The 57671-nt window shown below is 33.4% G+C and carries 50 protein-coding genes and 2 riboswitches (2 of these 52 cut by a window edge); of the genes, 35 read left to right on the top strand and 15 right to left on the bottom strand.

Features of this window, described 5'->3' with window-relative positions; genetic code table 11:
- From J8M14_RS00470 to J8M14_RS00460, 3 genes are all read right to left on the bottom strand, one after another.
- Positions 1-2690 carry the 5' portion of an SNF2-related protein gene (locus J8M14_RS00470; RefSeq protein ID WP_211072381.1) on the bottom strand. Its footprint begins 211 nt before the window's first position, so the window shows 2690 of its 2901 coding nt (coding positions 1-2690); it begins with the start codon at positions 2688-2690; its stop codon lies off the left edge, out of view.
- 114 nt (positions 2691-2804) lie between these two features.
- On the bottom strand, positions 2805-3974 hold the full coding sequence (locus tag J8M14_RS00465) for a DegT/DnrJ/EryC1/StrS family aminotransferase (RefSeq protein WP_211072380.1): 1170 nt from the start codon (positions 3972-3974) through the stop codon (positions 2805-2807).
- A gap of 113 nt (positions 3975-4087) precedes the next feature.
- Positions 4088-5887 carry a T9SS type A sorting domain-containing protein gene (locus tag J8M14_RS00460; protein WP_211072379.1) on the bottom strand — a complete coding sequence of 600 codons (1800 nt, stop codon included), beginning with the start codon at positions 5885-5887 and terminating at the stop codon, positions 4088-4090.
- A gap of 188 nt (positions 5888-6075) precedes the next feature.
- On the opposite strand from J8M14_RS00460, the gene J8M14_RS00455 reads away from it, so the two are divergent.
- Positions 6076-7320: a glycosyltransferase N-terminal domain-containing protein gene (locus J8M14_RS00455; RefSeq protein ID WP_211072378.1), complete on the top strand. Its 1245-nt coding sequence runs from the start codon at positions 6076-6078 to the stop codon at positions 7318-7320.
- Here the strand turns inward: J8M14_RS00455 and J8M14_RS00450 are convergent.
- The 5 genes from J8M14_RS00450 to J8M14_RS00430 all read right to left on the bottom strand — a co-directional run bounded on the left by J8M14_RS00450 (position 7310) and on the right by J8M14_RS00430 (position 11602).
- Positions 7310-7966 (bottom strand): DUF2461 domain-containing protein, encoded by a 657-nt coding sequence (locus J8M14_RS00450; protein WP_211072377.1) that lies wholly within the window; start codon positions 7964-7966, stop codon positions 7310-7312. The genes J8M14_RS00455 and J8M14_RS00450 overlap by 11 nt on opposite strands.
- A 15-nt stretch (positions 7967-7981) precedes the next feature.
- Positions 7982-8596: a deoxynucleoside kinase gene (locus tag J8M14_RS00445; RefSeq protein ID WP_211072376.1), complete on the bottom strand. Its 615-nt coding sequence runs from the start codon at positions 8594-8596 to the stop codon at positions 7982-7984.
- 7 nt (positions 8597-8603) lie between these two features.
- Positions 8604-9308 carry a hypothetical protein gene (locus J8M14_RS00440; protein WP_211072375.1) on the bottom strand — a complete coding sequence of 235 codons (705 nt, stop codon included), beginning with the start codon at positions 9306-9308 and terminating at the stop codon, positions 8604-8606.
- Between the two features lie 112 nt (positions 9309-9420).
- Entirely contained in the window at positions 9421-10101 is a 681-nt protein-coding gene (locus J8M14_RS00435; protein ID WP_211072374.1) for a response regulator transcription factor, read from the bottom strand.
- The gene (locus J8M14_RS00430; protein ID WP_211072373.1) at positions 10094-11602 is read right to left on the bottom strand and encodes a HAMP domain-containing sensor histidine kinase; all 1509 of its coding nucleotides are present in this window, start codon (positions 11600-11602) and stop codon (positions 10094-10096) included. The genes J8M14_RS00435 and J8M14_RS00430 overlap by 8 nt, the downstream gene beginning before the upstream one ends.
- A gap of 128 nt (positions 11603-11730) precedes the next feature.
- Here J8M14_RS00430 and J8M14_RS00425 point away from each other — a divergent pair, with 128 nt between their 5' ends.
- The 6 genes from J8M14_RS00425 (at position 11731) to J8M14_RS00400 (ending at position 18637) form a co-directional block, all read left to right on the top strand.
- Positions 11731-12453 (top strand): TlpA disulfide reductase family protein, encoded by a 723-nt coding sequence (locus J8M14_RS00425; protein ID WP_211072372.1) that lies wholly within the window; start codon positions 11731-11733, stop codon positions 12451-12453.
- 6 nt (positions 12454-12459) lie between these two features.
- Positions 12460-13284, top strand: coding sequence for a GLPGLI family protein (locus J8M14_RS00420; protein WP_211072371.1), 825 nt, complete (start codon positions 12460-12462; stop codon positions 13282-13284).
- 119 nt (positions 13285-13403) lie between these two features.
- Positions 13404-14276, top strand: a complete 873-nt coding sequence (locus J8M14_RS00415; protein WP_211072370.1) for a GLPGLI family protein — start codon at positions 13404-13406, stop codon at positions 14274-14276.
- 32 nt (positions 14277-14308) lie between these two features.
- Positions 14309-17053, top strand: coding sequence for an outer membrane beta-barrel protein (locus J8M14_RS00410; protein WP_211072369.1), 2745 nt, complete (start codon positions 14309-14311; stop codon positions 17051-17053).
- 93 nt (positions 17054-17146) lie between these two features.
- A complete protein-coding gene (locus J8M14_RS00405; RefSeq protein ID WP_211072368.1) occupies positions 17147-17662 on the top strand; it encodes a DUF302 domain-containing protein in 516 nt (171 codons plus the stop codon).
- Positions 17663-18214: 552 nt separating this feature from the next.
- On the top strand, positions 18215-18637 hold the full coding sequence (locus J8M14_RS00400) for a DoxX family protein (protein ID WP_211072367.1): 423 nt from the start codon (positions 18215-18217) through the stop codon (positions 18635-18637).
- Between the two features lie 41 nt (positions 18638-18678).
- On the opposite strand, the gene J8M14_RS00395 is transcribed toward J8M14_RS00400, so the two are convergent.
- Positions 18679-19023 carry a hypothetical protein gene (locus J8M14_RS00395; protein ID WP_211072366.1) on the bottom strand — a complete coding sequence of 115 codons (345 nt, stop codon included), beginning with the start codon at positions 19021-19023 and terminating at the stop codon, positions 18679-18681.
- 231 nt (positions 19024-19254) lie between these two features.
- Here J8M14_RS00395 and J8M14_RS00390 point away from each other — a divergent pair, with 231 nt between their 5' ends.
- Positions 19255-20445 carry a heparan-alpha-glucosaminide N-acetyltransferase domain-containing protein gene (locus J8M14_RS00390; protein ID WP_211072365.1) on the top strand — a complete coding sequence of 397 codons (1191 nt, stop codon included), beginning with the start codon at positions 19255-19257 and terminating at the stop codon, positions 20443-20445.
- A 13-nt stretch (positions 20446-20458) separates the two neighbouring features.
- On the opposite strand, the gene J8M14_RS00385 is transcribed toward J8M14_RS00390, so the two are convergent.
- From J8M14_RS00385 to metK, 3 genes are all read right to left on the bottom strand, one after another.
- Positions 20459-20803 carry a hypothetical protein gene (locus J8M14_RS00385; protein ID WP_211072364.1) on the bottom strand — a complete coding sequence of 115 codons (345 nt, stop codon included), beginning with the start codon at positions 20801-20803 and terminating at the stop codon, positions 20459-20461.
- A 234-nt stretch (positions 20804-21037) separates the two neighbouring features.
- Positions 21038-21397 carry a hypothetical protein gene (locus tag J8M14_RS00380; protein WP_211072363.1) on the bottom strand — a complete coding sequence of 120 codons (360 nt, stop codon included), beginning with the start codon at positions 21395-21397 and terminating at the stop codon, positions 21038-21040.
- 188 nt (positions 21398-21585) lie between these two features.
- Positions 21586-22842 carry a methionine adenosyltransferase gene (metK, locus tag J8M14_RS00375; RefSeq protein ID WP_211072362.1) on the bottom strand — a complete coding sequence of 419 codons (1257 nt, stop codon included), beginning with the start codon at positions 22840-22842 and terminating at the stop codon, positions 21586-21588.
- 299 nt (positions 22843-23141) lie between these two features.
- Positions 23142-23258: riboswitch (SAM riboswitch) on the top strand.
- A 120-nt stretch (positions 23259-23378) separates the two neighbouring features.
- Between metK and J8M14_RS00370 the strand changes: the two genes are divergently transcribed.
- The 5 genes from J8M14_RS00370 (at position 23379) to J8M14_RS00350 (ending at position 29905) form a co-directional block, all read left to right on the top strand.
- A complete protein-coding gene (locus J8M14_RS00370) occupies positions 23379-24668 on the top strand; it encodes an O-acetylhomoserine aminocarboxypropyltransferase/cysteine synthase family protein (RefSeq protein ID WP_211072361.1) in 1290 nt (429 codons plus the stop codon).
- An 82-nt stretch (positions 24669-24750) separates the two neighbouring features.
- Positions 24751-25713 carry an alpha/beta fold hydrolase gene (locus J8M14_RS00365; protein ID WP_211072360.1) on the top strand — a complete coding sequence of 321 codons (963 nt, stop codon included), beginning with the start codon at positions 24751-24753 and terminating at the stop codon, positions 25711-25713.
- Between the two features lie 11 nt (positions 25714-25724).
- Positions 25725-28139 carry a bifunctional aspartate kinase/homoserine dehydrogenase I gene (thrA, locus tag J8M14_RS00360; RefSeq protein WP_211072359.1) on the top strand — a complete coding sequence of 805 codons (2415 nt, stop codon included), beginning with the start codon at positions 25725-25727 and terminating at the stop codon, positions 28137-28139.
- A 165-nt stretch (positions 28140-28304) separates the two neighbouring features.
- Positions 28305-28730: an OsmC family protein gene (locus J8M14_RS00355; RefSeq protein ID WP_211072358.1), complete on the top strand. Its 426-nt coding sequence runs from the start codon at positions 28305-28307 to the stop codon at positions 28728-28730.
- The gene (locus J8M14_RS00350; protein ID WP_211072357.1) at positions 28727-29905 is read left to right on the top strand and encodes an aminotransferase class I/II-fold pyridoxal phosphate-dependent enzyme; all 1179 of its coding nucleotides are present in this window, start codon (positions 28727-28729) and stop codon (positions 29903-29905) included. The genes J8M14_RS00355 and J8M14_RS00350 overlap by 4 nt, the downstream gene beginning before the upstream one ends.
- A gap of 51 nt (positions 29906-29956) precedes the next feature.
- Here J8M14_RS00350 and J8M14_RS00345 read toward each other — a convergent pair whose 3' ends face one another.
- Positions 29957-30496, bottom strand: a complete 540-nt coding sequence (locus tag J8M14_RS00345; RefSeq protein ID WP_211072356.1) for a hypothetical protein — start codon at positions 30494-30496, stop codon at positions 29957-29959.
- A 275-nt stretch (positions 30497-30771) separates the two neighbouring features.
- On the opposite strand from J8M14_RS00345, the gene J8M14_RS00340 reads away from it, so the two are divergent.
- From J8M14_RS00340 to J8M14_RS00260, 17 genes are all read left to right on the top strand, one after another.
- Positions 30772-31038: a DUF2061 domain-containing protein gene (locus J8M14_RS00340; protein ID WP_211072355.1), complete on the top strand. Its 267-nt coding sequence runs from the start codon at positions 30772-30774 to the stop codon at positions 31036-31038.
- Positions 31039-31086: 48 nt separating this feature from the next.
- Entirely contained in the window at positions 31087-31713 is a 627-nt protein-coding gene (locus tag J8M14_RS00335) for a phosphoadenosine phosphosulfate reductase family protein (RefSeq protein WP_211072354.1), read from the top strand.
- Positions 31714-31733: 20 nt separating this feature from the next.
- On the top strand, positions 31734-32693 hold the full coding sequence (gene cysD, locus J8M14_RS00330) for a sulfate adenylyltransferase subunit CysD (protein WP_211072353.1): 960 nt from the start codon (positions 31734-31736) through the stop codon (positions 32691-32693).
- 76 nt (positions 32694-32769) lie between these two features.
- The gene (locus J8M14_RS00325; RefSeq protein WP_211072352.1) at positions 32770-34017 is read left to right on the top strand and encodes a GTP-binding protein; all 1248 of its coding nucleotides are present in this window, start codon (positions 32770-32772) and stop codon (positions 34015-34017) included.
- A 109-nt stretch (positions 34018-34126) separates the two neighbouring features.
- Positions 34127-36217, top strand: coding sequence for a HEPN domain-containing protein (locus J8M14_RS00320; protein WP_211072351.1), 2091 nt, complete (start codon positions 34127-34129; stop codon positions 36215-36217).
- A gap of 52 nt (positions 36218-36269) precedes the next feature.
- Positions 36270-37037 (top strand): uroporphyrinogen-III C-methyltransferase, encoded by a 768-nt coding sequence (gene cobA, locus J8M14_RS00315; protein WP_211072350.1) that lies wholly within the window; start codon positions 36270-36272, stop codon positions 37035-37037.
- Positions 37038-37057: 20 nt separating this feature from the next.
- Complete coding sequence (locus J8M14_RS00310; protein WP_211072349.1) at positions 37058-37651, top strand: bifunctional precorrin-2 dehydrogenase/sirohydrochlorin ferrochelatase; 594 nt, start codon at positions 37058-37060, stop codon at positions 37649-37651.
- Positions 37648-38703 (top strand): NAD(P)/FAD-dependent oxidoreductase, encoded by a 1056-nt coding sequence (locus tag J8M14_RS00305; protein ID WP_211072348.1) that lies wholly within the window; start codon positions 37648-37650, stop codon positions 38701-38703. Before J8M14_RS00310 ends, J8M14_RS00305 begins: the two co-directional genes overlap by 4 nt.
- Positions 38704-38791: 88 nt before the next feature.
- Entirely contained in the window at positions 38792-39112 is a 321-nt protein-coding gene (locus J8M14_RS00300) for a 2Fe-2S iron-sulfur cluster-binding protein (RefSeq protein ID WP_211072347.1), read from the top strand.
- A 470-nt stretch (positions 39113-39582) separates the two neighbouring features.
- Positions 39583-41091, top strand: coding sequence for a M12 family metallopeptidase (locus tag J8M14_RS00295; RefSeq protein ID WP_211072346.1), 1509 nt, complete (start codon positions 39583-39585; stop codon positions 41089-41091).
- 152 nt (positions 41092-41243) lie between these two features.
- A riboswitch (SAM riboswitch) is annotated at positions 41244-41350 on the top strand.
- A gap of 139 nt (positions 41351-41489) precedes the next feature.
- Complete coding sequence (locus J8M14_RS00290; RefSeq protein ID WP_211072345.1) at positions 41490-42491, top strand: homocysteine S-methyltransferase family protein; 1002 nt, start codon at positions 41490-41492, stop codon at positions 42489-42491.
- Positions 42491-45184: a methionine synthase gene (metH, locus tag J8M14_RS00285; RefSeq protein ID WP_211072344.1), complete on the top strand. Its 2694-nt coding sequence runs from the start codon at positions 42491-42493 to the stop codon at positions 45182-45184. Before J8M14_RS00290 ends, metH begins: the two co-directional genes overlap by 1 nt.
- A gap of 152 nt (positions 45185-45336) precedes the next feature.
- Entirely contained in the window at positions 45337-46290 is a 954-nt protein-coding gene (gene metF, locus J8M14_RS00280; RefSeq protein ID WP_211072343.1) for a methylenetetrahydrofolate reductase [NAD(P)H], read from the top strand.
- Positions 46291-46335: 45 nt separating this feature from the next.
- Positions 46336-47430, top strand: a complete 1095-nt coding sequence (locus J8M14_RS00275; RefSeq protein ID WP_211072342.1) for an acyloxyacyl hydrolase — start codon at positions 46336-46338, stop codon at positions 47428-47430.
- Positions 47427-48176 carry a head GIN domain-containing protein gene (locus J8M14_RS00270; protein ID WP_211072341.1) on the top strand — a complete coding sequence of 250 codons (750 nt, stop codon included), beginning with the start codon at positions 47427-47429 and terminating at the stop codon, positions 48174-48176. Before J8M14_RS00275 ends, J8M14_RS00270 begins: the two co-directional genes overlap by 4 nt.
- A 210-nt stretch (positions 48177-48386) precedes the next feature.
- Complete coding sequence (locus J8M14_RS00265; protein ID WP_211072340.1) at positions 48387-50309, top strand: PAS domain-containing protein; 1923 nt, start codon at positions 48387-48389, stop codon at positions 50307-50309.
- Positions 50296-50700: a response regulator gene (locus tag J8M14_RS00260; protein WP_211072339.1), complete on the top strand. Its 405-nt coding sequence runs from the start codon at positions 50296-50298 to the stop codon at positions 50698-50700. Before J8M14_RS00265 ends, J8M14_RS00260 begins: the two co-directional genes overlap by 14 nt.
- 27 nt (positions 50701-50727) lie before the next feature.
- Here the strand turns inward: J8M14_RS00260 and gldA are convergent, their stop codons facing one another.
- Together gldA and J8M14_RS00250 are read right to left on the bottom strand one after the other, a co-directional pair.
- Positions 50728-51627, bottom strand: coding sequence for a gliding motility-associated ABC transporter ATP-binding subunit GldA (gene gldA, locus J8M14_RS00255; RefSeq protein ID WP_211072338.1), 900 nt, complete (start codon positions 51625-51627; stop codon positions 50728-50730).
- 75 nt (positions 51628-51702) lie between these two features.
- Positions 51703-52164, bottom strand: coding sequence for an Lrp/AsnC family transcriptional regulator (locus J8M14_RS00250; protein ID WP_247672515.1), 462 nt, complete (start codon positions 52162-52164; stop codon positions 51703-51705).
- Positions 52165-52326: 162 nt separating this feature from the next.
- Between J8M14_RS00250 and J8M14_RS00245 the strand changes: the two genes are divergently transcribed.
- From J8M14_RS00245 to J8M14_RS00225, 5 genes are all read left to right on the top strand, one after another.
- Positions 52327-53307: an NAD-dependent epimerase/dehydratase family protein gene (locus J8M14_RS00245; protein WP_211072337.1), complete on the top strand. Its 981-nt coding sequence runs from the start codon at positions 52327-52329 to the stop codon at positions 53305-53307.
- Between the two features lie 54 nt (positions 53308-53361).
- On the top strand, positions 53362-54549 hold the full coding sequence (gene kbl / locus J8M14_RS00240; protein ID WP_211072336.1) for a glycine C-acetyltransferase: 1188 nt from the start codon (positions 53362-53364) through the stop codon (positions 54547-54549).
- Between the two features lie 346 nt (positions 54550-54895).
- Positions 54896-55726 (top strand): prephenate dehydratase, encoded by an 831-nt coding sequence (locus J8M14_RS00235; protein WP_211072335.1) that lies wholly within the window; start codon positions 54896-54898, stop codon positions 55724-55726.
- Positions 55723-56919, top strand: coding sequence for an aminotransferase class I/II-fold pyridoxal phosphate-dependent enzyme (locus J8M14_RS00230; RefSeq protein ID WP_211072334.1), 1197 nt, complete (start codon positions 55723-55725; stop codon positions 56917-56919). Before J8M14_RS00235 ends, J8M14_RS00230 begins: the two co-directional genes overlap by 4 nt.
- Positions 56920-56932: 13 nt before the next feature.
- Positions 56933-57671, top strand: the 5' portion of a protein-coding gene (locus J8M14_RS00225; protein WP_211072333.1) for a prephenate dehydrogenase. It continues 110 nt past the right edge of the window; only the first 739 of its 849 coding nucleotides appear in the window; its start codon is at positions 56933-56935; the stop codon falls past the right edge of the window.

Here is a 57671-nt window from a genome sequence, read left to right as displayed (position 1 = left end):
CACCAAGGATCTAATAATATTACATAGGAAGCTTTGGTGAGATTGAGCCCAACACCACCCGCTTTTAGAGAAATAAAGAATAAGTTAATGTGATCGTCTTCCTGAAAATGGTTGACAATTTCTTCGCGCTCTGAGGTAGCAGTTTTTCCGGTTAAGGTAACATATGATATACTGTTTTGACGACACCAATTTTCATATAAGCTAAGGTGTGAAACAAAAGAGCTAAAAATCAATACTTTTTTATTTGCTTTGACCAGCGTTTCGAGATAATTGGTAACATCTTCGAATTTTCCGGAAGGATCATGAATTTTGGCATCTAATAAAACAGGATGATTAGCTAATTGTCGTAGTTTGGTAAGGGTATTGATGATATTTATTTTATTAGTTATTTGACCATCAATGCCTAATAATAAATTTCTAGCGGCAGATTTTTCAGATTCATATAGCTTCTCCTGTTTTGGAAGCATTTCAGTATAAATTATCTGTTCTGATAACTCAGGAAGATCTTTGGCAACCTGTTCTTTAACCCGTCTTAGTATAAAAGGCTCGATTAATGTTTTGAGTTCTTCAACTTTTTCAATGTCCTGGTGCTTTTCGATAGGAATTTTAAAATGATCCTTAAAAAAAGCAAAGCTTCCTAACATTCCCGGATTGATAAATTGCATCTGTGACCATAGGTCAGATAATGAATTCTCAATAGGAGTACCACTTAACGAAATTTTGTTTTGAGTGTTAATCTGATTGATTGCCTGAAAAATCTTAGAATCTTTGTTTTTTATCTGTTGACTTTCGTCAATAATCAGGTAATTAAAACTGAATTTTTTCAATGCCTCAATATCTCTGGCTATTGTGGTGTAGGTAGTAAGAATTATATCATAAGTTTCTATATATGGAGTGATTTTTTTACGATCAGCTCCAGTATATTTTACAATATTAAAATGAGGTGCAAATTTTAAAATCTCTTGTGCCCAGTTGAATACCAAAGATGATGGAAGTACAATCAAGGCTTTTAAAAAGGTTTTGACTTCTAGAGGGTTACTAAACAGGTCAAACTGTATTTTTTCTACATTTTCTTCTGTGGGTTGCAATTGTTCTTTGGCAAAAACTAATGTAGCGATGGTTTGTAATGTTTTTCCTAACCCCATATCATCAGCAAGGCAAGCACCTAGGCCATTGTGATAATGTTTTACTAACCACTGGACACCTTCTAGTTGGTAAGGTCTTAATGTAGCTTTTAAATCTGATGAGGCGTGATAGGATGTTTCCTGAATTTCTTCGATCGAAATTTCTTCTGGAGGAATAATATCTTTGAGTACCGTGTAATTACTTTTATTTAGTATGATATTCTCTTCTTCTACTTTACCAAAGTCAGCAAGTTTTTTATAGCGTGTCATCCATTCCTGAGGAATAATAAAAAGAGAATTATCATCTAAAGGGAAAAAGCGATCATTTTGTCTAATATGCTTAATAAATTTGCTAAAGGCAATCTCTTGACTTCCGATTGTGACCACTCCTTTTATATCAAACCAATCCTTCTGTTGGTCGTTTTGGATTTCGATATGATGCGGCTCGACGGAAATTTGCTTATCTAAAATCTCCGGCAACTTAATTTTAAACCCTTCAGCTTTTAGTTTAGAATTGTGAGTTTTTACCCAATCAATAATTGCAAAGGTATCATCGGTTTCAGGAATTTCTAGTAATAGATTGTGATTAAGAGTAAGTCCTTTGGTAACTAATCGATTTACAATTTCCTGTTCTAGTTCTGAATTTCTTTTTGTTTGAATAATCTGTATTTGGTCTTCATTTTCAAAAAATACATCTGAAGTAGTAGTTTTATGGCTATTAAAATCAAAAGAGCAGTGCTCGTATATAAATACTATTTTGGCAACGTACTTATTTTGTATGAAATCTTGTACGATCTCAATCGAATAGGAGATTAGATTTTGATTATTAATGATCTCAAATCCATTAGCTTCAACTTCTATATTCTTGATAACAGGGACAATTACTTTTTCCAGATAAGTTTTGATATGTTTCTGCTGAATGGTTATTTTTTCTTTGTTCAGAAAAGGTTTTAGCTTATTGGCATTTAAACCCTGGATTTGAAATAGATTTTGATTTAGAATAATCCACGAAGGTTCATTCAATAAAATTTTAATATCGTTTTTAGAAGGAATATATTCTTTTTCTTGATGCTGAAGCGTAAATGCATACTCAATGCCTTCTTCCGTTTTGGTAAACTGTAATATAGGCTCCAGAGGAATTTTATTTATCTGAAGCCTGAAATTTTCTACAGGTTCTTTCCTTTTGGCTTGATAACTTATTGGATACTGATGTTGATGTACAAGATTATAGAAGGTAGTTAGTTTACGAGTTACAAAACTTAGAATGATCTCTTTGATCTTAGGATCTTTTAATAATTCTTGTAAAGAGAGGTTTTTTCTTTTCTTTTTAGGTTGAAATCGTTGCTCTAATGCTGTAGGTCTTAATACTGAACAAATCTCTAAAAGCTGTTCGTGAGGAGTTTCTTGATAAGGTAACTTGAAACTTTCTAAAGTCTCAGCAGTAGCCTGCTTTTCGATGTATTCTAATTGGTTGTTTCTGTAGGATACAATAAAAGCTTCTGGTAAGCGAGGAATTTCGGAAAATGTATGTTCAACAATATTGTAACAGATACAGGAATGATCCATTGTTAGAGCAGGTTAGGTTAATTGGGGTAATAAAAAGTAAATTTTTTTATAACATTAAGCGAAGTCAAAAAAGCATTTCTACTTCGCTTAATATTATAGTAGTTTTTATAAAAACTATTGATTTACAAAATCAATCACGGTTTTAGTGATAAAATCAATTTGCTCATCATCTAATTCTGTATGCATGGGTAATGAAATCACTTCTTTTACCAATTGATTGGTTACAGGAAAATCAGCTTCATTATACCGATCATCCTGATATGCTTTTTGGTTATGTAATGGAATAGGGTAATATACACCACACGGAATTCCGTTATCATTTAGGTGTTTTGCTAAAGCATCACGATCAGAATTTAATACTCTTAGGGTATATTGATGGAATACGTGGCAGTTACAAGTATCACAAATTACATCTTCGCGAGTGGCACAATCATTACCTTTTACTTTTGGAGTTACAATATTTTTAACACCTTCAAAAGCTTTATTGTATTTTCTAGCTGCTGCTCTTCTTGCATTATTATAATTATCAAGATTAGGGAGCTTAGCTCTAAGTATGGCAGCCTGAATAGAATCCAGCCTAGAATTTACACCTACCACATCGTGATGATATCTTACATACATTCCGTGATTTACAATTCCACGTATGGTATGTGCTAAATCATCATCATTGGTAAAAATGGCCCCACCATCACCGTAACACCCTAAATTTTTTGAAGGGAAGAATGAAGTAGAAGCAACGTGACCTATCGTTCCTGTTTTGGCAACTTTTTTATCATTGAATTTATAACTTCCTCCAATACCTTGTGCATTATCTTCTATTACATATAGATTATGCTCTTTGGCAATAGCCATAATCTCATCCATATTAGCTGCTTGGCCAAATAAATGAACCGGAACAATAGCTTTCGTATTTGGAGTGATCGCTTTTCTAATAGCATCCGGATCAATATTAAAAGAATCCTGTTCCACATCTACCAATACTGGTGTAAGCTGTAATAAAGCGATTACTTCTACAGTAGCAGCAAAAGTGAAGTCCGCAGTAATCACTTCATCACCTGGCTTAAGACCTAATCCCATCATGGCTATCTGTAAAGCATCGGTTCCGTTAGCACATGGAATCACATGTTTTACATCCAGATACTCTTCTAATTCTTTCTGAAAACTATGTACTTCAGGACCATTAATAAAAGCTGTAGAGTTAATAACCTCAAGAACAGATGCATCTACTCTTTCTTTAATATGTGCATATTGACCCTTAAGGTCAACCATTTGAATCTTCTTCATAAGATGTGTTTTGTAACCCGACGAAAGTACAAAATAATGATGCGATTGCCAATGTGTAGCTCAGGCAAAATGTGTTTTTGGATTCAATTTACCTGATCTACCTGTTGTTGTGTTTATTCTTTGATGAATTTTATGGTTTTAAAATCATTGATTTTTAATAGATACATACCTCTACTTAGTGATTGTACTTGTGCTGAAATATTATATTGTGTACTTTGATTCGTAGTTTTTATCGAAAAATTGTTAATTGCCTTTCCGGTAATATCATATATGTTTATCGAAAGCTGATTTGGTAGTGCGTATCCAAATAGATCTATTGACGCTTCATTTTTAACTGAATTTGGAATAATCTTAATTGATTTTTGAGATGTTTTGATCAGATTTTCATCCTTGCTTTCATTTAAACTCCTTTTAATGTCACCTACGACGAAGCCGGAAATGATACTTCTTTTGAAATTGTCTTTACTTTCAGAATTCAAAAACAAGCTATAAACACCTTCTTCCAGATTTTTAGTTTCAAAATAAAAACTATCTCCTTTTTTATCAAAAGTAATAACCTCAGGATCATTTTGTAATGGAGTACCATCAATTTTGGAAGTTTTGATAATAACACCACGAACTTGAGTATTGGTAAGTAGCTGAAAGTCTTTTTTATTAGAATTTATATCAACTTTTAATGTTGGGTGGTCGTTATTGGTTAATTGTTCTAATGACATTGTGATTCCATTATTCTGTTTTACAAAAGCTGCAAATCGAGAGTCGCTTTTTAGGTTGATGATATTTTCTGAGAATGTAATAACAGTTTTATGAGCTTCTCTGTTATAGATTTCTGAAGTATTTAGTTTTTTATAGTTTTTATCTGAAATTTGGAAGCCGGCTGAAGGGTTTTCGTGAATAATTTCAGCAATAGCGAAATCAGAATTTTTATCTAGATGTATTTGATCATATTCATTTTCGGAATGAATTATATAATAATTACTTTCAATTTTGGAATTATCAAATTTATCAACAACAGCACTTTTTTGAGAACGGTTTTCGAGATAAGGTTTTATATACGACCAGCTAAACTGCCCCAAGCCAACATCCAAGTGATCAAAAATAGCTCTAGAATCGTTTTTACTAAAAACATATTCTGCCCCTGGTCTTAGTGTGCTGCTGTAAGGGGACACTCCATCGTTTGTTCCTTGGACCGGTAGTAAAATACCACCAGTTATTAGGAAAGCGGGAGCAGCTATGGTTGACCCATTATAAAAACCTGAAGCACCTAATACAACAAATTTTTCGGGTTCATTATCGGGATGATTATCCAGGTAGGGGCGTACTACATTTCGGCAATAGTATGTGGTCGAGGTTCGTGCACCTTCATTCAGACCAGTAAGTCGCCAGGCCCAATTTAACCAAGGCATCTGAGAAATATCTGCAAGATATGTTCCCCAAAATGGGGTTCCTAATGCAAACGCTCTGGTTACTTTGTCTTTTTTTCCGTATTGAAACATAGCGGCTTCCGAAGCTTTTCCTCCATTACTATGTCCTACTAGATAAACTTGTGGTACATTGAATTTTTCTGTAATAATATCGATAGATTCGGCTAGTAATTCGCCGTTTACCCATATTCCTTCACCTCTGGTGGTGGCCACAAAAACAGCTTGATACCCTTCATTATATGTTTCCTGATAAAATGAGTTGTCGATTAAGAATTGTCCTTGGTTAAGGTCAATATATCCATGGTTAAAAACGATTACTTTTCCATTATAATTAGCAGGAGTAGCTCCATAATGGATTGTTGATTTTATTAAAGGTCCAATAAAAAAAGGACTTAATTGGTCAGGAGTAGGAAGTTGAACTTCTTTAAAACTTTGAGCACAAAGAATCATGCATGAAAATAATGCAATTAGGGTAGTTTTTAGTTTCATAAGTATTGAGTTTGTGTGAATAAGAGTATTAATTTATTAAATTTTTAATACAAAAACTTTATTTTATTTAAAGTATTTAATCTTTAATTATTGAATTGATAAATTTTGAAAAGATCTTCTTTTGAAATTTTTAGATCTTTTTTTACAACAAAGAGCTGTATTTTAGCAATTCATAAAAATCATTGCTTTTGGGCTTTTTATACAACATTTTTATTTCATTATTTAATAGTTTACTTCCTGTAATTGGATTATTCAGTCCAAAACTTAAATTATTTGTCAACGGAAGAAAAGAAGTCTTTAAAACTTTAGAAAAACATTTTCCCGCTCAGGGCTGTGTCTTGTGGTTTCATTGTGCATCTTTAGGTGAATATGAACAAGGTGTTCCGGTGATGGAAGAACTTAAAAAGAAATATCCTGATCATAAATTGTTGGTGACTTTTTTTTCTCCCTCAGGCTATGAGGCTAAAAAGAACAGTACGCTTGCTGATATAATTGTATATCTGCCTATAGATACCAAAAGAAATGCCAGACGTTTCGTGGAGCTAGTTCAACCCGAGTTGGCAGTGTTTGTAAAGTATGAGTTTTGGCCTAATTATCTGAAAGAGCTTCAATCCAAAGGTATTCCAACAGTATTTATATCATCGGCATTTAGAGAAAGTCAATCATTCTTTAAATGGTACGGTGGATTTATGCGAAAAGCATTACAAACTATTGATCATTTCTTTGTGCAGGATAAAGCTTCTGAAGAGCTGATCAAAAAGCTAGGTTTGGAAAATGTAACCTTAAGTGGAGACACTCGTTTTGATCGAGTTAGTCATCAGATCGAAATGGATAACCATGTAGATTTTATTACTGATTTTGTAAATAATAGACTGTGTATTGTGGTTGGCAGTTCTTGGCCTGAAGATGAGAGTGTTTTTATTGATTTTGTAAATCAAGCTTCAGAAGATGTTTGTTTTATTATCGCTCCGCATGAAATTAAAGAAAGTAGTGTGAATGCTTTAAAACAAAGGCTAATAAAGAAAACCGTTTTATATACCGAAAAGGACGGTAAAGGTTTAAAGGATCACCAAGTGTTTATAATGAATACTATAGGTTATTTATCACGTGTATATAGTTATGGTGATATTGCCTATGTGGGTGGAGCTATGGGTAATTCGGGCCTTCATAATATTCTGGAACCAGCTACCTTTGGAATACCTATTATTATTGGTGAAAACTTTGAAAACTTCAGAGAAGCAAAACAGTTGCAGAAGTTGGCAGGTTTATTTTCGGTTAGTAATACAGAGGATTTTTCGAAAATTATGAATAAGCTTATTGGGGATAAAAAGTTTAGAGAACGCACGGGAATGATTTCAGGACATTTTATCAATAGTAATACTGGAGCAACAAATATGATTGTGAAGTATTTATTTCAGAAAATTAAACTGTAACTGCATGACGCAAATATCTTCTGAAAGGAAGCATTTCTTTATAAACTTCAATTACTTTTTTTTCGAAATCTTTGCTTAAAACTTCTTCTTTGGTTAACGGGTGAATAACAGCGAGAGTTTTATATTGTAATAATTCTATGTGCTCGTGACTCATAGAATATCCTTTAGGAGCTTTTTTTAGAGAATCTCCGTCATCATATAATTTGCCGAACGTTTTCTGAAAACTCTTTTTATTGATGATTTTCTTAAGTTCCTCTCCATTATAATCAATAGCTTCACGAATACTATTAAGAATTTTGTTGTCAGGTTTCCAATATCCGCCAGCCAATTCGCAATCATTAACTCCAACCTGAATATAGAAATCTCCTTGTTTTGACTTTTGATCTAATCCTGCAGCAAAATGATCTTTATAAACAGGTTTGTTTGGATGAAAAAGAAGGTTGTTATTAATTCGATTGATGCCTTTTTTACCAGGAGTTGGATAATAATCAGGATCAATAGTTGCTAATTTGGTATCTAATCGATCTAGCCATTGGATAAATGAATTACGTAATGATTGATATTCTTTACGATTAGCATCCATCCAGTCTTTATTGTTATTCTGCTGTAAACCTTCAAGGAACTGAAATAAAGCTTTGAAATCCATAAATAATAGGGAAACTTAAAATAAACCGTGTAGTTCAGCTTCGATACGATTGATAATGCTACCAAGATCTTCCGGGTTATCTACGAAATTAAGGTGATCTACATCAACAACTAATAGATTCCCTTTGTTGTAACCATGAGCCCAAGCTTCATATCGTTCATTAAGTCGGCTTAAATAGTCGATACTAATAGTATTTTCATATTCTCGCCCTCTTTTATGAATCTGAGATACCAGATTTGGAATACTGCTTCGAAGGTATATCAACAAATCCGGACCTTCAACTACGCTTTCCATTAAATCAAATAAGGATTTATAGTTTTCAAAATCACGATTGGTCATTAATCCCATTGCATGAAGGTTAGGCGCAAAAATGTATGCATCTTCATAGATAGTACGATCCTGAATAATATCCTTACCGCTTTCACGAATTTCTAATATCTGTCTAAATCGACTATTAAGGAAATAAATTTGTAGGTTAAAAGACCAACGTTCCATTTTGTTATAAAAATCCTCCAGATATGGATTTTCCAAAACATCTTCAAACTGAGGCTCCCATTTATAATGTTTGGCCAATAATTTAGTCAATGTTGTTTTTCCTGCACCAATATTTCCAGCAATAGCTACATGCATAGTTGATTTATTTTTTTGGGGATGTTAGATCAAAACTGTAAATCTTACTTTGGTCGTAAATATAAAGGATTTCGTTAGTAACATAAAACTGTTTGATATGAATTTCTGGAAGATTTATTTTTTCTGATTTTTTGCCTTGTATATTATAATAGTAAAGCTGATTATCTTTTTTTATTACCAAATCATTATTTGTCATTTGAAAATCTAAATACTCTTCATTTGGAAACCGATCGATTAAACTCCCGTAAATATTAAACTGTAACAATTCTTTTTCGGTTAACGCCCAACAATAGTTAAAATTGCTTCGCAGTATGTTGGCGAGATCATTTATAGGTTGTGTGATAAGCAAAGTCTTACGCAAGTCAGTGTCAAAAAGCTCAAATCTTTGTGTATTACTATCAAATATCCATACACTATTGTCATTGGCAGCAGAGACTTTAGTTACGTTTTTGAAATCAGTCAACGTATTAAAATTTATTCTATCGATCTCATTAAAATATTTATCGATTAAAATTATAGTATTAGAGTCTTCATAAAAAAGTACAATCTTTAAAGGATTTAAGATTGAAACACTGCTTAATTTTCCTAGAATAAAATCACCGTATTGCAATTCCTGATCGTTCCATTTTTTATGGAAGATGTTGTTTTCTGAGTAATAAATAGCTCCAAAAGAATCTACTCCCCAGAAATGATCTGCTTCTAATGAAAACATTTCGTTAGCTTTAGCAAGCTGCTGACCGAATGAGTTAAAATTGAAAATGAGAAGAATAAAAAATAGAATGAATCTTTTCATACTCCACCAAAGTACAAAAATAAAGCCGTTTTTAACAAACTAATTTATAACCATATCCACGTACATTGATGATTTGTATGGTTTCGTCTTTTTTTAGTTTTTTTCTAAGTTTTGTAATAAATACATCCATGCTCCTACCATTAAAGAAATCATCGTCACCCCAAAGTTTTTTTAGAATCATAGAACGATCTAACACTTGATTTTTGTTTTTTGCCAGATGAAATAACAAATGTGCTTCTCGATGCGTAAGTTGTTGCACTTCTCCTTGATAATTAAGTAGTTGTTTTGGGAAGTCAAAAGAATATTTACCAATTGACAGGATTTCAGCATTTTTTTGAAGTTTAGTACGTTGCAAAAGATTGTTAATTCTAACAATCAATTCTTCCATACTAAAAGGTTTTTTTAAATAATCATTACCTCCAATGGTAAATCCTTCCACTACATCTTGGGTTTGTGATTTTGCAGTTAGAAATATAATTGGTATTGAGTCATCTTCTAGCCTTATTTCTTTAGCGAGCGTAAAACCATCTTTTTTAGGCATCATCACATCTAGTACCAACAATTTTGGCATAATCTCTTTGTATAAGTCATACGCTTCCTGTCCGTTTGTAGCTAGATGAATTTTAAACCCTCTGGTCTCTAGACTTTCTTTAATGATTTGCCCTAATGACGGTTCGTCTTCTGCTAATATTATTTCGGTGATTTCAGCCATTGGATAATTTGATTTTAAAATTGGTCTGACCTTGGTCCAACACTAATTCTATAGTTCCTCCGTGCTTTTCAATAATGGTTTTTGTATAATATAATCCGATCCCAAAACCTTTTATATCGTGAGTATTTCCTTTAGGAACTCTATAAAATTTTTCAAATATTTTATCTTTTTGTGCTCGGGTTAATGATGTACCATTGTCTTTTATTTCTATAACAATATCAGAACTAGTGTTGCTAATACTTACTTCAATCGTATCTCCACCATATTTAACAGCATTATCAACTATATTATTAATTGCATTTTCAAAATGAAAGCTATCTACTTTTTTCCAAATACTCTTGTGTGTGGTATGAAATTTAATTTCCTTTTCTGAAGCATTTGTCTGATACCTGTTGGCAATAGTTTCTGTCAGGTGGATAAGGTTTAATTCTTCAAGATTTAACTCCAATTCTTCACTATTCAGTGTAGCTGTTTCTAGTATTTTTTCTACCATAGTGTTCAACTTTCCTAATTGGTTAGAAGACATTTGAACATATTTTTTAGTTTTTTCGGGATCATTATCTTGATTAAAAATTTGGATGCCTTCTAAAGCTGCACTGATGGTAGCAATTGGAGTTTTAAATTCATGAGTGATGTTACTAATCAGATCATTTTTTAACTCAGCTAATTGTTTTTGATGCTTAATTGTCCTTAGCAAGAATAGTAAACAACCAATTACTGCGCTAACCAATAAAAATGATAATATAATTCCAAAAAGACTTTTCTTTAAAATTGTAAGAGTGGTATTTGTAAAAAACAACTCTAAAGAACTACCCCTTGGTAAATAAGAGGATTTTGTTTTAGTACTAAGTGTAGAAGATCCAATAACAGACTCATTAAATGTATAAGATTCTCCTTTATTACTAGAAAAAGATATTCCATGATAGATATCGATAGCTTTACGATTAAGTTCATTTTTTAGAAGGCTATCTAATGTATTTAGCTCTAAAGAATCTTCTGTAATAGATATTACAATTTTTGATGTCAAAAGCTCAAATGCTTTTTTTTGTCGGGTACTGTCTGTTTTAATCTTGAAAGAAAAAGGGGCTTTTGTAATTTTAGAAGGAGAAGTGTCTAAAGAATGCATGTGAATTCGATCCATGCTGTCTACTTCAACACCTCTAAATATGGAAACACGAGATTGATCTGTACTATCTGAAAAGGTAAAGCTTCTAAAATCTACATTTCCTGAATCGACTTTCTTAATAAAATTCGTAAAACTCTTCTTTTTTAAAAACCCTTTTAGATTTGAAGAATCTGTAGCAAATCCAATAGTGTTTTTTTTAGCTAGATTTATGTAGTATTGATCCACGGCATTATCCAAACTGGTTTGTACTTCATTAATTAATTGTTGTTTTCCAGCTTGATAATTTTTAAAGTTCCAATATACCTGAATAGCTAGTGTAGTAAGAATCACAACTGTTATAAAGTATAATATGTTTTTATAGCTTTTTTCTTGCATACCCCAAAAGTACTATACTAAAATGACATTAAACAAATCGGTTAACACTCGTTAACACTGGTTAACGGTTTGCTTAGCACTGAGTTTTCATATTTGTACAGTACAAATCAAAATAACTAAAAAAACAAATGAAAACATTAGTCATTCTTTTATTCATGCTACTTAGTTCCATAATTCTTAACGCTCAAACTACATATTACAAAAACCATAAAGGAAAGATAGTAAACGAAGAAACAGTAAAAAATCAAAAACAAAAATTGTATGATAAATTGATTAAACTACATAAAAAGACAATTGTAGAAATTGATATAAAGAATACTGAAGTTAAAGAAGATTCTATAATTCATACTTATGGTATTAGTGTGAATCTAAATGGAGAAAAAATGATGAAAACAAAATTAAGATCGCTCAAGGGGGAAAATATGTTGGATTCTCCTTTAATAACATTAGATGGTAGTCATATAAATATTGGTGATTTAAAAGGGAAGCCAACTTTATTGAATTTTTGGTTTACAAGTTGCCCTCCTTGTATTGATGAAATGCCTGAGCTTAATAAACTGAAAAAACATTTTGGAAAAGATGTAAACTTCGTTGCGATAACCTATGAATCTAAGGAAAAAGTTGAAAAATTTTTGAAGAAACATAATTTTGATTTTGTTCAGGTGGTGGATGCAAAAAAGTATACAGATGAACTAGAAATGAAGGCTTTTCCTAAAAATGTAATTCTAGATGAAAATGGAATCGTAAAGAGCATAGAAGGAGGAATCTCTTATGTAAAAACCGATGATGGAAAACTAAAAATGGGAGAAGCAACTGCATTAAAAAATAAACTAGAAAAACTTTTAAAATAATTAATTATGATACGATTTATGATAGTATTAATGCTTTTTTTAATAAAAAGCATATCTGCACAAGATTTTCAAGGTGTGGTTACTTATAAGACCAATAGAAAAATGGATCTAAAGCTCGAAGATTCTAAGATGAATGCTGATATGCAAAAACAGATCCAAGAAATGATAAAAAAGCAATTTCAAAAAGAATTTACTTTGACATTTAATACTTCAGAGTCAATTTATAAGGAAGAGCAAACTTTGGAGGCTCCGCAACAGGCTATTGGTGGTGTTAGGGTAATGGTAGCTGGATCCGGAACTTCGGATATATTATATAAGAATATCAAAGAAGAACGTTTTTCTGGCAAAAGAGAGATGTTAGGTAAAGTGTTCCTGGTTAAAGATCAGTTGGAAAAACTGGATTGGAAGTTAGAAGATGAAACCAAAAAGATTGGCAACTATACTTGCTACAAGGCTACTGCCAAAAGGATGGAGCAACGTGTAAGGAGTATTACTATTGATAATGATAAAAAAGAAGAAACTCCTGCAGAGGAAGAAGAAATAACAATAACTGCTTGGTATACTCCAGAGATTCCAGTGGCAAATGGACCTGGTAATTATTGGGGGTTGCCTGGGCTGATCTTAGAAGTAAATAATGGAGAACAAAGCATGTTGTGCAATAAAATAGTGCTGAATCCAAAGAAAAAAGTGGAAATCATCGAACCTACCAAAGGTAAAATTGTTACCCAAGAAAAATTTGAGGAGATCATGCAGAAAAAAATGAAAGAAATGCGGGATAGGATGTCTCATCGTGGTGATGGAGAAAGTGTAAGAATAAGAATAGGGGGATAATACTTTCTTGATAAAAGCATCTCATAAAAGCTCATCATTAAGTTTTTAGGATATAATTAACTTTAAGCTATTAAACCGTTCTATCATATTTGTGTCCAATAATCTAAAACCCCCTCAATATGAAAACTGTTTTCACATTCATTTTGATATTAGAAACTTGCCTAACTTTTGGACAGGATTTTCAAGGAAAAGCGTATTACTTCAGTAAAACAAGCCTGGATATGAATTTTGGTGGACGACAAATGCCTGAAGATCAGAAAAGGGCAATCACTGAAAGAATGAAATCTGTTTTTGAGAAAACCTTTGTTCTCACTTTTGATGAAAGTGCTTCTGTCTATAAAGAAGAAGCTCAGCTTGAAACCAATGATTATTCAGGAAGATGGAATGTTATAATGTCTGGTTTGATATCTAATAACTATTTTAAAAATATAAAGTCAGGAGAATTTGTTGACCAACGAGAATTTTATGGTAAGAATTTCCTTATCAAAGATACATTGACAAAGTATACATGGACTATGGTAAATGAGACTAAGAAAATTGGAAATTATACCTGTTTTAAAGCTATCACAACCAAAAGTCTCAGTGAAGAGATGGATTTTAGAAGTATTCGACGTAAAGCAAGAAAATTACGAAGACAACGAGAAAATGAAGGTGAAGAAAAAACGTCGGACTTGGAAGACGAAAATGAAATACCAAACGAAATTGACGTAGTAGCTTGGTATACACCAGAAATTCCTATTAATCAAGGACCTGGAGAATTCTGGGGATTACCCGGTTTGATCCTGGAAATACAACAAGGTAGTACAACACTTTTGTGTAATAAAATAGTATTAAACACCAAGGAGAAAGAAGAAATCAAAAAACCTTCAAAAGGAAAAGAGGTATCCCAAACAGAATTTGATAAAATCGCTAAAAAGAAAATCGAAGAAATGGCAAATCAATTTAGTTCTCAGCGCCGTGGAGGTTTTGGCGGAATTAGAGGAAGAAACTAGAGTTATACATTTTCCTTAAAATCAATTAAAAAATGAATAAAAACATATTTATTCTGATATTCCTTTTCGGAATGTCACTGACAACTATTGCCCAAAAAGTACAGATTTCCGGATTTGTAAAAGACTCTTTAGGAAACCCTCTGGAAATGGCAAACGTAATTGCTTATAAAAAGGTGGATAATGCGATGATGGGCTATGGTATTACTAATAATAAAGGAGAGTATAAAATTTCGGTTCCAAAAGATGATACCTACCTACTTAAAGTTAGTTTTATAGGTCTTTCGGCGGAGCCTAAATCAATTACTGTTACTTCGGATGATGTATCGGTGAGTTTTGAGATGAGTGCTAAGGAAAATAACCTAGATGAGGTAGAGATTGTTTATGAAATACCAGTTGTTGTAAAAGGAGATACATTAGTTTATAATACAGACTCTTTTACTTCTGGAGAGGAGAAAAAATTAGGAGATGTATTAGAAAAATTACCAGGGATAGAAGTAAATGATGATGGAGAAATTGAAGTAGAAGGCAAAACCGTTTCTAAAGTAATGGTAGAAGGCAAGGATTTTTTTGATGGTGATTCTAAATTGGCAACAGAAAATATTCCTGCTGATGCGTTGGATAAAGTAGAAGTGCTTAGAAATTATGACGATGTTAATCAAATGCGAGGATTGCGTAATTCTCAGGATCAGGTTGCTATTAATATCAAGCTCAAAGAAGGAAAAAAGAATTTCTGGTTTGGTGATGTTATGGCTGGTTCAGGAGTTGGAGAGACAGAGCGTTATATCGTAAAACCAAAACTGTTTTACTACAGTCCCGATTATAGTATCAATATCATTACGGATTTTAATGATATAGGAGAAGTTCCGTTTACTCGCAGGGATTATTTTAATTTCACAGGAGGTTTTAGAAATCTTGGACGTGGAGGTACATCTTTTAATATTACTACAGATGACCTGGCTTTTACCACGCTTCAAAATAACAGAGCTAATGAGATTGATACTAAATTTGCCGCGGCCAATTTTAGTCTAACCGCTAGCAAAACACTTGACGTTAGCGGTTATGGGATTTTTAGTGATACCAAAACCGATTTGATTACCAATACCCGAACCATTTATATTGATGACACTCCTGATCCGTCAGATAATACTGTTGAAGAAACATTTGATAATACATTACAGTTTAGTAAGTTAGGGTTACTTAAGTTAAGCGCTATATATAAACCAAATACAAATTTTAGATTAGATTATGACATTTTCGGAAAACTTTCAAAACAGGAAGAAGATGGAAGATTTTTATCACTAAGAGAGAATATTTCAGAAAATATAGAAGAACAATTGGAAAATACACCGTTTTCCATTCAGCAAAACGTAAATGCGTATTATACACTTAATGATAAAAATATTTTTTCTTTTGAAGCTCAACATTTATTTCAAGACGAAGATCCATTTTATAACGCTATAAGAGATGAAATTCCTTTCAGAGGAATCTTTACTGAAATAAATGACCCATTAGATCCTGATCAGGACACTTTTAATCCGCTTCAGGAATCAGAAAGATATAGTGTTAACCAGGATAAAAAAGTAAAAACCAGTAAACTTGATGCTAAACTTGATTATTATTATGTTCTTAATAAAAAGAGTAATCTCAATTTTACTTTAGGAACTATTATGAGTACTCAAAATTTTGATTCAGGGATATTTCAAATTCTGGATAACGGAGATCGTGTTGATTTTGAAGATGAGGAATTTAATAATGATGTTAAATATAATTTTACTGACCTTTTTGGAAGCTTACATTATAAATTTATTACCGGGATCTTCACTTTCAACTCTGGGATTAGTTTACATAATTATAATCTAAAGGATGAGCAACTTCGTACAACCCTAACACAAGATGATTGGACAGTGTTGCCTGATCTTTTTATTCTAGCTCAATTAAAAAAGAGCGAAAGTCTTCGTTTCAATTATTCTATTACCGCAGAATATACAGATATCAATCGTTTGGCTGAAGGATATATTTTTAATAATTATAATTCCTTGACACAAGGAAATCGTAATCTAGAAAATGCATTGTATGATAATTATTCGTTAAACTACTTTAGTTTCAACATGTTTAATTATACTAATATTTTTGCTAATATAAGTTATAGTAATCGCCGTAATCCCATTAAAAACACAAGTGCGATCTCTGGAATTAATAGGGTAAATACGCCAGTTAATTCAGACCTTGCTGATCAGATATTTACGGCTTTCGGAAGCTTCAGTCGTACGTTTGGAAAAATCAAAGGAAGCCTGAATGCAAATGTAAATTGGTCAAGCTTTAACAATATAGTAAATGATTTGCCAAGTGAGAGTGTCAGTCTTACACAAACTTATCGTACCGAGTGGTCCACTAATTTTAAAAAAGGTCCTAATTTTGATTTGGGGTATAGTATTACAGTTAATGACTATGATAATAATGGGGCTGAAAGTACATTTTATACCAGTCGTCCATTTGCGCAATTAGATTGGTCATTTGCCAAAGGATTTTTATTAAAATCATCCTATAGTTATTACAATTATAGAGATGCAGAAACTACACTGAATGAATATAGTTTTTGGGATGCAGATCTGTTCTATCAAAAACCAGATAGTAAATGGGAATATAAATTTTCTGTGACCAATCTTCTAAATACAGAAAGTATTAATAGCGATAGCTTTAGTGAATTGTTTAACAGTACTTCAAGTTATGTAGTACAACCTAGATATTGGATATTTTCCATTAAATATAATCTATGATAAAATTGGAAGTAGAGCTTTGTTAATCTTATAATAAAAACTAGAGTAGGTTTTTGTATTCGATTAATTTTAGTTCAAAATCAAGAAATCAAGATGAAAACTATAGTATGTAAATTTTTGTTGATATTACTTTTTGTGTCCTGTAATCAAACTAATGATAATACGTCTAATGATAAGCAAATAAAATTGAAAACAAATATGGAAGTTATAGAACAACAAGGCGTAATTACAAAAGTAAGTACTAAAAACTTTGAAGAAACATATAATTCATTAAAAGAAACTATTGCTGATAATCCCAATTTAAAGATTATAGCGGAATTAGATCACCAGGGCAATTCAACTTCTGTAGGATTAAAATTAAATCCAACACGAATTATCATGTTTGGCAATCCAAAATTGGGTACACCTTTAATGCAAAGTTCTCAAACTACTGGTTTGGATTTACCACAAAAGATTATGGTATGGCAGGATGACCAGGATATGGTAAAGGTCTCATATAACAATCCTGAATATTTAAAGCAGCGTCATGGGATTGAGGAGAAAGATGAAGTACTAGAAAAGATAAGTGAAGCACTCAATAAGATTACCAATGTTGCTATAGGATTATAAATTATTTTCTGAACATTGTCTAATAAAATAATTGGATTAATAGGTTCGGACTCAAAATCTATACAATCATCTAATCCTGCGAGTCCACCTTTTTGGTAAATAACTTTTCTTCTATAGTTATAGATTTGTATTAAGGTATCTTCCGGTTAAAGCAGATATTTATCCAAAATACATTTTCATCTTTGTAAATATACCTTATAATTAGTTTCCCTGCTGGAGTAAGGTCTGATTCAAATGTTAGTTTGATTTAACCAATCCAGATCTTCTAATGGATGGATCTAAGATTCCGCAGATTTTCCAATAGTATTGTCATTGCTACACGATATAAAAATGCAATAACTATTAATATAATGGCAGCAATATTATTTTGGATGCTTTTTTTGAGATCATTGTTGTTGTGTTTTAGTGTATTTATAGGATGAAGTAACTATAAAAAGGTTGCTTTTATTTAATTATATCTAAATTTAAGAACATGCTAAATTCAAAATAAAATATCATTATTGTTTTAAAAATCAGTATCTTATATGAGTGTAACCAATAAATCTATTTGTCATGCCAACAATAAAGTCATTAAACAAATGGGCTAATGCGCATACTTATTACCCACTTGATCTTTTGCGAATTGCACTTGGAGTATTTTTATTTCTAAAAGGAATAAATTTCCTGAGTAATAGCCAGATATTGGTAGATCTTCTTAAGCCAGTTCAGAATTTGGCTGGTGCAATGATTGTTATACATTATGTTGCTCCAGCACATTTAATAGGAGGGATATTAATTGCTTTTGGATTGCTTACTCGTTGGTCTGTAGCTGCTCAGATCCCATTGCTTATTGGGGCTGTTGTGATTAATTTCGTAGGTGAAATGAATGTGGCAAATTTAGTCATTGCCACTGTGGTATTTCTATTATGTATTTTCTTTTTCTTGTATGGGTCTGGAAAACATTCTGTTGATTATTATCTAAAAATGCAGCAATAGAGTATAAAAAAAAGGCTTCAATTCTGAAGCCTTTTTTATAACTAATTCTGAAGTTTAACTTTGATTGGTCCTCCACTAGAAACATAGCTCCCACCAATTTCATCAATGTTAATATCTAATTCATCTCTAGTGCTAATAGTGTTAATATCTACTTTGAGTTTATCATAAGTTTCAATGTTTTTGATATTTACATCAATTTCATCTGAATTAATGAGTTTAACTGTTATAGAACCATCCTCATTAACAGGGACTAATTTGTAACTATTTGGGTTATTTATTTCGTTAGCGTATGCTCTTGGTATTATTTCTAAATCTTTAATAGCGATTATAGTTAAGCATATAGCAATAATAGTGAGTACAGTTTTAGTATATGTATCATTTTTCATAATAATGGTTTTTAAGTTTTATAAAAGATATCAAAAATTGGCCCATGATTATAGTATTTGCCTTGTGTTTAACTTAATAATTTAAAGCAAATAAACTACTGAATTGATTTTCAGTATTTAGAGTTGTTAAAGAGAAGTTAAAGATTGATAAAAATTAGTTAGCTTTGCACGCTCAAAACAATAAAGCGATCCAAAACAGGTTTTTTGGACCAAAACTAACTGACCCCAATCATGACTAATCAAACCAACAGATTGTATTTCCTGGATGCGATTCGTGCTTTTGCAATCGTAATGATGTTGCAAGGGCATTTTGTCCAGGCGCTACTGGAAGATACTTATAGAGATAGAACAAGCGTAATATTTAGTGCTTGGGAGTATTTTCGAGGAATGACTGCCCCCACTTTTTTTACAATTACTGGTTTTATATTTACTTTTTTACTTCTTAAACAAAGTAGTGCAGGGCTCAATAATCCAAGAATACTAAAAGGTGTGAAAAGAGCTATAAAACTTGTTTTTTGGGGTTATTTGCTCAGATTGAGCTTTTTTGCAGTTTTTAGAGGAACCCTAAACTCTTCATTTTTCTATGTGGATGTATTGCAGTGTATTGGTACTTCTTTATTGTTGTTGATAGGGCTGTATCTAATTTTATATAAATATAGTAAAAGGCTATTTCAGTATACAATATTAGGTATAGGTATGTTAGTATTTATAATTCAACCACTATATGATACTGCAATTTTAGAATTTTTGCCAGAAACAATTGCTAACTACTTTACCAATAAATATGGTTCGATCTTTACATTATTACCATGGTTTGGATATGTGTGTTTTGGAGGATTTTTAGCTACGATCTTTTTGAGATATGGAAGACAACAAAAATTTTATCCATTAATAATTACTTCTTTATTATTATTAGGATGTATCCTCGTTTTTTACTCATCAGGAATTTTGATGTTATTGCATGATGCTTTTAAGATAGAAGTTTTTAAATCAGTAGCATATAATAATTTTTTATTCATAAGATTAGGAAATGTTTGTATTCTTTTTTCAATTTTTATGTTGTTGAGAAACTACTTAACAGGTTCTATATTTACTAAAATTGGAGGTAAAACATTATCTATTTACATTATTCACTTCTTTGTGTTGTATGGAAGTTGGTTTGGATTAGGATTAAATCGATTTTTTTACAGAGCCTTAACTCCAACCGAAGTTGTGTTAGGAGCAACCTTGTTTGTAATAGGGGTTTGTGTTTTAGTAGTTAAATACTATAAATATGAAACCGAGTTCCTACTTTTTGTAGAGCAATTTAAAAACTACATATTTCAGAAAATTAAGTTTTTAATGTCCAACAATTTAAAACCAAATCTTATTAAAGAGAAGATGATTGAAAAATATCAAAACTTTCGTTTTGGTAAACGTTAAACTATATTAGGTTTTACCAATCTGTAATCTGTGAATTATTTTCTTGTAAAGGAATAAATAAGAAGACAGTATCGATAACTTTTGATATACGAACATTGTTTTTAGTGAGTCTCTTTTTATTTTTGTGCATTTCTTTTTTAATATCTGCCCATTCTTTTTCGGTATAGATTATAGCAGTTTTTTTGAACTTGTCTTGCTGTAACAGTTCTTTTTTATTAGTTGCTTGAAGGTTTGAGTCAGAATTCGTTAAGATTTCTGTTGAATCATTAATCTTCAAAGGTTCTTTGGTTTTTTTATCGCTTTGTGCATAAAATACTTGACAATACAAAAACAGGGATGTGATAATAGCAATTTTCATTTTCATTTTTTTTAATTAAATGACATCAAATGATGTGAAATTAATCATCTGATTATCAATAACTAAGATAGGTTAATAATATGAATTATGTAAGAGGGAAAAACCCCTTTTTTTGTGGTTTATTTTCCTTGTATTTTTATGTTTTCTCTTAGAAGTTTAATTTTTAATTCTAAAAAATGAAAAAAAAGACCGCTTATAAATTAAGCGGTCATTGTGTAGTTGTTTGTTTAGATTTTACCAACCCGATAATTGGGTTCTGTTATTAGAATAAGAAGGGCTGATAAAAACGGTATCTAGAACTTTAGAAGTATGAATGATATCTCCATTATTAGAAATTCTTTTCTTAGCCTTGCGCATCTTTTTTCTAATTTTTTTCCATTCTTTTTTACTGTAGGATTGTATATTACTAGATCTATTTTCTAAGCTCTTTACAATTAAGTTATCAGTTTTTACTTGTTCATCAGCATTATAAGAACCTTCTACAATTTTTGTGTCTACAATTTTTATAGATTCAGTACTGCTCTTGTATTCTTGTCCGAACGAGATATGGATAATTAACAAGAATACAGTGGGGATTAAAATTTTTAATTTCATTTCCTGAATTTTACAATTTAATTTTTTTTCAGCCGAAAGATATCGCTATTAATAACAATAACTTTAATTATTTAGTATTCGTAGGTTATGAGGTAGTATTCGATGATTCTCAATTTTGTAACAAACCAAGGAATCTAGAGGCTAGAAATTAGATTTTAGGCAAAAATACTTCAAATAAATAAGAAAACTTAAATGTTGAACGCTTTTTTTACTGCTTCTACATAATCCAACTTTTCCCAAGTAAATAGCTCCACTTCTTTTTCTATTTTACCAGAATAAGGGCTTTCAAAAACTTTAGTAACTGTTTTAGGTTCTTTACCCATATGTCCATAGGCTGCAGTTTCTAGATAGATTGGATTACGAAGTTTTAATCGTTTTTCTATAGCTGCTGGTCTCATGTCGAAGATTTCTCCAACTTTCTCTGCGATTTCTCCATCAGTTATGCCTAAAGAACTTGTGCCATAAGTGTCTACAAAAATCGAAGTAGGTTCAACTACACCAATAGCATAAGATACTTGCACCAAGGCTTCATTGGCCACTCCTGCAGCAACAAGATTTTTAGCAATATGTCTAGAAGCATAAGCTGCAGATCTATCTACTTTACTAGGATCTTTTCCAGAAAAGGCTCCACCACCATGAGCACCTTTACCACCATATGTATCCACAATAATCTTTCTACCTGTTAATCCAGTATCACCATGTGGACCTCCAATCACAAATTTTCCGGTTGGATTGATATGATAAGTGATTTGATCATTGAATAATTCCTGAACATATTTTGGCAATTGAGCAATAACTCTTGGCATTAGTATAGAGATAATGTCATTTTTAATCTTTGCCAGCATCACATCATCATCAATATCAAAATCATCATGCTGAGTAGATACTACGATTGCTACTATACGTTGAGGTATATTATCATCACTATATTCAATAGTTACCTGGCTTTTAGAATCTGGTCGTAAGTAAGGAATTTCTACACCTTCATGCCTTAATTTTGCTAGTTCAATTAATACTTTGTGAGAAATATCAAGAGCTAGAGGCATATAGTTTGCAGTTTCTTTAGTCGCATATCCAAACATCATACCCTGATCACCAGCACCTTGCTCTTCTTTTGTGTCACGATCAACACCTTGATTGATATCCTGTGATTGTTCATGAATCAAAGAAATTACACCACAAGAATCTCCACTGAACTGATACGCTCCTTTTGTATATCCTATTGTATTAATAACATCTCTGGCAATATGTTGTACATCGAGATAAGTAGTAGATTTCACTTCACCTGCTAATACAACTTGCCCTGTCGTTACTAGCGTCTCACAAGCTACTTTTGAATCAGGGTCAAAAGCTAAAAAGTTATCTAATAAAGCATCACTAATTTGGTCTGCTACTTTATCCGGATGTCCTTCAGATACACTTTCTGAAGTAAATAAATATGCCATTCTTTATTGTTTTATTAGAATATAAGACGGAATTGCGGAGTGAAGCTTTCGATATTTTTGCGAATCGAACTGCTTTAGCATTTTTTTGGGTTGCAATCAGTCAAATCTATCCCTTAAATATTTCGGCAAAGGTAAAAAAAATGACAATATTCAAAAGTATTTAACGTATGATTAATTTTTACTGAATAAATCACTTGTTTTAGGTAGGTTTTATTCGAATAAAACAATTTTTATAATAAACAGCTTACCGTTTAAAAATAATTATTAGCTTTGTCCTCAAGTTTCTTATACATTTTAGTTAGTTATCAAGAAAGGTGGAGGGAATAGACCCTATGAAACCTTAGCAACCCTTTATTCGTAAAGAAGGTGCTAAATTCTATCCGATTTTCATTTTTGATTTTAGGAATAGATAACTCGATCCAATTATACTCGCTGTAATTGTCGTTTCCTTTCTTTTTAATTTTCTATGAACATACACTAAAGCAGTGTTTGATGTATTTGAGTTTTATTAAACCTAAAATTTAAATTAGAAAATTATGAGCACACAAAAATTTGCTACAGAAGCTTTACACGCAGGTCATGATGTAACCACTAATGGAGGAACAAGAGCTGTTCCAATTTATCAAACCACATCATATGTTTTTAATAATGCAGACCATGCGGCAAACTTATTTAACCTATCAGAATCAGGGTATATATACACCCGATTAAACAATCCAACCAACGATATCCTAGAGCAACGCTTAGCTGCCCTTGAGGGAGGTATCGCAGGCGTTGTCACTGCTTCGGGAACAGCAGCAATTAATACAACACTATTAACACTTCTTAAAGCGGGAGATCATATAGTGGCTTCTAGTAGTTTATATGGAGGGACTTACAATCTTTTAAGTGTTACTCTACCTAGATTTGGAATCAGCACAACTTTTGTAGACCCATCAGATGCAGAGAATTTCAAAAATGCAGTACAAGAAAATACGAGAGCATTTTTTGTAGAGTCCTTAGGGAACCCAAAACTGGATGTTCTGGACCTGAAAGCAATTTCGGCTGAAGCAAAAGCTTACAAAGTACCTTTAATTGTAGATAACACGGTGGCTACGCCAGCATTATTGAACCCTATAGCACATGGGGCAAATATTGTCATCCATTCCTTAACAAAATATATCAGCGGAAACGGAACATCTCTTGGGGGTGTAATTATTGATGCTGGAACATTTGACTGGTCAAGCGGTAAGTTTCCAGAATTTACAGAACCTTCACCAGGATATCACGGTTTAGTGTATCATGAGGCGTTAGGTCCAGCTGCATTTATTGCTAAAGTAAGAATAGAAGGGTTACGTGATCACGGAGCTGCTTTAAGTCCATTTAATGCTTTTCAGATTTTACAAGGGTTAGAAACTTTAGAAATCCGTATCAAAAAACATAGTGAAAATGCTTTAGAACTTGCGAAGTGGTTACAACAACAGGATGAAGTAACTTGGATAAAATACCCTGGATTAGAAAATGATCCATATAATACTCTTGCAAAAGAATATTTGCCAAAGGGACAAAGTGGTATTGTAACTTTTGGAATAAAAGGAGGTTTTGATTCAGCTAAAACTGTTGCGGATGAAACTAAAATCTTTTCACTATTAGCAAATATTGGAGACTCTAAATCATTGATTATCCATCCGGCAAGTACAACGCATCAACAATTAAATGAAGAGCAACAGGAATCTACTGGGGTTACTAGTGACTTAATTAGACTATCGGTAGGGCTTGAAGATATTGAAGATTTAAAAGCAGATTTGAAAGCAGCATTTAGTAAGGTAAAAGAAAAAGTAAAATAAATATGTAACCCTTTTCGTTCCTGCTGTTGTTACTGATTATGTATTAGTGTGCGCTGGAATCTTATAGAAGTTAAATTAATCTATGCTCCAAACAATCCAGATATCGAATTATAGAACGTCAAATGGTCAGATATTAGGTTTAATTCCATTGACCTATGAGGTTTTTGGTAAGGAATTATATTCTGCTCCTATTGTATTAGTAAATCATGCATTAACTGGAAATTCCACGGTTTGTGGAGAAAACGGTTGGTGGAATGGATTGATAGGAAAAGGTAAATGTATAGATCTAGATCGGTATACAGTTTTATCTTTTAATATTCCGGGTAATGGTTATGATGGAGTAGAGGAGCATCTGATTGCGGATTATAAAGTATTTAATGCTAGGGATATTGCTTCGATTTTTGAGATTGGGTTAAGGAAATTGAATATCACTGAATTGCATGCCGCAATTGGAGGGTCTGTTGGTGGTGGAATTGCTTGGGAATTAGCTGCGCTAAGACCAGATCTGATCAAACATTTAATTCCAGTCGCTACAGATTGGAAATCTAGTGATTGGCTAAAAGCAAATTGCCTAGTGCAAGAACAGATTTTGTTGAATTCTAGTAACCCGGTTCATGACGCTAGATTGCATGCGATGCTAATCTATAGATCTCCTGAATCTTTCAAACAAAAATTTGATCGTACTTACAATAACGAAAAAGATATGTATAATATCGAAAGTTGGCTTTTTCATCATGGTGAAAAATTAGATCAGCGATTTACACTTTCTGCTTATAAAGAGCTGAATTATGTTTTGGCCAATATAGATATTACTGAAGGAAGAGGAGATTTTAGAGCAGTTGCATCAAAGATTGCATCAAAGATTCATATTATTAGTGTGGATTCTGATGGTTTTTTTACAGCCGCAGAAGATAAAAGAACATTCCATGAATTAAAGGGAATAAATAGAGATGTTACTCACGGTATTATTAATTCTGTGCACGGTCATGATGCATTTTTGATAGAGTTTGAGCAATTAAGTGAGTTGTTGAAAGATGTTTTTTAAAGGAAAAAGAAATGAAGGTATTAAAGTTTGGAGGGAAATCACTAGCTAACGGAAAAGGAATTAAGGCCGTTGTTGATATTGTCGAAGATAAAATCAAAAAAGGAGAGAGGATCACTGTTGTGTTATCGGCTAGAGGAAATACTACAGACGAGTTAGAAGCTATTTTGGATAAAGCATCAAGGAATGAGAATTATCAAGATCAATTAAAAACCTTTAAAAAATATCAATTAGAAACTTGCGAAGGTGCCGATTATACTGAAGAATTTAAAACTTTGGATAAGTTGTTTGAAGGAGTTTCTTTACTAGGTGATTATAGTAAAAGAATCAAAGATCAAGTACTTTCTCAGGGAGAAGTAATGTCTGCTAAGCTTTTGACCAAAATACTTAAAGAAAAAGATATCAAAGCTCATTTTACTGATAGTAGAGAGTTGATTATTACTGATGAACAATTTGGTGATGCTCAACCGTTAGATAAATTATCTAAAGAAAATGTAATAAAGCATTTTCAAAAATATAATGGTTCTACAGTAAATATTGTAACTGGTTTTATCGCTTCTAATACAAAAAAAGAAACCACTACCTTAGGAAGAAATGGGAGTAATTATACAGCATCATTATTAGCAAATTATTTAGATGCGGAAGAATTGCAAAATTTCACTCATGTAGATGGGATCTATACAGCTAATCCAGATCTTGTTCCGGAAGCTAAAAAGATTGAAAAACTATCTTTTACAGAAGCTAATGAACTTGCTTATTTCGGAGCAAATATTTTGCATGCTAAAACAATTATTCCGTTAATCGAAAAAAATATTCCACTGAGAATATTAAATACTTTTGATCATACTAATGAGGGTACTTTAATTACTGCTGAGACTAGCGAGAAAGGAATCAAATCATTATCGGTTTTAGAAAATGTTGCACTAATTAATTTAGAAGGAAGAGGACTTTTAGGAAAAGTTGGCGTGGATGCTCGTATTTTTAGGGCATTGGCACATAAAAATATCAGTGTGAGTATAATTTCTCAAGGCTCTTCTGAGCGAGGAATTGGCTTAGTAGTAGATGCTGATAAAGCTAAAGAAGCCAAAGCTGTCTTGGAACAAGAGTTTGAACCTGATCTTTATAAAAGAGATGTCAGTGTCATCACTATTGAAGAAAATGTGTCCGTGATTTCAATCATTGGTCAGGATTTGAGTACTTTTCATAAACCATACAATGCGCTAATTAAAAATCAGGTAGTTCCTTTGTTATTTAACAATACTGTAAGTGGTAAGAATGTGAGTTTGGTAGTAAAGAAAGATCAATTAAACCGAGCTTTAAATGTGATTCATGGAGAAATATTTGAAATTTCTAAAAAAATCAATATTGCAATTTTTGGACATGGACTGGTAGGAGGAACTTTGATCGACCAGGTATTGAACTCTGTAGAGCAAATTGAAAAGCGTAAAAAAATAAAACTAAACATCTTTGCAGTAGCTAATTCTAGGAAAACATTATTGAATAAAAACGGAATTGAAACAGATTGGAAAGATAAAATTGGTTTAGAAGGAATTTCATATTCAATAGAAGATATAGTGAAGTTCGCAGATGCAAATCATCTGGAAAATCTAATTGCTATTGATAACACAGCGAGTGAGGGTTTTACTTCTAATTACATTTCATTGGTGGAGCATGGGTTTGATTTAGTATCATCTAATAAAGTTGCTAATACATTAAGTTTTGAGTTCTACAAGGAACTAAGGTCAAAACTCGAAGAAAACCAAAAACAGTACCTGTATGAGACCAATGTGGGAGCAGGATTGCCTTTGATTGATACGATTAAATTATTACATCTTTCAGGAGAAAATATAACTAGAATCAAAGGAGTTTTTTCAGGAACGTTAAGTTATTTGTTTAATACGTTTTCTGCAGAAGAAAGACCTTTTAGCGAAGTGCTTCAAGAAGCTATTGATAAAGGTTTTACAGAGCCCGATCCGCGTGAGGATCTATGTGGAAACGATGTAGGTCGTAAATTATTGATTCTTGCCAGGGAATTGGATCTTAGTAATGAGTTTGAAGATGTACATATTCATAATTTGATTCCTGAAAATTTGAGAGAAGGATCAGCAGGGCAATTTTTAGAGAAATTAATAGAATTAGATTCAGTATACGAAAAGGTTAAAGAAGCACAAAAACCTAATCATGTTTTGAGATATATTGGTGATCTTTGGGGTGATCTATCCCAGGAGAAAGGAAATCTGGATGTGAAACTGGTTTCAGTTCCAGAAAGTAGTGCGTTAGGACAAGTAAAAGGTTCCGACTCTATATTCGAGATTTATACAGAGTCGTATGGAGATCAGCCTATTGTTATCCAAGGAGCTGGGGCTGGAGCTGCAGTTACGGCGAGAGGAGTCTTTGGAGATATATTACGATTGGCAGAAAAAGGATGAATAATTGCGTTAGGGATTGAAGCGGCATCCTTTTATAATCTGTCTCCCTGAGCGGAGTCGAAGGGTGTTGACAGATTATAAAAGATATAGCAGAAAGCCCGACCCCGAGATGTCACACTGAGCTTGTCGAAGTGCAGTCGAAGGGGAACGCCCAAATAAATAATAATGAAGATACAGTTAAAAAGAATAGACAACGATTATCATTTTGAACTAAAAAATGAAAGAGGCCATGTAACGCACATTGATAGCAAAGCAGAAGTTGGAGGCCACGATTTGGCACCGAGTCCAATGGAATATGTGTTAATGGGTGTAGCTGGATGTAGTGCTATTGATGTGATTTCTATTCTTAAAAAACAACGCCAGGAAATCTCAGATTATAGAGCAGAAGTGGATGGAACTCGTGTAGAAATAGACGGAGCAAAACCTTTTAAGAATATTACGGTTACAGTATTTCTTGAAGGAGAAATAGCTCCAGAAAAAGCTAAAAGAGCGGCGCAATTATCATTTGAAAAATATTGTTCAGTATCCAAAACTTTAGAACCAACAGCTACTATAGAGTATAAAGTTGTGGTTAATAATGAAGTAGTATGAGTTTAGAAAGCAAACATTTTGAAACACAAGCGGTAAGGACACAAACCGATAAGACACAGTTTTTAGAGCATTCGACACCGATGTATCTTACCTCAGGGTTTGTTTTTGAAGATGCTGAAGAGATGCGAGCTGCTTTTGCAGAAGAGAAAGAGCGCAATTTGTATAGCCGTTTCAGTAACCCTAATACAACCGAATTTGTAGATAAAATCTGCCAGATGGAGGATGCAGAAGATGGTTTTGCATTTGCGACAGGTATGGCTGCTGTGTTTTCTACGTTTGCAGCATTATTGGATGCAGGGGATCATATTGTATCAGCTAGATCAGTTTTTGGATCTACACATACTTTGTTTACTAAGTATTTTCCGAAATGGAATATAGAGACTAGTTATTTTGCAGTTAATGAAGTAGATAAAGTAGAAAGCCTGATTAAGCCTAATACCAAAATCATTTATGCAGAATCTCCGACCAACCCTGGTGTGGATGTGTTGGATCTTGAATTACTGGGAAAAATTGCTAAAAGGCATAATGTACTTTTGGTAATTGATAATTGTTTTGCAACACCCTATTTACAAAATCCAATTAAGTTTGGAGCTGACCTGGTGATTCATTCTGCGACCAAATTGATTGATGGTCAAGGAAGAGTGCTAGGAGGAGTTACCGTAGGTAAAAAAGATCTGATAAGAGAAATCTATTTATTTTCTCGAAATACAGGTCCTGCATTATCGCCATTTAACGCGTGGGTGTTGTCAAAAAGCTTGGAAACCTTGGCCGTTCGTGTAGATCGCCATTGCGAAAATGCTTTAAAATTGGCAGAGTTTCTTGAATCTCATCCTAAAGTGAATTGGGTAAAATATCCTTTTCTAAAATCTCATCCGCAATATGAAGTTGCTAAAAAGCAAATGAAATTGGGTGGAAATATTGTAGCTTTTGAGGTAAAAGGAGGTGTAGAAGCTGGTCAAACTTTTTTTGATAGTATAGAAATGTGTTCAATGTCTGCAAACCTCGGAGACACCAGAACCATAGTTACGCATCCGGCATCTACAACACATAGTAAGCTGGCAAAAGAAGATAAATTAGCAGTTGGGATAACCGATGGAATGGTAAGATGTTCTGTAGGATTGGAACATGTTGATGATATAATTGCTGATATTGAACAGGCTTTAAAAGAGATATAATAGATCAAAAAAGCAGAGAAACTTCTCTGCTTTTTTGATCGTTTTTTTGTTTTATTGTTTTCCGAATGCGAAGAAAGTCATTCCTGTAGAAACCTGTGTTCCTCCAGGTAAAGGAAATGTTTGATTTAGTTCTTTTTCTAGAAATAAGAGTTCTGAATTCAATCCAGTTATTTTAAAAGATTCTTCAGTTCCTTCTACTTCAAGAACTAAATCTCCATCTTTAATTTGCCAATTACCTGATGCAGCAAAACCAGGTGTTGGAATTTCTTGTGTGGTTGGTTGCTGATTAACAATGGTATTGGTTAAAACGGTTGTATATCCTCCATCGCTCTCAAATGTTTCGGGGTTTTGATTAAATGTAAGGGAAGTTTCGAAATCTTTTCCAACAGAAAAAAATGTTGAATAAAGAGTTCTCTCTTCATCAGTTTCTATAAAAGTTTGACCATTGTTAACTCTAAAGGCAATTAATTTCCAAGTGCCTGGCAAGGCGGTTTCATCAATTCCAATTGGAGGGTCATTATTATCATCATCACTACATGAAATAAATAGAGCAGTTGTACAGAACAAAAACAAGACGAGTTTTTTCATCATTATAAATTATAAAGTTTTTGCAAAAATATTAATAAATGGTTGGGATTTCCCACCCATTTAGGGTGTTTTTGATATGTTATGTATAGAGGGTGAAATGTAATATTTGTCTATAATGATTAATAATCTACTAACTTACTAGGGTTTTTATTAATAATATCATAATTCTTCTCTTTAGTTGTAAGATTTAATGTTTTGGGTGACTAAAAAACAAATTTTATATATACATTTGTTCAATACTCTACTATTCCGATAGGGTAATAGAATTAAAGATTGATATGATTGTAGATCAAATGATATTAGACAAAGTAGCTTCAAAGAAAACAACTTTTGAGGACGATAAATCTTCAGAAAAGCCAATCCGTAGTATTGCAAAAGCTGTTAGTTGGAGGGTTATAGGTACTCTAGATACGCTAATAGTTTCTTATGTTCTTACAGGAGAAATCGTTTTAGCTACTTCAATAGCATCTGTTGATTTTTTAACCAAAATGGTTCTATATTTCTTTCACGAAAGAATATGGAATAAAGTAAAATGGGGAAGATAATTGCATTTATAAAAGGAAATAGGGGTACATCCTAAATTTAAGTTGATAATGAGTTGGACTGAACAAGAAATACAAAATTTAAATAAAACATTGGCAGATAAAACACCATTAGAAATTGCTCAATGGGCTGTTTTAAATGCTAAGAAACCTGTTGTGACTACTAATTTTAGACCATACGAAGCAGCTATCCTTAATGTAAGTGTTGGTGCACTTAAGGATATTCCGGTGATTTGGTGTGATTCTGGATACAATACTCCTAATACCTATAAGCACGCAGAAGAAGTGATCCAACAATTAGGGTTAAATGTAAAATTATATGTGCCTAAGCAAACTACTGCGCATAGAGATGTGGTCATGGGAATCCCTGATATTGATGATCCTAAACATAAAGTATTTACTGAACAGGTAAAGTTAGAACCTTTTAAAAGAGCAATGGCTGATTTTACTCCAGATGTTTGGTTTACAAATTTAAGAAAAGGACAAACTGCGCTAAGAGATTCTTTAGATATTTTGAGCCTGGGTAAAGATGGCGTGTTAAAGGTAAGTCCTTTCTATTACTACAGTGATGCGGAATTGGATGTATATCTAAAAGAAAATAATTTACCAAACGAGTTTAAATATTTTGACCCAACCAAAGTGTTAGAGAATAGAGAATGTGGGTTACATACTAACTAATAAATTACAACGAACGAAGCATGGAAATACTAGAAAAGAAAGTAGAGCAACTAAATGGATCAGCGGGCAATCTTGCTGGTAATTCAGTTCTTAAAGTAAATGCATTGGAGAGTGAAGCTATTTATATTTTTAGAGAAGTAGTAGCTCAATTTGAAAAACCTGTTTTACTATTTTCTGGAGGAAAAGACTCTATCACCTTGGTGCGATTAGCGCAAAAAGCATTTTATCCGGGAAAAATTCCTTTCCCATTATTACATATTGATACCGGACATAATTTTCCTGAAACTATAGAATTCAGAGATAGATTGGTAAAGGAATTAGGAGTAGAGTTGATCGTTCGTAACGTTCAGGATTCTATCGATCAGGGGAAAGTTGTTGAGGAGAAAGGAAAATATGCCAGTCGTAATAGTTTGCAGACTACCACACTTTTAGATGCTTTAGAAGAATTTAAATTTGATGCCGCAATTGGTGGTGCTCGTAGAGATGAAGAGAAGGCAAGAGCTAAAGAACGTATTTTCTCAGTAAGAGATGATTTTGGGCAATGGGACGAAAAAAATCAACGTCCTGAATTGTTTGATCATTTGAATGGAAAAATTGACTTAGGTCAAAATGTACGTGTATTTCCGATCAGTAACTGGACAGAATTAGATGTGTGGAGTTATATCGAAAAAGAGAGAATTGAGATTCCGTCAATTTATTTTGCTCATAAACGTAAAATATTTGTTAGGGATGGAATGATCTGGTCTGCTGAGGATGATGTGGTATATCGTGAAGATGATGAGCTGATAGAAGAAAGAATGGTTCGTTTTAGAACAGTTGGTGATATGTCTTGTACGGCTGCAGTGTTGTCTGATGCTACTACTATTGAAAAAGTAGTAGAAGAAATTAGAGAATCAACTATTTCAGAACGTGGTGCTCGTATCGATGATAAAAGATCAGAAGCAGCGATGGAAAAACGTAAACAACAAGGATATTTTTAAGGAGTTGATAGTTGTCCGTTGTTAGTTCATAATTACTAGCAGCAATCAACAGTCAACCATCAACAAAATTAATAGGATGGAAGTACTAAAAATAGCAACAGCAGGAAGTGTAGATGATGGTAAGAGTACCTTGATAGGTCGTATTCTATACGATACGAAATCATTAACGACTGATAAGTTAGAAGCCATAGAGGCCAGAAGTAAAGCTAATGGTTTTGACTATCTTGATTTCTCATTGGCAACTGATGGTTTGGTAGCAGAACGTGAACAAGGAATTACGATAGATGTAGCACATATCTATTTTTCGACAAAGAACAAGAGTTACATTATAGCTGATACTCCAGGGCATATCGAGTATACCCGTAATATGGTGACTGGTGCGTCTACATCGCAAGCCTCCATTATTTTGGTAGATGCTCGTAAAGGAGTAATAGAACAGACATATCGTCATTTCTTTATCAATAACTTATTGAGAGTAAAAGATGTGATCGTCGCAGTAAATAAAATGGATTTGGTAGATTTCTCTCAAAATAAATATGAAGCTATCAAGGCTGATTTTGAAGAGTTAATTGCTAAGAGTGAGTACAAAGAACAAAACATAACCTTTATCCCAGTAAGTGCTTTACAGGGAGATAATGTAGTTTCAACATCAGAAAATACACCTTGGTATAATGGACAAACACTTCTAGAACATCTTGAAAAATTGGATGCGCAAGATGTGTATGAAAAGTCTCAAGTACGTTTTCCGGTGCAGACTGTAATTCGTCCTAAAAAAGATGAGTTTCATGACTTTAGAGGGTATGCCGGAAAATTATACGGAGGCGATCTTTCTGTAGGAGATGAAGTCACGATTTTACCATCTTTGACTTCGTCAAAAGTGAAAGAAATATTTTTCTTTGATCAGCAATTTGATACTGCAGGAAGAGGAAGTTCATGTACAGTCACTTTAGAAGATGATGTCAATGTAAGTCGAGGAGATATGATTGTAAAATCATCCGAAAAACCAAGAGTTGAAAAACAACTAACAGCTACCGTATGTTGGATGGATAGCAAAGATCTGAATCCCGGAGCTAATTATTTTGTGCAGAGTGGTAGTAACCGAATTCTTGCCAAGGTAAAAAGTATTCATGGAACTATCGCGACAGATTTTTCTGGAGAAGACACTTCCAAAAATTCATTGCAACTAAATGAAGTTGGTAAGGTTCAGATTCAATTAAGTAAACCCTTAGCATTTGATGCATATAGTAAAAATAAAGCATCAGGGTCCTTTATATTAATAGATTCACAAACTAATAATACATCTGGAGTCGGATTCATAATGTGAAAAATATGAATCGATTTTTTGAAGAAAACCACAGAAATTTTTAGATAAAAAAAATAGCATACAAAAGTCATAACTACGTCCTTTTCTGAAGGGCAGCAACACGAAAAAAATGCAAAGTTTTAGAACAGAAATAGAAAACCCAATTGTCCAAAAAGACGTTATAGAATTAGCTAACAAAATAGAGCAGTTTCATAAGGGTAAGATTGATGAAGAGAAGTTTCGTAGCCTTCGTTTGGCTCGTGGAGTATATGGTCAACGTCAGGAAGGCGTACAGATGATCCGTATCAAACTTCCTTATGGAAAAGTGTTGAGCAATCAATTAAGGCGTATCTGCGAAGTATCAGACGAATACTCAAGAGGACGTTTGCATATTACAACTCGTCAGGATATTCAGATTCACTATGTTGATCTTAATAGAACACCAGAGCTTTGGGCCGAGTTGGAGAAAGATGATGTTACGCTTCGAGAAGCTTGTGGAAATACTGTTCGTAATGTAACAGCTTCAGAAACAGCCGGAATTGATCCAAAAGAACCTTTTGACGTATCGCCATATGCGGATGCTTTGTTTCGATTCTTTTTACGAAATCCTATTTGTCAGGAAATGGGGCGTAAGTTCAAGGTGTCTTTTTCAGGAACTGATGAAGATACGGGATTGTCATATATGCACGATCTTGGTTTTATTGCCAAAATCGAAAATGGCGTTAGGGGTTTTAAAGTGATGTTAGCAGGGGGATTAGGTTCGCAACCCAGACATGCCGATGAATTATATAGCTTTTTACCTTCAGATAAAATTATTCCTTTAATGGAAGGAGTATTAAGAATTTTTGATCGTCATGGCGAAAGAAAAAGTAGAGCTAAAGCTAGAATGAAATTTTTAGTAAAAGATATCGGTTTAGAAGCTTTTAAAGAATTAGTAGAAGCAGAACAAAATGCTATTGCTCAAAAAACTGTTGCAATTGACGCTGAAGCTTATAAGATATCTGTTCCAGTTTCGTTGGAAGCTCCAAAAATAGAGATCAAAGATCAGAAAGCTTTTGATCTATGGAAGTCTACTAATGTAATTCCTCAAAAGCAAGAAGGTTATGTAGCAATAGGTATTAAAGTGCTATTAGGAGATTTTTATACCGATAAAGCGAGGTTATTAGCGGATTTAGTAGAAAAATATGCAGCTGGTGAAATTAGACTATCATTACGTCAGAATATTTTGATTCCATTCGTAAAAGAAGATTTAGTGCCATTTTTCTATCAGGAATTAGGAAAGTTAGGATTTGCTGAAGCAGGTTATAACAAAGCTGTAGATATTACAGCTTGTCCCGGAACTGATACTTGTAATCTGGGAATTGCTAGTAGTACAGGTATTGCTGAAGAATTGGAACGAGTTCTTAAAGAAGAATATCCGCAATATTTAGAGAAAGAAGACTTAGTAATTAAGATTAGCGGATGTATGAATGCCTGTGGACAACACAATATGGCGAATATTGGTTTCCAGGGAATGTCAGTAAGAACTAAAGATAAATTAGTTGCTCCGGCACTTCAGGTGCTATTGGGGGGTGGTAATCTTGGTGATGGGAAAGGTCGTTTCGCTGATAAAGTAGTGAAAATTCCTAGTAGAAGAGGGCCTGAAGCATTACGTAGAATCCTAAATGATTTCGAAGCGAATGCAAATAGTAAGACGTTTGTAGAATATTATCAAGAGAAAGGAGAAAAATACTTTTATAATTTTCTTACGGATTTATCCAATGTCGATAATCTTACTCAAGAAGATTTTATTGACTGGGGAACTGAAGAGGAGTATGTAAAAGCAATTGGAGTTGGTGAATGTGCAGGAGTAGTAATCGATTTAATAGCCACTTTGTTTTTAGAAAGTGAAGAAAAAATAGATAATGCTAAGATTTCTTTTGAAAACGAAGTCTATTCTGATGCGGTGTATCATGCTTATAGTTCTTTGATAAATTCTGCAAAAGCATTATTATTAGCAGAAAATAAAAAGACCAATACTCATGCGGGAATAATTCGTCAGTTTGATGAAGAATTTGTATCAAACGGAAAGATTGAGTTAGAAGGTACATTTGCTGATTTAGTATATCAACTTCAAAAAAATGCTCCTACAAAAGATTTTGCTTTAGATTATATCAAAAAAGCAGGACAATTTTTACAAAAAGTGCAAGAGTTTAGAGCCCTTGAAGTGGAAAACGTATAATATCTTTACAATCTTATAAATCGTTGAAAGGTAATAGAATAAAATAATAAAGATGAGTACTAAAACACCAAAATTGACAGTAGTAGGAGCAGGCCCGGGAGATCCGGATCTGATTACGCTCAAGGCTATCAAAGCTATAGAATCAGCTGATGTGGTGTTATACGATGCACTTATCAATGAAGAGTTATTAAACTATGCTCCAAATGCCGAAAAGATTTTTGTAGGTAAACGAAAAGGATGTTATGCATACCAACAAGAGCAGATTAATGAATTGATTGTAAGCAGGACTAAAACTCACGGTCACGTTGTACGGTTAAAAGGAGGAGATCCCTTTATTTTTGGACGCGGAGCAGAAGAAATTGATTATGTACAGCAGTTTGATATAGAAACCGAAATGGTTCCGGGTATTTCTTCAGCATTGGCGGTTCCTGCTTATCAGGGAATTCCATTGACAAAAAGAGGGTCGTCAGAAAGCTTTTGGGTGATTACTGGAACAACCAAATCTCATAAATTATCACAGGACGTTTGCCTGGCAGCAAAATCTAATGCAACTGTGGTAATTTTAATGGGAATGAGCAAGTTAAGTGAAATAGTTAGTATCTTTGCAGCCGAAAATAAACAGGATGTTCCAGTAGCAATTATTCAAAATGGAACTACCAAAAATGAGCAGTTTGGATTTGGAACAATAGCAACTATAGAAAATGTTGTTTTAGATAAAAAACTATCCTCTCCGGCAATTATTGTGATTGGGGAAGTGGTAAATCAAAGAGCTAAACTGGCTTCGATTTATAAAGAAGTTCAAGAAGAAATCGTATCTTGATTGTTTAGGATACTATAAGGATGGAAGAGAGAAATAATTTATATCCGGTTTTTTTAAAAGTTAAAAACCTCGAAATCCTAATCGTTGGAGGAGGAAATGTAGCCGAAGAAAAACTAACGTTCTTAACAAAATCTAGTCCGGATGCCAAAGTAACCATGGTATCACCAATGTATCGAGAGGATACGATTACATTGGCGAATAGATTTGGGGTAGAAATGATAAAAAAGAAATATCACAGACGTTTTCTGAAAGGTAAGCATATTGTGATTGCTACTACAGACGTTCCGGAAGTCAATGTACAAGTGTATAAAGACTGTAGGAAAAGAAGTAAGTTGGTGAATGTAGCAGATAACCCACCATATTGTGATTTTTATATGGGTGGAATAGTAACCAAAGGTAATGTAAAAGTGGCTATTTCGACTAATGGGAAGTCGCCGACTACAGCCAAAAGACTACGTCAGTTTTTTGAGGAAGTAATTCCTGAAAATATTGATGATTTAGTCAAAAATTTAAATGAATATCGAAAAACAATAAAAGGTGATTTCGAAGAAAAAGTGGAAACACTAAACGAATTTACTAAAGGATTAATAGGAAAAAAAGAAGTTGAGAAATGATAAAGACTGATATTTTAATCATCGGAGCGGGACCAACAGGGTTATTTACTGTTTTTGAAGCAGGATTACTGAAGCTAAAAACACATCTTATCGATGCCTTACCGCAACCGGGAGGGCAATGTTCAGAGATATATCCTAAAAAACCAATTTATGATATTCCTGGGTTTCCTGAGATATTAGCAGGAGAATTAGTTGATAATCTGATGGAGCAAATCAAACCTTTTAATCCTGGGTTTACCCTTGGTGAGAGAGCAGAAACTATTGAGAAATTAGAAGACGATACTTTTTTGGTGACTACTAATAAAGGAACACAACATAATGCGCCGGTAGTTGCAATTGCAGGTGGGTTAGGTTCATTTGAACCTCGTAAGCCACCTATTCCTAATATTGCTGATTTCGAAGATAAAGGTGTTGCTTACATCATTCGTGACCCAGAAGTTTATAGAGATAAAAGAGTGGTAATAGCAGGTGGTGGAGATTCAGCATTAGACTGGACGATTTTCTTGGCAGATGTAGCTAGTGAAGTAACCTTAGTACATAGAAGAAATGAATTCCGAGGTGCCCTTGATTCTGTTGAAAGAGTGGGAGAGTTGACCAAATTAGGAAAGGTAAACCTGATTACTGAAGCTGAAGTAAAAGAGCTAAAAGGAGATGATCATGTTACTGGTGTAGGTATTAAACACAAAACAGAAGGTGATATTCATGTAGATACAGATTACTTTATTCCGTTATTTGGATTGTCACCAAAATTAGGTCCAATAGGAAATTGGGGGTTAGAAATCGAGAAAAATGCTATCAAAGTTGATAATTCTTATGATTATCAAACCAATATTCCGGGAATATATGCAATTGGTGATGTAAATACTTATCGAGGAAAACTTAAATTAATCCTTTCAGGTTTCCACGAAGCGGCTATTATGTGCCAGAGTGCGTATCAAAGAATTTTCCCTGACAAGAAGTATGTAATGAAATATACTACAGTTGGAGGAGTAGAAGGATTCGATGGTACTAAGAAAGAAGCCAAAAAAGAAGTAGTAAAAGCTATAGTATAAATTTTAGTATATTAAAAATATCCTCGCAAGCAATGCTGATTACTTTCAGTATATTTGCGAGGATTTTTATAGTATTAAGGTAAGAATTATGTCAGACGTTACCATAAAAATAAAAGATAGAGAAGGAGAAATGCACGAGGTGCAAGCTCCAACAGATATGGCAATGAACCTTATGGAAGTTTGCAAAGCATATGAGCTTCCTGTAGAAGGAACCTGTGGAGGTATGGCTATGTGTGCCTCTTGTCAATGTTATATTTTATCTGATCACGAATTGCCAGAAATGAGTCAGGATGAAGATCTAATGCTTGCTGAAGCATTTTATGTAGAAGATAATAGTAGACTCGGATGTCAAATCCCAATTACTCCAGAACTTGATGGTTTAGAAGTCGAATTAGCTCCTGAATCATAGTATTTACTTTTTTATTTCAGAATATTTCACAAGATTTCTGAGAGTTTCGTTTATTCAGTGCATACTTAAAAGGAGATTGTTTAGATCTTTTTTTTCAAAATCTAATACTTCTTTTTAGTTAGGGGATTAGCATTGTTTCATCACTAGATTTCACTCATATTTAATTTTATCTTCTTCATAAGAGGAAAGACTGTTAGAATGTTTTTTCTTTTAATTTCACAACCTCTTATTAACAAAAATCCCAGTGTCACTTTGTTTATAAAAGTAAACATTTTTACATGGGGAATTTACCTTTTTATTTTGGTTTGTTAACCTCCTCTAGTATAGGTTTCTTAACTATATAAGATTAGATAATGCTGATCTATTTTTGCAGAGTTATGATGTCCGGGCTATCATAAAGATAGAGCTCCTTCAGAGACGGGAGTTCTAAAAGATAACTAACATTTTACTAATCTTAAAACCATTAAGAAATGAAAACTAACATCTTTAGATCGAAATTTTGGATTTCGATATTTTTAATAAGCAATATCATTTTATTTACTAATTGTGAGCGTGATTTAGACGTTGTGGAAAATGAAATTGTATCGCAAGAAAATATTCAAGAAAAGGAATTCACTACAGAACTTGCTTTTCCTAATAGATCAGGGGACATAGTGGATATTAATTTAGAAGGACAAAATGTAAAAGCTGAGAAAATCGATGAATTCTACGTTGTAGAAGGAGATATGCTTTTTACAGACAAAAGTCTTCAGGACACGGGGAAAAGTACTGGGCGTAAAAGTAAATATTGGCCTAATTGTACTGTATATTATACTATAGAAAGTAATCTTCCTAATAAGCAGCGGGTATACGATGCAATTAACCATTGGAGGCAACACAGTAATTTTCAGTTTGTTTATAGAACTAACCAGCCAAATTACATAAATTTTAAAGTAGGGTCGGGTTGTTCTTCTTGGGTTGGTATGCAAGGAGGAAAACAAAACATAAATCTAGCAGCAGGTTGTTCTACAGGTAGTACGATTCATGAAATTGGACATGCTATTGGATTATGGCACGAGCAAAGCCGAAAGGATAGAGATAATTACGTAACCATTAAATGGGGAAACATTCAAGCTGGTAAAACACATAACTTTCAGACGTACATACAAAGAGGGGAAGATGGTGACGAATACTCTCCAAATTTAGATTTTAGTAGTATTATGATGTATGGTCCAAAAGCATTTTCTAAAAATGGTTTACCAACAATTACAAAAAAGAATGGTAGCAGTTACTCTGTACAACGTAGTGGACTTTCATTTTGGGATAAGCATGGAATCAAAAAAATGTACAAAAATATTTGTGGAACTATTGAAAATATGTCCGGGTATTATAAAGCTAATGACGGAGGACATTATTATGTTCGTCAAATAGGTACAAATGTATATTGGTTTGGGGAACACCCGTCAGGTACGTGGGCAAATGTGTTTAAAGGAAAACTCGATGGTAATATTGTAAATGGGCAATTCTATGATGTGCCCAAAGGAAAAATTAAAGGATATGGGTCATTGAAACTATCTGTAAATTCTACGGGAACAAAAATCACAAAGATTAGCGGAAGCAATTTTGGTGGGTCTAGCTGGACAAAAACGACAAAACCAGCTTATTTACCGCCGACTAGACCACAAGGTTTTGGAACCAGAAATAATATTAATGACCTTACTGCTAGATGGTATGCCAATGATGGAGGATTCTACTATATGAGACAATTAGGAAATACAGTCGTTTGGTTTGGTGAAAGACACTTTACATCTGGGCGTCCTTCCTGGTCCAATGTAGCGGTAGGTACACGATATGGAAATACCGTTTGGTTAAGTTGGGTAGATGTGCCAAAAGGCTATGCAGGTAATTCTGGAGTGCTAGGCTTAAAAATTGATAACGCTAATAAATTAACTAGAACTTATACTTCTGGAAGTTTCGGAGGATCAAGCTGGACTAGATAATTCGAAAATAAATAGCATATATTTTAACAAACCTTCAAAGATTTAGAAATCTTTGGAGGTTTTTTTTGTTTTGCTTGCAAAACAAAAGGCTATGCCTTTTATTTGTAATCAAATTAGTAGTAAAAACTGCTAAGTTCATAAATGTATTATAATTGTTATCAAGAAAGGTGGAGGGAATAGACCCTGTGATACCTTAGCAACCCTTTATCAATTAAAGAAGGTGCTACATTCTATCCACACAATGTGGAATAGATAACGAAGACATATGGCTCGCCTATACTTCCATTTATTTTTCTTGATATAATAAAACATTGCTTTTTTAGAAAGGAAATTAATATTTATTTTCCCTTTGAAGGAGGGTAAAGAGATGATTTTCATTCTCTTTAGAACAGTTTTGTATGAAAGACATAAAAAAAATACTTGAAGAAAGAATTCTTGTTCTCGATGGAGCAATGGGAACGATGTTGCAACGACATAAATTTACCGAAGAAGATTTTAGAGGAGAACGGTTTAAAGATTGGCCAATTCCGGTACAAGGTAATAATGACTTGCTGAGTATAACGCAGCCAGAAGCCATCAAAGAAGTACACCGATTGTATTTTGAAGCTGGAGCAGATATTGTAGAGACTAATACGTTTTCGGGCAGTACAATTGCCATGGCTGATTATGAGATGGAAGAGTTAGTATATGAGCTGAATTATCAATCTGCAAAAATAGCAAAAGAAGTAGCGGATGAATTTACTGCCAAAGAACCTCATAAACCCCGTTTTGTAGCTGGATCCATAGGTCCTACTAATAGAACAGCTAGCATGTCTCCGGATGTAAATGATCCTGGATTCAGAGCGGTTACCTTTGATGAGCTAAGAATAGCGTATAAACAGCAAGTAGAAGCTTTAATCGATGGAGGAGCAGACATTCTTTTAGTGGAAACCATTTTTGATACGCTTAATGCGAAAGCTGCATTATTTGCTATTGAAGAAGTAAAGGGTGAAAAAAATATAGATATTCCAATTATGGTAAGTGGAACCATTACTGATGCTAGCGGTAGAACACTTTCCGGACAAACCGCAGAGGCTTTTTTGATTTCTGTATCACATATTCCAATGTTGTCGATAGGATTTAATTGCGCATTAGGAGCTAATCAATTAACTCCTCATTTAGAGGTGTTAGCCCAAAAAGCAGATTTTGGAGTATCAGCTCATCCAAATGCGGGATTACCCAATGCTTTTGGAGAATATGATGAAACTCCAGAACAAATGGCAGAGCAGATCAAAGAATATATGGATAAGAGCCTTGTGAATATTATAGGAGGATGTTGCGGTACTACTCCGGAACATATAGAGGCGATTGCAGAATTAGCTAAGAATTATAAACCAAGACAGGTAGGAGTTGTAGTATAATGAGTTTAGAAGAGAAAAGAAAATATCTAAAACTTTCTGGTTTAGAACCAATGATTGTTTCCGCCAATACCAACTTTATTAATGTTGGAGAGCGGACCAATGTAGCTGGGTCACGTAAGTTTTTGCGTTTAGTCAAAGAAGAGAAATTTGATGAGGCATTAGATATAGCAAGACATCAGGTTGAAGGTGGAGCACAAGTAATTGATATCAATATGGACGATGGTCTGATTGATGGAAAAGATGCAATGGTAAGATTCTTAAATCTAATTATGGCAGAACCTGATATTGCCAGAGTGCCCATTATGATTGATAGTTCTAAATGGGAAATCATTGAAGCTGGTCTTCAGGTGGTTCAAGGTAAATGCGTTGTGAATTCTATTAGTTTAAAGGAAGGCGAGGAAGAGTTTATAACACATGCTAAAGCGATAAAAAGATATGGTGCAGCAGTAATTGTTATGGCCTTTGATGAAGTGGGACAAGCAGATAGTTACGAACGTCGAATAGAAATCTCTAAAAGATCATATGATGTTCTGGTGAATAAAGTAAAATTTCCTCCAGAAGATATCATTTTTGACCTGAATATTTTTCCCGTTGCTACAGGGATGGAAGAACATCGAAGAAATGCTATTGATTTTATTGAAGCAACAAGATGGGTTAGAGAGAATTTACCTCATTGTAGTGTAAGTGGAGGGGTAAGTAATGTCTCTTTTTCTTTTAGAGGAAATAATCCGGTTCGTGAAGCAATGCATTCTGTATTTCTATACCATGCCATTAAAGCCGGGATGAACATGGGTATTGTAAATCCTGCTATGCTTGAAGTTTATGATGATATTCCTAAGGATTTGCTTGAGCATGTTGAAGATGTAATTCTGGACCGTAGAGATGATGCTACAGAAAGGTTATTAGATTTTGCGGAGACTGTAGTAGGTACTAACAAAGAAAAAACAGCTGATCTTTCCTGGAGAGAGGAGCCACTACAGGATAGGATAACTAGAGCATTGGTCAAAGGAATTGACCAATACATTGTAGATGATGTAGAGGAGGCAAGACAAGCTGCTGATAAGCCAATAGAGGTAATTGAAGGAAACCTGATGACAGGAATGAACGTAGTAGGGGACTTGTTCGGATCTGGTAAAATGTTTTTACCACAAGTTGTAAAGTCTGCAAGGGTAATGAAAAAAGCCGTAGCATATCTTTTGCCTTACATAGAAGAAGAAAAAAAGAAGAACCCTAAAGCAGCTCAGGGAAATGGATCGGCGGGTAAAGTTTTAATGGCTACGGTCAAAGGAGATGTACACGATATTGGAAAAAATATAGTTTCGGTAGTCCTTGGCTGTAATAACTATGAGATTGTAGATCTTGGTGTTATGGTGCCTCCCGAAAAAATTATTCAAACCGCAATTGATGAACAAGTAGATATTATTGGACTAAGCGGTTTAATAACACCTTCGTTAGATGAAATGGTGTATTTAGCGAAAGAAATGGAGCGTAAAAACTTTAACATTCCATTATTGATTGGTGGTGCTACAACCTCCAAAGCGCATACGGCGGTTAAGATTGATCCACAATATCAAAATGCTGTAGTTCACGTAAATGATGCCTCAAGAGCGGTAACCGTAGTTGGAGATTTATTAAATAAGAGAAGTAACCAAAAATATGTTGGAGATTTAAAAGAAGACTACGAAAAATTTAGAGAAGGTTTTCTAAAAAGAACAAAACAAAAAGAATATCTGACTATCGAAGAAGCTCGAAAGAATAAATATACAATTGATTGGTCTTCATCTGAAATTACAAAACCCCATACATTGGGAATTCAAGTAATTGAGGAATTTGACTTAAAAAAACTTGAACCATATATCGATTGGACTCCATTTTTTAGGTCTTGGGATTTACACGGTAAGTATCCAGCAATTTTGACTGATGAAATAGTCGGTGAACAAGCTTCCTCTTTATTTAAAGATGCTCAGGAGTTATTACAAAAGGTATTTGATGAAAAATTATTAGGAGCGAAAGCAATCTATGGTCTTTTTGAAGCCAATACAGTGAATGAGGATGATATTGAGGTGATTTCGGATAGTGAAAAGTTTGAATTTAAGACACTCCGACAGCAATTAAAAAAACATGCAGGGAAACCTAATTTTGCATTAGCTGATTTTATAGCTCCAAAAGAATTTGGTAAGCAAGATTATATAGGATGTTTTTGTGTAACAACAGGATTCGGGACCAAAGAGCTAGCAGAACAGTTTGAAACTGACCACGATGATTATAATTCAATTATGATAAAAGCATTGGCGGATCGTTTAGCAGAGGCTTTTGCAGAATATCTGCATAAGAAAATACGCAAAGAAGATTGGGGTTATGCTAGTGATGAACAATTCACAAATGAAGAGTTGATTAAAGAATCTTATAAAGGAATTCGACCAGCTCCGGGATATCCTGCTTGTCCTGATCATTTAGAAAAGCTTACGATTTGGAAGCTACTTCAAGTAAAAGAAAAAATAGGGGTAGAGCTTACAGAAGGTCTTGCAATGTGGCCAGCAGCATCAGTGTCTGGTTACTATTTTGCAAACCCTGAGGCTAGGTATTTTGGACTAGGGAAAATAAAAGAAGATCAGTTGAAAGATTTTGCAGAAAGAAAAAAAATAGATTTTGAGTATGCAAAAAAATGGCTTAACCCTAACTTCATAGAATAAACATTATTTCTATTCCCTCCTTGAGGAGGGTTAGGGAGGTGTTGCGTGAGGGATAGAAGCAAGCTACCATGTAGCGCGGATAGCCCGACCGAAGTGTAACGAAGGGCACGTCAAAATAAATAAAATACCATCTAAGAATTATAAACTTAAAAATGAAAGTAACAGACCATATAAAAAAAGCAAAAGGAAAAACACTATTCTCTTTTGAATTAATACCACCACAGAAAGGAAGAAGCATACAGGAACTTTATGATAATATTGATCCTTTGATGGAATTTAATCCTCCTTTTATAGATGTAACTACATCTAGAGAAGAATTTATCTATATTGATAGAGATGGTCTTTTGGATAAAAAATTGACTCGTATGCGACCTGGAACTGTGGGGATCTGTGCTTCGATAAAACATAAATATAATGTGGATACTATTCCACACGTGTTGTGTGGTGGATTTACCAAAGAAGAAACAGAATATTTACTTGTGGATTGTCATTATTTAGGTATTGATAATGTGATGGCTCTTAGGGGTGATGCAATGAAAGAAGAAAAATATTTCAAACCAACAGAAGGAGGACATTGCTATGCGAATGAATTGGTAGAACAGATTGTGAATATGAACAAAGGACAATTTCTTCATGAAGTAATTGAGAGTGATAATCAATCTGACTTTTGTGTTGGTGTAGCAGGTTATCCCGAAAAACATATGGAAGCACCTTCTATGGATTCAGATATTAGAAGATTAAAAGAAAAAGTAGATGCTGGAGCTGATTATGTGGTAACTCAGATGTTTTTTGATAATAAAAGATACTTTGCTTTTGTAGAAAAAGCCAAAGAAGCTGGGATTGATGTGCCTATAATTCCTGGTATAAAACCTGTTGCTGTACAACGTCATTTACAGCTATTACCTCAAGTATTTAAACTCGATATGCCTGATGAATTAGTAAGAGCTGTAGAAGGTTGCAAAACAAATAAAGCGGTTAGAGAGGTTGGGATTGAGTTTGCTATTCAGCAGTCCAGAGAGTTGATGGAATATGGAGTTCCAGTTTTACATTATTATTCGATGGGGAAGTCTGATAATATTAAAAAGATAGCAGCAGAGGTATTCTAAGCAAACCAAGAAGATATTTAAAAAGGTATTACTACATTTGCCGGAATGAAAAAAAGACTTTGTTTCATACTGGTTCTTCTTAATTGTATTGTTTATGCTCAGGAAGATAAAAAGTATTATAGTTTTGATGTCAATAACTTCTATGGTACTATCCTGAAGCATAATCCAGATATATCACATTTGATAACTGGTCATCCATCTGGAGTTATTGTTTCTGCTAATCGAAAAACTTTTGGCAATAAAGAATGGCAACGATTATATAATTCTCCGGATTACGGCGTATCGTTTATTTATCAGGATTTGGATAATGAGTTTTTAGGAGAGAATTTTGGGCTCTATGCACATTATAATTTTTATTTCTTGAAAAGATCATTGATGTTGAAAATAGGCCAGGGAATTGCATATACTACTAACCCATATGACCAGGATGAAAATTTTAGGAATGTGGCTTACGGTACGCATTTGTTAAGCTCTACTATTGCATTTCTGAATTATAGAAAAGAAAATATTATAGGCGGTTTGGGCTTGCAAGCAGGTATGGGTGTTATTCATTATTCTAATGCTAATTTCAAAGCTCCAAACAAGAGTACAAATACATTTGTTTTTAATATTGGGGCGAATTATAGATTAGATAGTAAATTACCAGAATACATCGAAAAAGAAAAAGGAGCAGTCAAGGGAACTGAGCCAATCGGTTTTGGTTTTCTAGTTCGTGGAGGGATTAATGAAAGTGATGTTGTGGGATCTGGACAATTACCTTTTTATACAATTGGAGCTTTTGCTGATAAGCGATTAAACAAAAAGAGTGCAATTCAATTGGGAGCAGAATTGTTTTTCTCTGAAGCACTGGAAAGATTTATCGATTTTAGGTCAACCGGTGATTTTGATGATGGAACAACCGGAGATGAAGATTCTAAAAGGATAGGGCTGTTTTTAGGTCACGAACTAAGGATCAATAAATTATCAGTATTGACACAATTGGGGTATTATGTATATTATCCTTATGATTTTGAAGGACAGGTATATAATAGAATAGGGTCAAGATATTATTTTAATAAGAATATATTTGGATCTGTTACGGTAAGATCACATGCAGCAAAAGCAGAAGCAGTAGAATTTTCAATAGGATATAGATTATGAAGAAGTTGTACTACATCATATTTGCAGTAGTTTTTTTTAGTTGTGATACTGAGAATGCTCCTGATTGCTTCCAAAGAACAGGAGATATAGTTACTAAAGAAGTTGAGGTTCCTGATTTCACAAGAATACTGGTGAACCCTAATGTAGAATTAATTTTAAAAGAAGGATCAATAACCAAAGTTGTTATTGAAAGTGGAGATAATCTAATCGATGAGGTTTCAGCACGCGTAGAAAGTAATCGATTAATTTTGGATAATACCAATGACTGTAATTTGGTAAGAAGCTTTAATCAGACAAAGGTGTTTGTGACGGCTCCAAATATTACTGAAATTAGAAGTGCTACACAGTTTGATATTTCTTCTGATGGTGTATTGACATATCCTTCATTAAGATTGTTATCAGAGGATTTTAACGAAGATAACGATGGTAACCTTACAGGAACATTTCGCATACATGTCAATAACCAAGAGATTCGCGTGGTGGCTAATAGTATTGCTTCATTTTTTATCTCGGGAGAAACAGAGAGGCTTAGTGTAGGTTTCTTTTCTGGTACCGGAAGATTTGAAGGAGCTGATCTAATAGCTCAAAATGTAACTTTTTTTCACCGGGGGACTAATAAAATTATAGTGAATCCTCAGCAATCGATTAAAGGCGAAATTCGTAGCACAGGCGATGTAATCTCCGTTAATAGACCTTCTATTATTGAGGTACAAGAGTTTTTTACTGGTCGACTCATATTTCAATGACTTGTCATCTTAGCTTAGGCTGAGATTTTTTACCGTCTAACCTAATTTAGTTAAAGGGTTTGTGGTTAATTCCGTAGATAAACTTTCTAAATCTTCATTAAAGGTTGTGGTAAAAGCATATAAATACTGTGGTTTTAAGAGGGTTGGTTCTTTGGGATTATTCATACATTTATAATTCCCTCGTAAACAATCTCTTTAAGGACAAATAGAATGAAAGAAGGTCAAAAGATTTTAGGAAGTTCCTTAATGGGTAAAGAAGAAAATTACCTGAAAAAAGAATTATACAGCCTAATAAAAAAAGATAGTGGATTATTTGATTTTTTGCAAGAAGCTGCTTTGGATGGATTATGGTTTTGGGATTTAAAGGAACCAGAAAACGAGTGGATGAATGCCAAATTTTGGACAACACTAGGTTATGATCCCAATCAAATGCCTCATAAAGCATCTTCCTGGCAGGATATTATATTTTCTGAAGATTTAAAGCATGTCTATGCCAATTTTGCAAAACATTCTGAAGACCCTTCTTGCCCTTATGATCAAATTGTAAGGTACCGTCATAAGTTAGGACATACGGTCTGGATTCGTTGTAGAGGAATTATATTAAGAGATGATTATGGCAAGCCAACAAAGATGCTAGGTGCACATACTGATATAACCGAAATCAAGGAAAAAGAAGAGGAGTTAAAGTTAAAATCAGCTTTTTTTAAACAGGTAATAGATGGCACAGATTTAGGTACATGGCAATGGAATGTTAAAACCGGGGAAACTATTTTTAACGAACGTTGGGCAGAGATTATTGGCTATTCATTAGAAGAATTGAAACCTATTTCAATAAATACCTGGATGAATCACGCAGATCCTAGAGATTTGGAAAAATCGAATGCACTACTTCAAGATCATTTTTCTGGAAAAACACCCGTATATGAATGCGAAGCAAGAATGCTGCATCGTCATGGGTATTATATTTGGGTTTTAGATAAGGGTAAAGTAGTGAGTTGGGATAAAGATGGAAATCCTGAATGGATGGTCGGGTCACATCAAGAAATCACAGACAATAAAAAAGATTATGAACGTAATAAATCATTTATTCAACAAGCACCTACTGCAATAGCTATGTTTGATGAAGAAATGAAGTATTTGGCTGCTTCTCAAGAGTGGTTTAATGTTTTTAAAATTAATGATACTGATATAATTGGAAAATCTTATTATAGTGTTTTACCAGAAATAGGTAACAGGTGGAAAACTAGCCATGAGAAATGTCTGCAGGGTGAAGTAATTAAAAATAATGAGGAGCAAATTAAAAATGTAGATGGTTCGACACAATGGTTATCATGGGAATTTAGCCCTTGGTATACATATGAAAATGAGGTTGGAGGGGTTATTATCCACATGTCTGATATCACTAAAATTAAGCGAGAAGAAGAATTAAAATCATTGTTGGCCGTTGCAGAAGATCAAAACAAAAGACTTCGGAATTTTGCTCATATTGTTTCGCATAATCTAAAATCACATTCTGGTAATTTCGAAATGCTATTGGATTTGTTCGTTCAGGAAAATCCTGGAATTGAAGATGACGAAATTATAAAGTTATTTAAAACTGCGTCAGAACATCTTTCGGAAACGATTACACATCTTAATGAGGTTGTTCTTATGAATACTTCAGTAGATGAGAATTTAACGGTTTTAAATCTAAATGAAGCAATTGATAAAACTATGGAGAGTGTTTCAGCTTTAGCAATCGAAAATAATGTCACTATTAAGAATGAAGTAGGAACAGATGCTAGAATATTAGGTATTCCGGCATACTTAGATAGTATTCTACTTAATTTTATTACTAATGGAATTCGATATAGATCTGATCATAGAGATAGTTACGTTATTCTTAGTTCTTATACAGAAACAGGTTATACTGTTCTATGTGTTGAAGATAATGGATTAGGGATCGATCTAAAAAAGCATCGTTCAAAGCTATTTGGGATGTATAAGACTTTTCACAATAATAAAGAAGCCAGAGGTATAGGGTTATTTATTACGAAAAATCAAGTCGAAGCTATGGGAGGAAAAATTGAAGTTGAAAGTGAAGTAGATAAAGGTACGATCTTTAAAATTTATATGAAGCATGAGGAAAATTGATATAGCGTGTATTATTGATGATGACCCTATTTTTGTATTTGGGGTTAAAAAAATAATGGAACTTATTGGTTTTTGTGAGAGCGTTATGGTGTTTCGTAATGGAAACGAAGCTCTAAATAATTTAAAAGCTATTATCTCTGCTCATGAAAAATTACCGGATGTTATTCTTTTAGATTTAAATATGCCAATACTTGACGGGTGGCAGTTTTTAGATGAGTTTATTAAAATCCCGTGTAAAAAGAAGATAATGATTTATATTGTTTCTTCATCAGTTGATCCAGAAGATACATTAAAAGCCAAGTCCTATGAACGGGTGAGTGATTATATTGTTAAGCCTGTTACTGTTCAAAAGTTAAAAGATATTTTAAGTGATATTCAGGAGGTAAGCTAAGTAAGGGGCATTATGTCTGTTTAATAATCAAGAAGGTTTAGTAAGCTCTCTAAACAGGCTTTCTAAGTCTTTATTCTTTCTAGATAGCTGAAGAATTTTTAGTTCATTATCGTGAGCAAAATCAAAAACTGCTGGACGCATATCTGTAGTAGTATTAAAAGTAAGTTCATAAACGAATCCGTGAATGTTTTTTATAGAAGTCGTATGAGGTAATTTTGAAAGAAATGCTTCTTCCACTCGATAATCAAATTCTACTTCAACAATCTGATCAGTTTGATCAATCATTTCATTAAGATTTTTATCTGCTACAACTTCACCTTTATGAATAATAATTACACGGTCGCACATAGCCTCTACCTCTTGCATAATGTGTGTAGAAAGAAAAACCGTTTTTTCTTTCCCTACTGACTTGATTAACTCTCTAATTTCAACTAATTGATTTGGGTCTAGTCCTGTGGTAGGCTCATCCAAAATCAGAACTTTTGGATCATGCAATAAAGCACAAGCTAGGCCTACACGTTGTCTATATCCTTTAGATAGTTGACTGATTTTTTTATTAGCTTCTGGAGTAAGTCCGGTCATTTTAATGATTTCCTCAATTTGGGATTTAGAAATCTTATATACTTGAGCATTAAAAGCTAAATATTCTCTGACATACATTTCCAGATAAAGGGGATTATGTTCTGGCAGATATCCTACGCTTTTTTGTACTTCATTTTGTTGAGAGTTAATGTCAAAATCATTTACAGAAGCTTCACCTTCTGATGGGTCCAAATACGTAGTTAGGATTTTCATTAAAGTTGATTTGCCAGCTCCGTTTGGTCCTAAAAAACCTACAATTTCACCTTGTTTAATTTCAAAAGATATATTGTTTAATGCTTTTTGCTCGCCATATAGCTTAGTTATATTGGATACTGAAATTGACATGAAAAATTGTTTTTTATCAAAAATAGAAAATTAGGCTTTGTATACTAACGAGTTTTGGATGTAATTATGTTTTATTTAAATATAAAATTCTGAAGTGTGTTTAATTTCTTTTAAAACAAAAGTACTGTTCAAAACGCCTATGTTTTCAATTTTAGAAAGCTTCGTTTTGACAAAATCGTGATATTCTTCAAGACTTTTCGTATGTATTTTTAGAATGAAATCAACCTGTCCAGCCATATGATAGCATTCTTGTACTTCCTGAAGGTTCTGAATTTGTTCTTCAAATTTTTCGATAAATGCTTCATTATGATATCGCATAGAAACCTGGCAGATCGTTGTAATAGATCGATCGATCAGTTTTTTATCCAAGATTGCTACATACTTTTTGATGAACCCTTGTTTTTCTAACCTTCTAATTCGTTCATATACTGGAGAAGGGGTTAGGTTTAGGATTTTTGCAATTTCTTTTGCTGTTTTCTTGGAGTCTTCCTGTAAAATTCTAAGTATTGTAATATCTATTTCATCCAATTGTTCCATAATAGTGTCAAAAAAATTACTTCAAAAACTACTTTTAAATATGTTTAAAAGTAAATATAGCTTTATTATTTGTTTATAAAAGTAAAAATTACTTAATTTTATATATAATTCGGCTATAAAATCTATATTATTTATTTTAGTAAGTAAATAATGCTTTTTGGTATGGATACAGAAACAGTAATATTGGTAATTGGAGCAAACGGACAATTAGGTTCTGTTTTGACAAAATCTCTTCAACAAAAATTCGGTTTAGAACGAGTAATAGCCTCAGATTTAAGGTCAATAGATGATTTTCATGGAATTTTTGAAGTCATTGATGCTACGAACAGAAATAAAATTGAGGAAGTAGTTATACGGTATAAAGTAACTCAGATTTATCATTTGGCTGCAATTCTTTCCGCCAAGGGAGAAGAAAACCCATTGCAGACCTGGGATATTAATATGAAGACATTCTTTAATGTTCTTGAAGTTTCTAGATTAAATCAGGTTGACAAGGTGTTTTTCCCAAGTTCCATAGCTGTTTTCGGAGAAGAAGCTCCTTTGAATGATACGCCAAATAATGCATACCTAAACCCTTCAACAGTTTATGGAATCAGTAAAGCTGCTGGTGAAAACTGGGCGCAGTATTATTTCTTGAAATATGGGTTAGATGTTCGTTCGATCCGTTATCCTGGTGTTATTGGTTATCAATCGTTACCAGGTGGGGGAACCACAGATTATGCAGTGGATATCTATCATAAAGCAGTTTTAGAAGAAGAGTTTAGTTGTTTTCTGAATGAGGATGCAACATTGCCTATGATCTTTATGGATGATGCGGTTAGAGCTACTTTAGAGTTAATGGATGCTCCAAAAGAAAGTGTTAAACTTAGAACTTCATATAATATTGCAGGAATTAGCTTTTCTCCTGCAGAAGTCGTTGCAGAAATTCGTAAATTATATCCTGATTTTAAAGTGATATATGAACCAGATTTCCGTCAGAATATTGCAGAAAGTTGGCCAAAATCAATGGATGACTCTGCAGCAAGAAATGACTGGGGCTGGAAGCCTCAATTTGATTTGGAATCGATTACAGAAACAATGATTCAAAAACTAAAAGAGAAGTATAAAAAAGGATCAAAAAACAGAGAGGTACTAATGTTCTGAAATTAAGTTGATTTCAGAATAAAGAATAATAATAAAGTAAAGAATAACAAACTTATGTTTTCAAATATAAAAGAAGATCTGCAAAAAGAATTAGATGAAATAAAAGAAGCTGGGCTTTATAAATCCGAAAGAATAATTACCACTCCACAAGGAGCTGAAATTGATACTACACAGACAAAAGATGTGCTCAATTTTTGTGCAAACAATTATTTAGGCCTTTCTTCACATCCAGATGTTATTGAAGCTGGTAAAAAGGCAATTGATTCTCATGGATATGGATTATCTTCTGTACGATTTATTTGTGGAACTCAAGATATTCATAAAGAATTGGAGCAGAAGACTGCAGAATTCCTCGGAATGGAAGATTGTATTCTTTACGCTGCAGCTTTTGATGCTAATGGTGGAGTTTTTGAGCCAATATTAGGACCTGAAGATGCAATTATTTCTGATGCACTAAATCATGCCTCTATTATTGATGGTATCCGTTTATGTAAAGCGAAACGTTTCAGATACGAGCATAATAATATGGTAGATCTGGAAAAACAATTACAGCAAGCAGAAGATTCTAGGCGTAAGCTTATTGTTACGGACGGCTCTTTTTCCATGGATGGTACCATTGCTCAATTAGATAAAATCTGTGATTTGGCGGATAAATATGGTGCAATGGTTATGATAGACGAATGTCATTCTACTGGGTTTTTGGGTAAAACCGGGAGAGGTACCCATGAATATCGCAATGTAATGGGACGAATAGATATCATCACTGGGACTTATGGTAAAGCTCTTGGAGGAGCTTCAGGAGGATTTACAGCAGCAAGAAAAGAAATCGTAGATATGCTTAGACAACGTTCCAGACCATACTTGTTTTCTAACACCGTAGCGCCTTCTATTGTAGGAGCATCTATCAAAGTATTAGATTTGTTAAGTTCTTCAACAGCACTTAGAGATAAATTAGAAGAAAATACTAAGTATTTTAGAAAGGAAATGACCAAAGCAGGGTTTGATATTTTGCATGGAGATCATCCTATAGTCCCTGTAATGTTATATGATGCAAAATTAGCTCAGGAATTTGCTGCTAAGTTATTGGATGAAGGTATTTATGTAATTGGCTTTTTCTACCCTGTAGTGCCCAAAGGAAAAGCTAGGATTAGAGTGCAACTATCGGCAGGACATGAACGTCATCATCTAGAAAAAGCAGTTGAGGCCTTTATTAAAATAGGTAAGGAGCTGAATGTGATTTAGATACGAACGTTTGTTAGCGGTTGAAAACATAGAAAATTGATAATGTTTATTAGGTTTTGTTTGTGATTTTTCATTTATAAACCGATAAAATTCAAAATTTGATGATAATGTCTTTGAATAGATGAAAAAAACTGAAATTTATTTTAAATAGAAATAGTTTTATATAATTTAGCAACCTATTAAATGATAACAATGAATAGTTTATTTACTTGGAACCGATTTTATTTTTTCTTCTTTTATTTTAAAAGTAAGGTCGGGATCACTATGTAAACAACATTTTAAAACATATAGTTAGAATCCCGATAGCAACATCGGGATTTTTTTTTGAAAAGAAAATTTAAAACGTTTGAGTAAAAAAGTAGCCATACAAGGAATAAAAGGATCATATCACCACGGTGTTGCGCAAGCATATTTTGGTAATGATGTAAGTGTGGATGAATGTATGTCGTTTCAAGAATTAGTGCATAGTTTAGAACAAAATAAGAGTACTGATGCGGTAATGGCTATAGAAAATTCTATTGCAGGATCGATCATTCCTAACTATGCGTACATCGATGAACACGATCTAACGATTAGCGGAGAATATTTTTTACCTATACACCATTGTTTGATGGCGTTAGATGGTCAGAAAATTTCAGATATAAAAGAAGTGTATTCTCATCCTATGGCATTGTTACAGTGTAAAGAATTTTTCAGAGGTTTACCACATATTAAATTGGTAGAGGATGCAGATACAGCTGATGTAGCAAAAAGAATTCATGAACAGCAATTAAAAGGTGTAGCTGCGGTAGCAGGTGAAACAGCTGCAAATATTTATCAGTTAAATATTTTGGCAAAGGAAATTCAAACTATAAAATCGAATAGCACTCGGTTTTTTATTTTGAATACAAGAGAAGATTCCGGAGTAGATAAAAAGGATATCAATAAAGCATCTTTAAAGTTTTTATCAGATCATAAAAGAGGGAGTCTTGCAACAGTGTTAAATGTGATGAGTGATTGTAATCTGAATTTAACCAAAATACAATCCTTGCCAATTATTGATATGCCTTGGAAGTACTCATTCTTTGTTGATGTGACTTTTAAGGATTATGGAGATTATGAAAAAGCAATTTCGATATTAAAAATTATGGCTTTAGAATTAAAAGTATTAGGAGAATATAAAAACCAAAACGGATGAGCATTCAAACAGCTAAGAGATTAGAGACGGTGGAAGAATATTATTTCTCTAAGAAATTGCGAGAAGTAAGAGGTTTGGTAGCTTCAGGGAAACCTGTTCTAAACATGGCTATAGGTAGTCCTGATCTCGATCCGCCTAAGGAGGTTGTTCAGGCAATTAAGGATGCTGTTGTTGTTGATGGAGCTCATAAATATCAGAGTTATCAAGGTTTACCAGAGTTGAGACAAGCTATTGCTGATTTTTATAAAAATAAATATGAGGTTACCTTAAATCCAGAAAACGAGATTCTTCCCTTGATGGGGTCCAAAGAAGGGATTATGCATATTTCATTAGCTTATCTTAATGAAGGAGATGAGGTTTTAGTACCAAACCCTGGATATCCCACATATACTTCAGTGACAAATTTAGTTGGAGCTAAGCCAATATTTTATGATTTAGTCGAAAAAAATGACTGGGAGCCTGATTTTCATAGTCTTGAAAAACGAGATCTCAGTAAAGTGAAAATAATGTGGATAAACTATCCAAATATGCCTACTGGGGCTTCAGGAAATGTTGAACTATTTAAAAAACTGATTGATTTTGCTAAAAAACATAGTATTCTATTGGTAAAGGATAATCCATATAGTTTTATTCTTAATGATAGTCCTATAAGTATTTTATCAATTGATGGGGCTGAAGAAGTAGCTTTAGAACTAAATTCTCTAAGTAAAACCTTTAATATGGCTGGCTGGCGAGTGGGAATGGTAAGTGGAGGAGCTGATAAAATTGAAGCTATTCTAAAGGTAAAAAGCAATATGGATAGCGGGATGTTTCAAGGGATACAAAAAGGAGCAATAGCTGCTCTAGGTATTTCTAATGGATGGTATGATAAAATGAATACCATTTATAAAGAAAGAAGAGAGTTAATATGGGAATTAGCTTCAATGCTTGGTTGTACTTTTGATAAAACGGCTAAAGGGATGTTTGTATGGGCTAAGTTATCAGAAGGTATAGATTCAATATCTTTTATAGATAAGATATTATATCAGAATGATATTTTTATTGCTCCCGGAGATATATTCGGAAGTAATGGTAAAGGTTATATTCGTTTCTCACTTTGTGTAACTAAAGAAAATATCAGAGAAGCTATAGAACGACTTAAGAATAAAGAATTACGATTTGCGAGCGGTGAGTTCGTAAATCAAAAATCGTAACTCGCAAATATAAATGAAGGTATTCGTAATTGGAATAGGGTTAATAGGAGGATCATTTGCTATAGATATTAAAGCAGCTTTTAATGAAGCTGAGATTTATGGAATTGATAAAAGTGAAGAAAACCTGGATAAAGCTTTATCTCTTGGGATTATAGATCAAAAAGCTGACCTTGAGGATTTAGATAAAGCTAATGTTGTGATCACAGCAATTCCTGTAGATGCAACAGTAAAGGTTTTACCTAATATTTTAGATAAGATTGATGATGAATGTTTAGTTTTTGATGCAGGCTCTACTAAGAAAAAACTTTGTGATGTTATTAGTGACCACCCTAAAAGGCGAAACTATTTAGCAGCACATCCAATTGCAGGTACCGAGTTTTCAGGACCACAAGCTGCCATCGCAAATTTGTATAGAGGAAAAACCAATATTATTTGCGAAGTAGAAAAAACGGCTTTTAAGTTACAGGAACGAGCAATGGAGATTTTTACACGCTTAGGGATGCGAATTCGTTATATGGATCCAGCTTCTCATGATATCCATATAGCTTATGTTTCGCATTTATCGCATATCAGTTCTTTTATGTTGGGTAAGACGGTGATTGAGAAAGAAAAGAATGAGCGAGATATTTTTGATTTAGCAGGCAGTGGTTTTGCATCTACTGTGCGTTTGGCAAAAAGTTCACCAGCAATGTGGGCGCCAATTTTTAAACATAATAAAGAGAATGTGATAGAAACTTTAGATGAATATATCG

The sequence above is a fragment of the Aquimarina sp. MMG016 genome, assembly GCF_018100805.1.
GTDB lineage: Bacteria > Bacteroidota > Bacteroidia > Flavobacteriales > Flavobacteriaceae > Aquimarina.
Note: the sequence above shows the minus strand (reverse complement) of the source record. Positions and strands in the feature narration are given on the sequence as shown.

Bases quoted from the DNA above. Each gene is read 5' to 3' on its own strand.
- J8M14_RS00465 (WP_211072380.1), bottom strand. From the start codon at position 3,974: ATGAAGAAGATTCAAATGGTTGACCTTAAGGGTCAATATGCACATATT.
- J8M14_RS00460 (WP_211072379.1), bottom strand. From the start codon at position 5,887: ATGAAACTAAAAACTACCCTAATTGCATTATTTTCATGCATGATTCTT.
- J8M14_RS00450 (WP_211072377.1), bottom strand. From the start codon at position 7,966: ATGGATTTCAAAGCTTTATTTCAGTTCCTTGAAGGTTTACAGCAGAAT.
- J8M14_RS00445 (WP_211072376.1), bottom strand. From the start codon at position 8,596: ATGCATGTAGCTATTGCTGGAAATATTGGTGCAGGAAAAACAACATTG.
- J8M14_RS00440 (WP_211072375.1), bottom strand. From the start codon at position 9,308: ATGTTTTCATTAGAAGCAGATCATTTCTGGGGAGTAGATTCTTTTGGA.
- J8M14_RS00435 (WP_211072374.1), bottom strand. From the start codon at position 10,101: ATGGCTGAAATCACCGAAATAATATTAGCAGAAGACGAACCGTCATTA.
- J8M14_RS00430 (WP_211072373.1), bottom strand. From the start codon at position 11,602: ATGCAAGAAAAAAGCTATAAAAACATATTATACTTTATAACAGTTGTG.
- J8M14_RS00425 (WP_211072372.1), top strand. From the start codon at position 11,731: ATGAAAACATTAGTCATTCTTTTATTCATGCTACTTAGTTCCATAATT.
- J8M14_RS00420 (WP_211072371.1), top strand. From the start codon at position 12,460: ATGATACGATTTATGATAGTATTAATGCTTTTTTTAATAAAAAGCATA.
- J8M14_RS00415 (WP_211072370.1), top strand. From the start codon at position 13,404: ATGAAAACTGTTTTCACATTCATTTTGATATTAGAAACTTGCCTAACT.
- J8M14_RS00410 (WP_211072369.1), top strand. From the start codon at position 14,309: ATGAATAAAAACATATTTATTCTGATATTCCTTTTCGGAATGTCACTG.
- J8M14_RS00405 (WP_211072368.1), top strand. From the start codon at position 17,147: ATGAAAACTATAGTATGTAAATTTTTGTTGATATTACTTTTTGTGTCC.
- J8M14_RS00400 (WP_211072367.1), top strand. From the start codon at position 18,215: ATGCCAACAATAAAGTCATTAAACAAATGGGCTAATGCGCATACTTAT.
- J8M14_RS00395 (WP_211072366.1), bottom strand. From the start codon at position 19,023: ATGAAAAATGATACATATACTAAAACTGTACTCACTATTATTGCTATA.
- J8M14_RS00390 (WP_211072365.1), top strand. From the start codon at position 19,255: ATGACTAATCAAACCAACAGATTGTATTTCCTGGATGCGATTCGTGCT.
- J8M14_RS00385 (WP_211072364.1), bottom strand. From the start codon at position 20,803: ATGAAAATTGCTATTATCACATCCCTGTTTTTGTATTGTCAAGTATTT.
- J8M14_RS00380 (WP_211072363.1), bottom strand. From the start codon at position 21,397: ATGAAATTAAAAATTTTAATCCCCACTGTATTCTTGTTAATTATCCAT.
- metK (WP_211072362.1), bottom strand. From the start codon at position 22,842: ATGGCATATTTATTTACTTCAGAAAGTGTATCTGAAGGACATCCGGAT.
- J8M14_RS00370 (WP_211072361.1), top strand. From the start codon at position 23,379: ATGAGCACACAAAAATTTGCTACAGAAGCTTTACACGCAGGTCATGAT.
- J8M14_RS00365 (WP_211072360.1), top strand. From the start codon at position 24,751: ATGCTCCAAACAATCCAGATATCGAATTATAGAACGTCAAATGGTCAG.
- thrA (WP_211072359.1), top strand. From the start codon at position 25,725: ATGAAGGTATTAAAGTTTGGAGGGAAATCACTAGCTAACGGAAAAGGA.
- J8M14_RS00355 (WP_211072358.1), top strand. From the start codon at position 28,305: ATGAAGATACAGTTAAAAAGAATAGACAACGATTATCATTTTGAACTA.
- J8M14_RS00350 (WP_211072357.1), top strand. From the start codon at position 28,727: ATGAGTTTAGAAAGCAAACATTTTGAAACACAAGCGGTAAGGACACAA.
- J8M14_RS00345 (WP_211072356.1), bottom strand. From the start codon at position 30,496: ATGATGAAAAAACTCGTCTTGTTTTTGTTCTGTACAACTGCTCTATTT.
- J8M14_RS00340 (WP_211072355.1), top strand. From the start codon at position 30,772: ATGATTGTAGATCAAATGATATTAGACAAAGTAGCTTCAAAGAAAACA.
- J8M14_RS00335 (WP_211072354.1), top strand. From the start codon at position 31,087: ATGAGTTGGACTGAACAAGAAATACAAAATTTAAATAAAACATTGGCA.
- cysD (WP_211072353.1), top strand. From the start codon at position 31,734: ATGGAAATACTAGAAAAGAAAGTAGAGCAACTAAATGGATCAGCGGGC.
- J8M14_RS00325 (WP_211072352.1), top strand. From the start codon at position 32,770: ATGGAAGTACTAAAAATAGCAACAGCAGGAAGTGTAGATGATGGTAAG.
- J8M14_RS00320 (WP_211072351.1), top strand. From the start codon at position 34,127: ATGCAAAGTTTTAGAACAGAAATAGAAAACCCAATTGTCCAAAAAGAC.
- cobA (WP_211072350.1), top strand. From the start codon at position 36,270: ATGAGTACTAAAACACCAAAATTGACAGTAGTAGGAGCAGGCCCGGGA.
- J8M14_RS00310 (WP_211072349.1), top strand. From the start codon at position 37,058: ATGGAAGAGAGAAATAATTTATATCCGGTTTTTTTAAAAGTTAAAAAC.
- J8M14_RS00305 (WP_211072348.1), top strand. From the start codon at position 37,648: ATGATAAAGACTGATATTTTAATCATCGGAGCGGGACCAACAGGGTTA.
- J8M14_RS00300 (WP_211072347.1), top strand. From the start codon at position 38,792: ATGTCAGACGTTACCATAAAAATAAAAGATAGAGAAGGAGAAATGCAC.
- J8M14_RS00295 (WP_211072346.1), top strand. From the start codon at position 39,583: ATGAAAACTAACATCTTTAGATCGAAATTTTGGATTTCGATATTTTTA.
- J8M14_RS00290 (WP_211072345.1), top strand. From the start codon at position 41,490: ATGAAAGACATAAAAAAAATACTTGAAGAAAGAATTCTTGTTCTCGAT.
- metH (WP_211072344.1), top strand. From the start codon at position 42,491: ATGAGTTTAGAAGAGAAAAGAAAATATCTAAAACTTTCTGGTTTAGAA.
- metF (WP_211072343.1), top strand. From the start codon at position 45,337: ATGAAAGTAACAGACCATATAAAAAAAGCAAAAGGAAAAACACTATTC.
- J8M14_RS00275 (WP_211072342.1), top strand. From the start codon at position 46,336: ATGAAAAAAAGACTTTGTTTCATACTGGTTCTTCTTAATTGTATTGTT.
- J8M14_RS00270 (WP_211072341.1), top strand. From the start codon at position 47,427: ATGAAGAAGTTGTACTACATCATATTTGCAGTAGTTTTTTTTAGTTGT.
- J8M14_RS00265 (WP_211072340.1), top strand. From the start codon at position 48,387: ATGAAAGAAGGTCAAAAGATTTTAGGAAGTTCCTTAATGGGTAAAGAA.
- J8M14_RS00260 (WP_211072339.1), top strand. From the start codon at position 50,296: ATGAGGAAAATTGATATAGCGTGTATTATTGATGATGACCCTATTTTT.
- gldA (WP_211072338.1), bottom strand. From the start codon at position 51,627: ATGTCAATTTCAGTATCCAATATAACTAAGCTATATGGCGAGCAAAAA.
- J8M14_RS00250 (WP_247672515.1), bottom strand. From the start codon at position 52,164: ATGGAACAATTGGATGAAATAGATATTACAATACTTAGAATTTTACAG.
- J8M14_RS00245 (WP_211072337.1), top strand. From the start codon at position 52,327: ATGGATACAGAAACAGTAATATTGGTAATTGGAGCAAACGGACAATTA.
- kbl (WP_211072336.1), top strand. From the start codon at position 53,362: ATGTTTTCAAATATAAAAGAAGATCTGCAAAAAGAATTAGATGAAATA.
- J8M14_RS00230 (WP_211072334.1), top strand. From the start codon at position 55,723: ATGAGCATTCAAACAGCTAAGAGATTAGAGACGGTGGAAGAATATTAT.